We start from the raw sequence: 54,105 nt of genomic DNA on the forward strand, positions 1-54,105 counted from the left end.
CGGTGATCCGGAAACTCATCTGCATCTGCCGGGTCGTGCCGCTGCGCGGGTCGAGTTGGCCGATTACGGCACCGGACAGCGGCGCCTCCCGCTGCGCCTGCGGCGTCGCCTCCACCGGCAGCCGCAACTCGGCGGTCCGGCCCGCCGCGACCGTGCCCGCGTCGCAGCGGGTCCGGGTCGGGTCGACCGACACGCAGCCGGCCGGTGGGGTCGAGACTGTCACCCCGCTCGGCAGGACGACCTCGACCCGGCCGGCGGCGTCCACCGTGCCGGTGTTGCCCAGCCGGAGCGTGAGGGTGCTGGCGGAGCCGCTGATGTCGAAGGCGACCTCGTCGGCGGCGAGCGTGATCCCGGGCACCGGGGGGCCGGGCGGGAAGAGCACCGCGAAGCCCTGGTCGTCGACCGCCTCTCCGGGCATCCCCGGCGCGTCCGCCACGACCTGGACGGAGCCGGCGAGGGGCATCTTCTGCCACGCGGTGCCGTCGACCCGCAGGCGGAGCACAGCGCTGAACCGGACGCCGGCTCCGGCCGTCCAGGCCCCACAGTGGTACGTACCGCCGCCGGCGGCGGCGCAGCCCTTCGTCCCCGCGTCGGTCAGCCCGAGCGGCAGCGTGTACGAGAGGCGGATCCGTTGCGTCGTCGTGCCGGTGTTGTGGACCGTGACCTGCAGGGTGGTGGCGGTGCTGGCCGCGTTCCAGTACGCCTGGGAGAGCGTGACGTCCTGGGTGGTGACCTGCACACCGAGCGGATTCGCCGGCGGCGCCTCCGGACCCGGGGCGGGCGGGCGGACCGGCGGGACCGGGGGCGCCGGCAGCACCGGGGGCGCCGGAGGGGCCGGGGGTGCCGCGGTGGGTGCTCCGCCCGGCGCGGGCGCGTTGTTGCTCGGTGCCGGCGGCACGTCCGGCGCGGTGGTCTCCGGCGCCGGCGGCTGCGTCTGCGGCGGCGGCGCGGTGGTCTCCGGCGCCGGGTTGCTCGGCTCCGGCGAAGCACCCGGCTCCTCGGTCGGGGGCGGCTCGTCCGTCGGGCTGGACCCGGGGTCACCCCCGGGTTCGCTGACCGGGTCGGTCATCGTCACGACCGGGCCGGCCTCCGGCGTCGCCGCGCTGGCCCAGGCCGGCCCCACGGCGAGCGCCGCGAACAGACCGAGTACGAGCGAGGTCGCCAGCAGGGACCTGGGGTGCCGCCCCTCCGCCCGCGTACCGGGCGATGCCTTCAGGCGGGCCATCTGTCCTCCGGTGCATGGGTGGGTGTCCAATGGTCGGTAACAGTTGCCCCGGCGCACTAGTCCCATCGGGAAACAAATCCGTAACGTGTTTGGGATGGCCCGCACGGGCGGACGGTAGGCTCCCGACTGTGACCGGATACCTGGGCTCGTACGCGACGCTCGGGCTCTTGCTGCTCGCCAGCGTTCTGTTCTTTGTTACGGCGTTCTCGGCCAACCGGGTGTTACGCCCCGCACGTCCGGCCGACCCGCCGGGCAAGCGGGCCAGCTACGAGTGCGGGCTCGACCCGGTCGGCGCGGACTGGGCACAGATGCAGATCCGCTACTACGTCTACGCGTACCTCTACGTGCTGTTCGCGGTCGAGGCGGTGTTCCTCTTCCCCTGGGCGGTGGTCTTCGACCGGCCGGGCTTCGGCCTGGTGACGGTGGTGGAGATGGCGGTGTTCGTGGCGGTGCTCGCGCTCGGCATCCTCTACGCCTGGCGCAGGAACATCCTCCGCTGGACCTGAACGTCGCCACCTCCGGCGATCGGCCCGGTCCGCCCGACCGTTGTCGGTCCCTCCCGGCGACGACCCGGTCAGGCGAGGCCGCGGCGGGTCGCCGACGGTGGGCGGTCGCCCCGGATCGAGGCCACCATGTCCAGCACCCGGCGGGTCGGGCCGACCTGGTGGGCCCGGAACACCCGGGCGCCCAGCCAGGCCGAGACCGCCGTCGCGGCGAGCGTGCCCTCCAGTCGTTCGGGCACCGGCAGGTCCAGCGACTCACCGATGAAGTCCTTGTTGGAGAGCGCCACCAGCACCGGCCAGCCGGTGTCGGCCAGCTCGCCCAGTCGGCGGGTGATCTCCAGGGAGTGCCTGGTGTTCTTGCCGAAGTCGTGTGCCGGGTCGATGAGGATGCCGTCGGGGCGTACCCCGGCCGCCACCGCTCGCTCGGCGAGCCCGGTCACCGTCGCGACCACGTCGGTGACCACGTCGGTGAAGGCGGCCCGGTGCGGCCGGGTCCGTGGGACCAGGCCGCCGGCGTGCGAGCAGACCAGGCCCGCGCCGGTCCGTGCGGCCACCCGGGCCAGGGTCGGGTCGGCGCCCGACCAGGTGTCGTTGAGCAGGTCGGCGCCGGCTGCCACGGCCTCCGTCGCCACCTCGGCGCGCCAGGTGTCGATCGAGATCACCACCGTGGGGAACGCGGCCCGGACGGCGGCGATGGTGTCCACCGTGCGGCGGATCTCCTCGACGACGTCCACCTCCGCGCCGGGGCCGGCCTTGACTCCGCCGATGTCGATGATCGCCGCGCCGTCGGCGACGGCCCGCTCCACCGCGCGCAGAGCACTGTCGGCGGCGTAGGTGGCCCCTCGGTCGAAGAACGAGTCCGGGGTGCGGTTGACGATCGCCATCACCACCAGCTCGTCGGGGGCGAACGTGCGCCCGCCCAGCCGAAGCGCCCCGGCCATGCCCGCCTCCTGAGAGTCTGCCGTCGCTGCCGCGTCGGCCGACCCCGACGCTAGTCGCTGGTCCGGCCGCGACTCCGGGCGGCTTCGGTACGGATCGTGATCGGGACGGGTGGCGGGGTCGCTCCCGGCCGGCTGCCGTGCCACGATCAGTACATGGGTCAGCTTCTGCTCCTCCTGGTCGTGGCGTTGACGGTCGCGGCGGTGATATTCGGCGTGACGGTGCTGGTCAGCGGCCGTGATCCCGGTCTGGTGCCCGCCGAGCCGGATTCGCAGGCCGTGGCACTGCCCGGCACCCGGCCACTGCGCGAGTCCGACGTGGGCGCGGTCCGTTTCGACACCGCGTTGCGCGGGTACCGGATGGCTCAGGTCGATCAGGCGATGCGCCGTGCCGCCTACGACATCGGCTACAAGTCCGAGCTGATCGGCGTGCTGGAGGCGGAGGTCACCGCGTTGCGTGAGGGCCGCACCGACGACGCGGACGTGCTGCGCGACGCCCGCGAACAGTCCGCCAGCAGGGCGACGACCGCCGACGCGGCGCAGTCCACCGCGACCGAGTCCGACGCGACCGAGGCCGACGTGACCGAGTCCGACGCGGCGAAGTCCGACGCGACCGAGGCCGGGGCCGCACCGGTCGGCTCGACAAGCGCGGGTCCGGAGCCCGCCGCCACCTCGTCACCCGCCGATTCCGACGGTGTGGCGTCGGCCGTCGTGCCGTCCGGTGGTACGGCGGCCGACCCTGAGCAGACCGACGGCGCGCCCGCCGACGGCACCGGCCAGCACGGCAAGACGGTTCGGTCGGAGTCGGTGTGACCGGCACGGGCGGCGCTGACGATCTTCGTGAGGCCGCCCAACCCGGTGCCGGTGAGGTCACCGCCACCGTGATCGTCGACGCTCCCGCCGAGCGGGTCTTCGCCGCCCTGCTCGCCTGGGAACGTCAGTCCGACTGGATCCCGTTCACCCGGGTGCGCGTGGTCGAGGGCGACGGGCGCGAGGGCAGCCGCATCGAGGCGGTGACCGCGCTCGGTCGGGCCGTGCTGCGCGACGAGATGCGGGTGGTCCGGGTCGACGAACCGTACGAGATCGGCGTGGTGCACTACGGCCAGCTGCTGCGCGGCCCCGGCGTGCTGCGCTGCACCCAACTGGACCGGGACCGCACCCAGGTCGTCTGGCACGAGTGGTTCCACCTGCCGGGCGGCCGGGCCGGTCGACTGGCGTGGCCGGTGCTCTGGCCGGGCTCCAAGCTCGGCCTCACCCAGGCGCTGAAGAGGTTCGCCCGACTGGTCGAGCAGGGCCGGCTGCCCTGACCGCGGTGGGGTGTCGGAGCGATGCCCTAGCGTGTACGACGTGACTGACCTGGTGATCGGTGCCGACGGGCTGCCTCGCTGCGCCTGGGGGTCGAGCACCCCCGACTACGCCATCTACCACGACACCGAGTGGGGTCGCCCGCTGCGCGGCGACGACGCGCTCTACGAGCGGATGACGCTGGAGGCGTTCCAGTCCGGGTTGTCCTGGCTGACCATCCTGCGCAAACGCCCGGCGTTCCGGCTGGCCTTCGACGAGTTCCACATCCCGACCGTCGCCGGATACTCCGACGCCGACGTGACCCGGCTGCTCGCCGACGCCGGCATCGTCCGCAACCGGGCCAAGATCGAGGCGGCGATCGCCAATGCCCGCGCCGCTCTGGAGGTGCCGGAAGGGCTGCCCGCGCTGCTCTGGTCCTTCGCCCCGGAGCCCCGAGCGGCCCGCCCCGCCTCGTTCGCCGAGCTGGCACCGATCACCGCGGAGTCGACGGCGATGGCCAAGGCGCTCAAGAAGCGCGGCTTCCGGTTCGTCGGCCCGACCACCGCGTACGCGCTGATGCAGGCCACCGGCATGGTCGACGATCACATCGTCGGCTGTCACGTCACCCTCGCACCGGCGACGTGATGGGATGGCAGGCATGACGACCGAGACCGCGTACCGGGCCGGGGGATCCGGCCGTGCCGACGGCGTGGGCACCTGGGCCGTGCTGCTGCCCGCCGAGCGGTACGAGGCCGAGCGGCTCGTGCACCACGACACGCTGGAGCTGACCGGCCTGGCCGACGGCACCCGCCCGGGTCCGGGAGACCAGGTGGCGGTGCTTGTCGACGCGCCGCCGCGGCTGGTCGCGCTCGGTCGGGTCCGCGCCCCGGGTCAGCGTCACCGCGAAGACCCGGACGACCCGCAGTCCCCGGTCGAGCCGGGGACCGTCGTCGTGGCGTACACCCGGCGGGCCTTCGACGAGCCGGTGCCGGCCGACCTGCTGACGCTCGACGGGCCGGTCACCGCGCTGGAGCCGGCGGCCTTCCGGGCGCTGGCCGACCAGCTCGGCCCGCCCCCGGCGCGGCGCACCTGGCTGGTCAGCCTCGACCTGCCGATCGAGGCCGGCACGCGAGCCGAGGCGGTCCGGCTGTTCTGGTCGTACGTGCAGGAGTTGGGCCCGCGTGAGCTGCCCGCCTTCGTCTCGCCGTCCGACGACGAGCTGGCCATGCAGGCGTTCGTGCTGGGCGCGGAGGCCAACCAGGACCCGGAAGAGGACGAGTAGCACCGTTCCGTTCGGTTGGGCCGTTCATTCCGTTTATATTTCCAACCATCGATGTTAGCGTTAACTTACGTCGTCGTCTGCCAGTCGGCATGACCTTCGGCGGAGGGCCCCCGTGGAATCGGAGGACGCTTATGACCACATCCGGCAGGATTCGTCGCGCGCGCTCGGTGGCGGTGGTGACGGTGTGCGCTCTCGCCGCCACGGTCTCGATGGTTTCCGCCGCGTCCGCCTCCGCGACCATCACCGTGGCCGCCGACGGCAGCGGCACCTACACGACAGTGCAGGCGGCTGTCGACAGTGTCGCGGCGAACAACGGCGTTCCGGTCACCATCAGCATCAAACCCGGCACCTACCGGGGCGTGGTCACCATCCCCGCCAACAAGCCCTATCTCACGTTGGCCGGCGCCGGCGGCTCCGCGACCCAGGTGGTGATCGTCGAAGGGCACGCGTCCGGCCAGACCAAGCCCGGTGGCGGCACGTACGGCACGTCCGGCAGTGCCTCGGTCTTCGTCAACGCCAACGACACCACGATCAAGAATCTGACCATGGCGAACGACTTCAACGAAGCCGCCAACACCCTCGACGCCGAGCAGGCCGTCGCCGTCAACACCTCCGGCGACCGGGTGCAGTTCGACAACGTCCGCATCCTCGGCAACCAGGACACCCTGCTGGTCAACGCGCCCAGTGTCAGCTCGGTCCGGCGTCTCTACGTTCGCAACTCCTACGTAGAGGGCGACGTCGACTTCATCTTCGGGCGGGGCACCATGGTCTTCCAGAACGGCACCGTGCACTCGCTCACCCGGGGCTCGTCGTCGAACAACGGTTACGTCACCGCTGCGGCCACCGACATCAACAACAGGTTCGGCTTCCTGTTCTGGGCAACCACGCTGACCAGCAACGCTCCCGCCAGGACCGTCTATCTGGGCCGCCCCTGGCACCCCAGCGGCGACGTCAACGCCCGTGGCCAGGTCCTCTACCGGGGCGTCGCGATGGGCGCGCACATCCGCACCGATCCCTGGACCGACATGTCCGGCTTCTCGTGGAGGAACGCCCGCTTCGCGGAGTACGGCAGCACCGGCGCCGGCGCGGGCATCAACGCCAACCGGCCCCAGCTGAGCGCCGCCACCGCCACCCAGTACACCCCCACCGCCTACCTGGCGGGTAACGACGGCTGGAACCCGATCCGATGACGAAGATCCGGTCCTTCGAACACGGTCACCCTCTCGTCCGCCCGCGCACCCGACTCGGGACACTCCGGCACGCACTGGCGAGGACGCGTACCGCGGCCCTCATCGCGGTCGCCGCCGGGGTGCTCGCCGCAGGTCTGCCGGCCCTCAGCGCCCAGGCAGCGGTCGGCGACGGCACCCCGACCGACTCGAACATCAGCTTCGTCGGCCGGTGGAACAAGGCGAACGCCTCGGCCTACGTGCCCTACTGGGCCGGCGCGTACCTGCGGGTCGGGTTCACCGGCAAGACGGTGAAGCTCCGGCAGCGCAACACCATCCAGCTGTGGGCCAGCATCGACGGTAGGGCGTTCACGTCCTTCACCGGCTCCGGCACGATCAACCTGACGCCGACCGCGCTGGCGGCCGGCAACCACACGCTGATCGTCAGTTACCGGCAGGTGGCCGGCTCCTACACCGGAGACGCGGTCTTCCAGGGGCTGGTCCTGGATTCGGGCGCGGGCACGTTCAAGCCGCCGCCCCGCCCCAAGCTCGTCGAGTTCGTCGGTGACTCGATCACCGCGGGCGCCACGAGCAGTCAGCTTGCCGTGACGGACTACGGCTTCAAGGTCGGTGAGAGGCTCGGCTACGACCACACCCAGATCGCGATCGGTGGCATGTGTCTGGCCGAGACGACCGATGGGTGCTGGGCGCAGACGACCCGCTACTGGATGTCGTCCGGTGGCCAGGTCGGCACCGACCAGTGGGACTTCTCCCGCTACACGGCCGACGGCGTGGTGATCAACCTGGGGACCAACGACAAGAGCCACGGCGTGAGCCCCGCAGCCTTCCAGGCGACGTACACGACCTTCCTCACGAGGATCCGGGCCAGGTTTCCGAACGCCAAGCTCTTCGCGATGCGGACGTTCATCGGTCGCTATGCGGCGGAGACGGAGGCCGCGGTGCGGGCACGCAACGCGGCGGGTGACGCCGAGGTGTTCTACCTGGACACCACCGGCTGGCTGCCGTCCGGCGGTCTGAGCGACTCGGTGCACCCGAACGACGCGGGTCACCAGGCCATCACCGACAGGCTGGCCCCGATCCTCAGCGCACGACTGACCACGACCCCGGCCCCCACGACCGCGCCGCCCACGACCGCGCCGCCCACGACCGCGCCGCCCACTCCTGGGGCCGGGGCCTGCGCGGTCACCTACCGCAAGACCGGTGACTGGGGTACGGGCGCCCAGTTCGACGTGACACTCGGCAACACCTCCACCGTCCCCGTCGACGGTTGGACACTCACCTGGTCCCTGCCCGGCAGCCAGCGGATCACACAGTCCTGGAACGCCACAGTCACCCAGTCCGGCGCCGCGGCCACGGCGGTGAACGCCTCCTGGAACGCGGTGATCCCGGCCGCCGGTTCGACGAGCTTCGGATTCGTCACCGACAGCCCGCTGGGCGGAGCGACAGGTTTCGCCCTCAACGGCTCCCCGTGCGCCGTCGCCACGTGATGCCGAGCGTCTCCGATCAAGGCAGGAGTACCCGATGAAGGTTCGCCGATCGCGTCTCGTGGTCCTGGCGGCAACGGTCCTGACCGTCGCGGCCAGCGGGCTCGGCATCGCCACCGCCCAGGCCGCCACCCCGGCATGCGGTGTCACCTACCGGGTCACCAGCCAGTGGGCCGGCGGGTTCGGAGCCGACGTCGTCGTCACAAACCTCGGTGACGCGGTGACCAACTGGGCCGTGCAGTGGAGCCTCGCCCCCGGGCAGGGCGTGACGCAGGCGTGGAACGCCGCCGTCACGGTCACCGGCACGGCGGTGACCGCCACAAACGTGAGCTACAACGGCACCGTCGGCTCTGGCGCATCTGTCAGCTTCGGCTTCACCGGCTCGTGGAGCGGCAGCAACCCGGTGCCGTCGTCGTTCTCGTTCAACGGCACCACGTGTGCCGGCCCACCGGCAGCGACCCCCACCGCGCCGACGCCGACGCCAACGTCGACTCCAACGCCAACGCCAACGCAAACACCGACGTCGACACCAACGCCGACGGCAACGCCGTGCCCCAGCCCGAGCACGCCGTCGCCGACCCCTTCCACCTCGCCGGCACCCGCGCCGATCAAAGTGTGGATGGCCGGCGACTCCACGATGATGAATGCCAGTTCCTGTCCGATCGGCTGGGGCAGCCAGTTCGCGTCCTATCTCACGTCGGACGTCACAGTGCAGAACAGCGCCGTCGGCGGTCGCAGCATCCAGACGTGGCTGTACGAGGGCAATGTGACCTCCACCAAGAACTCGGCCGGCGAGTGCACGCTCAGCTCGACCGCCTACAGCGCCCGGTGGTCGGCGATGCTGAACACCGACAGCGGCTTCAAGACCGGGGACTATCTGATCATCCAGTTCGGCATCAACGACGGTGACTCGGCCTGCCCGCGACACGTCGGCACCAACCGCTTCAAGGAACTGCTCGGCGTCATGGCGACGGCCGCCAAGGCCAGAGGTGTGAAGCCGATCTTCGTCACGCCGGTCGCGGCTATCACCTGCAGCGGCAGCACCGCCGTCGGCAATCGCGGTTTCGTCGCCGAGACGACGGCTGCGGCCGCCGCGAACGGCGTACCGGTCATCGACCTGCACGCGAAGAGCGTGGCGCTCTACAACACGCTCAGGCTGTGCCCGAACAACGGCAACTACTCGACGGGGGCGGTCGGTGCGTTCTTCTGCAACGACCACACCCACTTCGAGGCCGCCGGCGCCAGACAGATCGCCGGCCTGATCGCCACCGCCCTCCGGGCGCAGAACATCCCGCTTTCCGCCCACCTGAGGTGACAGCCATCCCGCCGGCGGCGGGTACGACCGGATCCTGGGCCGCCCAGGCGGGCAACGTGCCCGCCTGGGCGGCCGGTCCCGACGAGAACACGTCGTCGTCGACCATCTAGAACAGCTTGTCGAGGCGTCCCCGCCAGTCGGCGAGCACCGGGCCCGGGTCGGTGTCCAGCACCCGTTCCAGCAGCGTGGCGTAGACGTCCCGGAAGTCGGTGGTGAATTTCAGGTCGCCGTCGTCGAGATCGGTGAGGCTCGGCGGCGCGCCGTGCCAGCCGCCGCGTACGCCGGCGCCCAGCAGCAGGACGTCCGAGGCGGTGCCGTGGTCGGTGCCGTCCGAGGCGTTGGCCCGGACGCGGCGGCCGAACTCGGAGTAGACCGCCACCACCACCTTCCGGCCCGCCTCGGTGCGGCTCATCCGGTCGGCGAACCCGGTCAGCGCCCGGTCCAGCTGACCCAGCAGGACGGCCTGCAACTGCTTCTCGTCGGCGTGCGTGTCGAAGCCGCCGAGCGACACCGAGAAGGCCCGGGTGGACACTCCCGCCTCGACGCACTGCGCGACCAGGTCCAACTGCGCGTCCAGCGGCGTGCGTGCCCCACCGGTCGCCGTCGCGGGCGCCTCTTCCCCGTCCGGGTCCGCCGCGTCGGGGTCGGCGGAGTCGCGTACCTGGCGGATCATCTCGTCCACCGACCGCAGGTCGGCGAAGCAGGCGGCGGCCCGGCCGCGGGCCGCCGACTCACCCGCCTCGGCGGCGGCGAGCGCGGTGAGTGTCTCCGCCGGCAGGCCCTTGGCGGCCTTCCGGTCGGTCACCGGCACGGCCGCGCCCGCGCTCCGCGCCCCGGCCAGCAGCGGCGGCAGCGCCGGTTCGAAGGAGACCGCCAGCCGGGGGTCGCCACCTGCGGAGTCCAGCCAACGGCCCAGCCAACCGGTGTTGCCCGGCCGGTCCGGCTGTGCGGTGTGCCAGATGTCCATCGACCGGAAGTGGCTGCGGTCCGGCTTCGGGTAGCCGACCCCGCGCACGATCGCCAGCCCGCCGTCGGACCAGCGCCGGTGCAGGCCGGCCAGTGCCGGGTTGAGGCCGGAGCCGTCGTCCAACCGCAGCACCTCGGAGTCCGGGTAGGCCAGCTCGGGGCGGGCCGCCCGGTAGGCCGGATCGGCGTACGGGATGACCGTGTTGAGCCCGTCGTTGCCGCCGTAGAGGGTCACCAGCACCAGCGTGCGAGCCTGTGGATCACGGTCGCCGCTGGTGTCCAGCAGGTCCCGCAGGCGGTACGCGCCGGCGCCGGCGGCCAGCGCGCCCGCGCCGACCACCCCGCTGGTCAGCAGGAACCTGCGTCGGGTCTGGGTGTCCATGTCGACTCCTCCGCTCAGCTGACTGTGTATTCGGGGCTGACCAGGCCGGCGGCCAGCAGCTTGCGGGGCTCGCCGGCCAGCGGGGTGAGGGCGGCGCGGGTACGCGCGCTCCAGCCGTCCACCACCAGCAGTCGCGCCAGCGCGTCCGGTCGGCCGGCGGTGGGCGCGGCGGTCAGCCGGGCCAGCACCGCCGGGTTCACCGCGGCGGCGAGGGTCCCGGCCGTCCGCAGCCGCGCCTGCAACGACGAGGTGGTCAGCCAGGCGGCTCCGGCCGGCCAGCCGCCGACGCTTGGCGGTCGCAGCGGCACCTGGTCCAGCGCGTTCAGGCCGGCCAGCAGTTGTTTGTGTTGCTGCTCGGGCAGGGCGGAGGGTCGGATACCCAGCTGCCGCAGCGCGCCGACCAGCCACTCCACCGGCTGTTTGACGAGCGTGCCCCGGGTCTGGGCGAAGGCCGGCGCCGAGAGGATCGCCCGCAGGGTCGCGACGGTGTCCGCTCCGGGCAGGCCCGCCGGCGCCGGGACGTCGGTGCCGGCGTAACGGAACCAGAGCCGCCCGGCCACGAACGTCGCCGCCGCGGGTTGGGCGGCCAGCAGCCCGGCGTACGCCTCGGCGTCGAACCGGCCGCTCTGTCCGAGAATCGTCTTCTCGCCGGGGTCGTGTCGTTTGGCCTCGAAGCGGGCCACCCCGGTACGCCTGTCGACCACCCAGCCGGTCAGGGCGCGCGCGCCGGCCTTCACGTCGGCCTCGGAGTAGGCGCCGATGCCGAGGGTGAACAACTCCATCAGCTCGCGGGCCAGGTTCTCGTTCGGCGCCTTGCGGGTGTTCTTCTGCCCGTCCAGCCAGATGATCAGGGCGGGGTCGCGCACCATCGCGGCGACGAGTGGGGCGAGTGGCCCGCGTCCGTGCCGGCGCAGCGTGTCCAGTTGGCCCTGCATCACACGTGCCGACTTGACCTTCTGCGCGCTCGTCGCCCAGTGCCCGTGCCAGAAGAAGAGCAGCTTCTCGGTCAGCCCGTCCTCGGCGGCCACCATCCGGTCCAGCCACCAGCTGGTGACCTGCTGGAGCTGCTTGCGCCGCTCCGCGTTGGCCTGCTGCCGCTGCTCGCGGGTGGAGTCCTTGGTCAGCTGGGCGTACGGATCCGGGGCCAGCGCCGGCGGCGGGGTGGCCGCCGCGCCACGGTCGGCCCGGGTGGGGGTGAGCAGGTTGTCCAGGGTGGCCGCCGGCCCGGCGCGCTCGGCGGCGTCCACCTCGTCTGCGGTCGGCCCGAAGGTGGCCCGGCGCAGCAGGTGCGCCACCGCTTCACGATCGCTCATGGACGCCGACGCTAGGCGTCTGGTGTTCGAGGACGGTAAGGGTGGCGTGTGAATTGCGTTCAGCGTCCCTCGAAGACCGGTTTCTGCTTGCCGACGAAGGCGAACGTGGCCGCCCGGTGATCGGCGGTGGCACCGCAGATCGACTGGGCCTGCGCCTCGGCCGCGAGGGCGTCGGCGAGGGTGCCGGCGTCGGCGATGGAGAGCTGCCGCTTGATCGCCCCGTAGGCGACAGTCGGGCCGGCGGCGAGGCGAGCGGCCAGCTCCTGGGCGGTCGGCAACACCAGCTCGTCGTCCTCCACCAGGCGGTTGAGCAGGCCGATCCGGCAGGCCTCCTCGGCCCGTACGGGCTCGGCCAGCATCAGCAGCTCCACCGCCTTGGCGTGGCCGACCAGCCGGGGCAGGGTCCAGGAGGCGCCGGTGTCGGCGGCGAGGCCGACCTTGGCGAAGGCCATCAGGAAGCTGGTGGTCGGGCCACCGATGCGGATGTCGGCGAGGAAGGCGAGCGACGCGCCCGCGCCGGCGGCCATGCCCCGGACCGCGGCGACCACCGGCTTGGGCAGGTTGGCGAGCCGGGCGGCGATCGGGTTGTAGTGGGTCCGCACGGTGCCCAGGGGATCACTCGCGGAGTTCTCCAGCGTCGACACGTGCTCGCGCAGGTCCTGACCGGCGCTGAACGATCCGCCCGCCCCGGCCAGCACGACAGCCCGGCAGGACCTGTCGGTCTCCAACTCCGCCAGGGCGTCCCGCAGGGCCTCCTTCAGCGCCACGTCGAGCGCGTTCATCGCGTTCGCCCGGTTCAGCGTGAGGGTGACGACGGCGTCGGTCCGGTCGACCAGCAGCGGCTCGGTCACGTGTCTAACGACCCTTCTGTCGGACGAGGCGGTTGCCGGCGTCGAGGCACTGTTCGACGTACCGGTCCGCGGCCGGACGCAGGCGGGCCGCGTGCCGGTCGAAGAAGCTGGCCGCGGCGGTGCCGGGCCAGCGTTCGGGCAGCAGCGCCGGGGGTAGCTGCGGGTCCCGGAAGAGGAACGTACGCCACGCGTGCACCAGCCGGAACCGGGTCGCGTACGCCTCCTCGTCGCTGCTGCGCACGGTGACGGCGGAGAGCAGTGGGCGCTGGTCCGCGACGAACTGCTCGTAGGCGCGGCCGATCTCGGTCAGGTTCCAGGCTCGCCGGACCACGCCCATCGCGCCGGGGGTGCCGGCGAAGTGCGAGGCGGTGAACCGCTCGAACCGGATGCCGGCCTCGGCGAGGATCAGGTCGACGTCGTCGGCGGGACGGGTGGCGACCCAGGTCTGCTCGTCGAGCGTGCCGTAGCCGAGGAAGCTCAGGTTCGAGGCGAGCCGCTGGCGGTCCCGGCGGGAGCCCGGGGCCTCCAACACCAGCAGATCGAACCGGCCGTCCCAGGTGACCCGGCCGGTCCGGTAGATCCGGGACGCCGCCTCGTCGAGTCGCCGGGCGGCTTTCGGTGTGATCGAATATCCCGGCCCGGAGATCAACCGGAGCGGTTCGAGCCAGCCCTGTCGCACCATCCGGGACACGGCGGTGCGAACTGCTGGCGGTGCGATTCCCAGCGGCGCCAGTAGCTTGACCAGGGCAGCAACCGGTGCGCGGCCACCCCTCGGCCGGAGGTGGTCGCCGTACAGGTCGAAGAGTGCCGACCGTGCCTGCATGACCGCACATTGTGACAGGCCTTCTCAAGATAAGCTAGATGCTGTTACATCAATGCTGCTCCGGTTTGGGTCCGGCGGTGTTCATCAGGGAAAATCGTCAGTCGACACCCCCGCGACCGTTGCGGGTGGTCGTGACGAAGTGGCTGTGGGGCAACCCACCGACCCTGGTGTAGGTCTGAGGGGAGACAACATGGCGGCGATGAAGCCGCGGACGGGCGACGGTCCGCTGGAAGTCACCAAGGAGGGGCGGGGCATCGTCATGCGGGTCCCGCTGGAGGGCGGTGGCCGGCTCGTCGTCGAGATGACTCCCGACGAGGCCAACGCGCTCGGTGACGCGTTGAAGGCGGCGGCCGGCTGAGTAAGGAGTGGTCCGGGCGGCTTCCGCCGCCCGGAGCGTTCTGCGGCCCTGAGCCACCGGTGGTACCGGTGGCTCAGGGTCTTCATCACCGCGGGCAGGCGGCCTGAGTTCCGCTCCGCGACACTTTCCTGGAGGTACGGTTCCGCGTGCTCGCCATCCGTCTGATCGCCGAGCCCGACCGGCTCGACGTCCTCGTCCTGCCTGTCCGTCCCGCCGGTCCGGCAGCCGGAGATGACGCCCCGGCCGAGCCCGTGTCGACCGCCGCGACCCCGCCGGACGACACGGCCGACGAGGCGGCCGCGCTGGTGTCGGCGGCCCGACTGAACGGCCGAGCAGGCGAGATCCACACCCAGCTGCGCCCCGGACGTACCCCCGGCCGGCTCCTGCTGCTCGGCATCGGCGACGGCGGCGAGGCGGCCTGGCGGACGGCCGGAGCGGCCCTGGCCCGCTCCGCAGCGAATGAGACGCATATCACCATCGCCTTGCCGACCGAGCTGACTCCGGCCGCGGTGCGCGGGTTGACCGAGGGGCTGCTGCTCGCCCCGTACCGGTACCGGCTGACCGAGGCCGGCGACACGCCGACGCTCGACGGCGTCGACCTGCTGCTCGCCGACCCGGCCACGTTCGAGGCCACCGTCGCCACGGCCCGCACCACGGCGGCGATGACCCATCTCGCCCGTGACCTGACCAACACCCCGTCCTCGGTGAAGACCCCGCAGTGGTTCGCCGACCAGGTGGCGTCCGCCGCCGCCGACCTGCCGGACCTGCGACTGCGAGTCCGTGGCCCGGCCGAGTTGGCCGCCGAGGGCTTCGGCGGGATCCTCGCCGTGGGCGCTGGCTCGGCCAGTGGCCCCCGGCTGGTCGAGCTGGACTGGCACCCCGCCGACGCGCGTACCCACGTGGTGCTGGTCGGCAAGGGCATCACCTTCGATACCGGCGGCATCTCGATCAAGCCGGTGCCGGCGATGAAACTGATGCGCAAGGACATGGCCGGCGCGGCCGCGGTCGTCGCCGCCACCCTCGGCGCCGCCGCCCTGCGGCTCCCGGTCCGGATCACCACGCTCGCCCCGCTCGCCGAGAACATGGTCAGCGGCTCGGCGTTCCGCCCCGGCGACGTCATCCGGCACTACGGCGGAACGACGAGCGAGACGACGAACTCCGACGCCGAGGGCCGACTGGTCCTCGCCGACGCCCTGGCGTACGCGGTGCAGCAGCTCAAACCGGACCTGCTGCTCGACCTCGCCACCCTCACCGGCGCCAACGCCGTGGCGCTGGGCAAGCGCACCGCCGCCCTCTACAGCGAGAACGACCAACTGGCCGCCGACGTGCTGGCCGCGACCGCGGCGGCCGGCGAGTCGGCCTGGCGGATGCCACTGCACAACGACTACGCGGAATACCTGGGCAGCGACATCGCCGATCTCTACAGCGCGCCGGCACAGGGCGCCGGCTCGGTGCTGGCCGCGCTCTACCTGCGCGAGTTCACCGGCGAACTACGGGACCGCTGGCTGCACCTGGACATGTCGGCCCCGTCCTGGGCGGACGGCGACCAGGACGAGGTCAGCCGCGGCGCCACCGGCTGGGGCGTGCGCTGGCTGCTGCGCTGGCTGGCCAGCGTCGACTAGCCCAGGTCAGCACTTCACCGCGGCGAGCACCCCGTGCCCGACCGGAAGCAGCGCGGGGATCCAGTGCTCCGACTCCCGGACCGCTTTGATCGTCTCGCGGACCGTCACCGTCTCCGCGTCCCGGGCGGCCGGGTCGCCGATCCGGCCGCCGGCCAACACGCCGTTGAGCGCGAGCACACCGCCCGGGCGCAACAGGCGCAGCGCGGCTTCCACGCAGGCATGGAAGCCGGTCGCCTCCGCGTCCACGAAGACCAGGTCGTACGCGCCGTCGGCGAGCCGGGGCAGCACGTCGAGCGCGCGACCGGTGATGATCCGCGTACGGCCGGCCGCGAAGCCCGCCTCGGCGAAGATCCGCCGGGCGATCCGCTGATGCTCCACCTCCACGTCGATTGTGGTGAGCACACCGTCGGCGCGCATGCCGCGCAGCAACCACACCCCGCTCACTCCGGTGCCGGTGCCGATCTCCACCACCGCACGGGCGTTGCCGGCGGCGGCCAGCAGCCGCAACGCCGCTCCCGCGCCGGGGGTGACCGCGTCGAGGCCCACCTCCAGGGCCAGGCTGCGGGCGGTGCGCAGGACGAGATCCTCGGTGACGTACGACTCGGCGAACTGCTGAGCCTGTGCCGTCGAACTGCCGGTACCGGCGACCGTGGCGATGGGGCACCTCCGGGGGCGGTGCGTGGTGCGGGGGCGGGTTGGCACTGTGAGCGTAGAGGCGACCGCCAGGGGGCGCAGCCGGGCCTCCGCCGGAAGCGATCACCGGGGCAACCGCTGACTCCACCGCGCGCATCCGTGCAATCCTGGAAGCGGTATCCCGTCAGCCGCGACCGAACCGGCCCGTGGCCGGGCGACGCGGCGCGGGATCCGGGGACGGACTGGGAGGCACCGACGTGACCGACGGTTGGGACTGGCGCCGGGGCGGTGAGACTCCGGCTTCGGCGCGACCGCCCGGGGCAGAGGTCCCGCCGGTGGGATCGCCAACCATGCCGGGGGCCGGCAACTCGCCTGCCGTGGTGCCGCCGGGCGGTACGCCTGTGGCCCCGCCGGGTGGCGTACCGGCCGCCGGGTATCCGCCGGCGCCACCCGTGGCGGGTGTCCCGCCGGTGCGGCCGTCGTCAAGTTGGCCGGCACCGGTAGCGGGCGGGCCCGGCACGGCCGGAGCGTCGCCCTGGTGGTCGGATGCGCTCGCCGATCCCTGGCGGGACCCGGCGGCGCCGACCGCGGTGGTGGTGCCGGGAGTCGTGGCGGCCGGTTCCGAGCCCGAGCCGGTCACCGACCCGGACGCGCCGGGTCGGCCGACGCTTCGCCAGCTGTTGCTCATTCCCGTGCTCAGCGCGCTGCTGGCCGGCACCCTCGGTGGGGCGATGGGGTACGCGTTCGCGGTCCGCGGCGGAGCTGGTGGGGTGGTGCTCGGCGGTGCGCCGGCGGAGGCGCCGGCGCTGGCCCAGCGCAAACCGGAGTCGCTGGCCGGTGTCGCCGAACGTGTCCTGCCCAGCGTGGTCACCGTCCGGGTGAGCAGCCTCGGCGGGACCAGCGAGGGCTCCGGCTTCGTCGCCACCGCCGACGGCCATGTGATCACCAACGACCATGTGGTGGCCGGTGGCGCCGGCAAGGCCTCGGTGGTCTTCAACGACGGCAGCACCGCGCCGGCGACAATCGTCGGTCAGGATCCGGAGTCGGACATCGCGGTGATCAAGGTGAGTCGTAGCGGGCTGCGACCTGTGGAGTTCGGCGATTCCGACGCCCTGGCCGTCGGTGACCCGGTGCTCGCCATCGGCTCGCCGCTGTCGCTGGCCAACACGGTCACCGCCGGCATCGTGAGTGCCCTGGACCGGACGATGCAGGCAGGTGAGCCGGGTGGCCCGATCCGCTACTACGCGGCCATCCAGACCGACGCGGCCGTCAACCACGGCAACTCGGGCGGGCCGTTGGTCGACGGCGACGGACGGGTGGTCGGCGTGAACTCGACGATCAAGTCACTCGTCGCCGAGGGGCAGGAGGCGGGCAACATCGGGCTCGCCTTCGCCATCCCGATCAACCAGGCCAAGCGGGTGACCCAGGACATCATCGGCACCGGCAAGGCCCGGCGTACGGTGATCGGCGCCCGAGCGGACGGCCCGGCGGGTGTCGTCGGCGGTGGCCTGCGGCTGGCGGAGGTGGAGCCGTCCGGCCCGGCGGACAGCGCCGGGTTGAAGGTCGGTGACGTCATCCTCAAGATCAATGGGCGGCCGATGACCGAGCCGACAGACCTGACCGCGCTGGTTCGCAAGTTCGCGCCCGGCTCGGTGGTATCTGTCGAGTTTCGACGGGGCTCCACCCGGCAGAACACCTCGGTAACTCTCGCCGCGGACGCGAAGTGAACATCGCTCACCCCTTGCCCGGACGCCGTCCGACGTGCGTAGTCTTGCTGCTGACGCGGAGAGGAGGCCTGCGGGATGCTCGACAACCTGAACTGGTGGGAGATCGGTGCGCTGCTGCTCCTGGCGCTGTTGATCTTCGGTGACAAGCTGCCGACAGTCATCAACGACGGCCTGCGGCTGGTGCGCAACCTGCGCAACATGGCCCGTAACGCCACCGGTGACCTCAGTCGTGAGCTGGGCACCGACATCCAGCTGGAGGACCTGCACCCGAAGGCCTTCATCCGCAAGCACCTCCTCAGCGAGGAGGACGAGGCGGCGATCCGCAAGCCGCTGCAGGGCGTCTACGACAACCTGCGTGCGGACGTCGGCGGCGTGCACGACGAGCTGAAGGACGTGGCCAACGCCGCGGACCTGCGCTCGAACGGGACCCGGTCCGGCACGGCCCCCAGCAGTACGGCCCCCACCAGCACTGCCACCAGCAGTACGGCCGCCCCGGCGCCCCGCCCCAGCTACGACGACGCCACCTGACCAGCCCGCCACCCGGCTTGGTCCGCGCTCGCCCGGCTTGGTCCGCGCTCGCCCGCTCGGTCCGCGCTCGGCCCGGCATCTACCTTGATCGACTCGGTTTCCAGGGAGTCGGCCTTTCAGCCAGCCCAGGATGCCCCGACTTCCGGAAACCCGAGTTGACCACGCGGCTGCGCCGCCACGGGGCTGTGCGGGCCACGGAGCCGCGCCGGCGCGGAGCTGCGCCGGCCACGCGGCTGTGCGGAGCACGGGGCTGTGCCGGCCCCGGCGGCTGTGCCGGCCGTGGAGCCACCCACCCACACGACTCAGCCCGCCGGCCAGCAGCGGCCGACGGGCTGACGGTGGTCGGGGTGGTCAGCGGCCGGCGGGCTTGAGGCCGAGCGGCTTGCCGAGCAGCGACTCGCGGCGCAGCGCGAGCCGGTCGGCGACCGCACCGAGGGCCTGCGCGGCCGGGGACTCCGGCTCGGCCAGCACGATCGGGTTGCCCGCGTCGCCGGCCTCGCGGACCCGGGTGTCCAGCGGGATCTGACCGAGCAGCGGCACCTGAGCGCCGATGGTCCGGCTCAGCGACTCGGCGACGGCCGTGCCACCGCCGGCACCGAAGATCTCCATCCGGGAGCCGTCCGGGAGCTCCAGCCAGGACATGTTCTCGATGACGCCCACCACCCGCTGGTGGGTCTGCAGGGCGATCGCACCGGCCCGCTCGGCCACCTCGGCGGCGGCGGTCTGCGGGGTGGTGACGATCAGGATCTCCGAGTTGGGGAGCAGTTGGGCCAGCGAGATCGCCACGTCGCCCGTGCCCGGGGGGAGGTCGAGCAGGAGCACGTCCAGGTCGCCCCAGTAGACGTCGGCCAGGAACTGCTGCAACGCCCGGTGCAGCATCGGGCCGCGCCACACCACTGCGGCGTTGCCGGAGGTGAACATGCCGATGGAGATGACCTTCACGCCGTGCGACTGCGGCGGCATGATCATGTCCTCGACGCGGGTGGGCCGGGCCTCCGTGCCGAGCATCCGGGGCACCGAGTGGCCGTAGATGTCCGCGTCGACCACGCCGACGGAGAGCCCACGGGCGGCGAGCGCCGCCGCCAGGTTGACCGTGACGCTGGACTTGCCGACGCCACCCTTGCCGCTGGCCACCGCGTAGACCCGGGTGCGCGAGCCCGGCTGCGCGAACGGGATGACCGGCTCCTCGGTGGCACCCCCGCCGCGCAGCTGCGACTGCAACGACTGCCGCTGCTCGGGGGTCATCACCCCGAAATCGATCTCCACACCGGTCACGCCGGGCACCGCGGCGACCGCGGTGGTGATGTCCGTACGCAGCTTGTCCTTGAGCGGGCAGCCAGCGACGGTGAGCAGCAGCTCGACACGGACGACGCCGCTGGCAGCGATCGTGGCGGAGCGGACCATGCCCAACTCGGTGATGGGCCGGCGGATCTCCGGGTCGTTGACGGTGGCCAGGGCGGCCTGGATCGCGTCCTCGACGGTGCTCACGGGTGCTGACATGCCCGCAATGCTACGTCGCGGGGCATCCGCTGCCGCCGCTGCCCGGTGCGGTGTGAGCCAATCGATGACCCGTTGGTCAGCCCTCTGACCGGCGCGGGCCGGCGCCGTCCGGCCGGGCGTCCCGGGTGAAGTCGCCGTCCAGGTCGTCACGGGGTTCGTCCAGTCCGACACCGTCGGTCGGCCGGTGGCTCCGCTTCTCCTGCCGGCTGTCCCGGTCCTGCTGGCGGCGTTCCAGCCGTTGCCGGCGCTGCCCCGCCTCGTCCAGCTCCTCGGCCAGCCGGGTCAGCTCGGAGCGGAGGAAGTCGCGGGTCGCCACCTCACCCAACGCGATCCGCAGTGCCGCGATCTCCCGGGCCAGGTACTCGGTGTCCGCCTTCTGCGCGGTGGCGCGCCGCCGGTCCTCCTCCAGGGCCACCCGGTCGCGGTCGGCCTGCCGGTTCTGGGCCAGCAGGATCAGCGGCGCCGCATAGCTGGCCTGCAACGACAACACCAGGGTCAAGAACGTGAAGGTGTACGGGTCGAAGCGCAGGTCCGCCGGAGCCAACGTGTTCCAGACGAACCAGATCGTGATCACCACCGTCATGACGACGATGAAGTTCGCGGTGCCCATGCCCCGGGCGATGCCCTCCGACCACCTGCCGAACGCCTCCGCGTCGAACCGGGGCAGCTTGATGCCCCGGGGCTCGCGCGGTTGGTCGAGCCGTTCGTTGCGCCGCCGCTCAGCCATCCGCGCCGTCCAGCGTGGCGTCGGTGGTGCCCGGGGCGACCAGGGCGTCGCGGTCCCGCCAGTCCCGGGGCAGCGAGTGGTCCAGCACGTCGTCCACCGTCACGGCGCCGACCAGCCGGTTGCTCCGGTCGATCACCGGCATGGCGACCAGGTCGTAGGTGGCCATCCGACGGGTGATCTCCGGCAGCGGGGTGGTCGGGCGCAGCGGGTCGATGTCGTTGACCACCACCTTGCCCAGCAGGTCGGCAGGCGGTTCGCGGAGCAGCGCCTGGAAGTGCACCATGCCCAGGTAGCGGCCGGTCGGGGTGTTCTGTGGCGCCCGGGTCACGAAGACCTGCGCGGCGACGGCGGGGGAGAGCTGCGGCTCCCGGATCCGGGCCAGCGCCTCGGCGACTGTGGCGTCCGGCGGGAGGATGACCGGCTCCGAGGTCATCACACTGCCCGCCGTTCCGGGCGTGTACTTCAGGAGCTGACGCACCGGGTCGGCCTCGTCCGGCTCCATCAGGTCCAGCAGCACGTCCTGCTCCGGTGGGGGCAGCTCGTTGAGCAGGTCGGCCGCGTCGTCCGGGTCCATCTCCTCCAGCACGTCCGCGGCCCGTTCCCGGTCCAGTGCGGCGAGGATCTCCACCTGGTCGTGCTCCGGCAGCTCGCTGAGCACGTCGGCCAGCCGCTCGTCGTCAAGCGCGGCAGCGACCTCGTTACGCCGTGCGTCGGGCAGGTCCTGAAGCGCGTTGGCCAGGTCGGCGGGGCGCATGTCCTCCAGGACGGCGAGCAGGTTCGCCGTACCCCGGTTGTCGGCGATGCCACTGAGCCCGCGCACCCGGTCCCACTCGACCTGGTGCAGGTGGCCGCGGCGGCTGAGCCGACCGGTCTGCTCGCGTACGGCGACACGGGTCAGCGACCACTCACCACCCCTGGTGCACTCCATCGCGACGTCCACGACCGCGCCGGGTTGGCCGCCCGGGTCGAGTTGCACCCGACGGTCGAGCAGTTCCTGGAGGACCAGCAGCTCGTTCGGGCGCTTCTCGAACCGGCGCAGGTTGAGGGTGCCGGAGCCGAGCACGACCGCGTCCGCGTCGATGGAGGTGATCCGGTTGATGGACAGGAAGATCCGGCGACGCATCGGCATCTCGGCGACGAGACCCACCACCTCCGGAGGACGCTTGGTCGCCCGGAGCCGGGCCACGGCGTCGCGAACCCGCCCCACCTGATCACCGTTCGGGTCGAAGACGGCGACTCCGGCGAGACGGGCGATGTAGACCCGGGTCGGCGTGCTCACGGGCACCAGCCTAAGCGCCTAGTGTTTATCAACATGTCGACCTTGGCCTACGAGATCGTGGACGTCTTCACCGACCGCCCCTTCGCCGGCAACCCGCTGGCCGTGGTGTTCGGCGCGGAAGCGCTGGCCACCGAGCAGATGCAGGCGCTCGCGTTGGAGTTCAACCTCTCCGAGACGGTGTTCGTGCTGCCTCCCACCCAGGTCGGCGCCACCTACCGGGCCAGGATCTTCACGCCGGTCGAGGAGTTGCCGTTCGCCGGGCACCCGAGCGTCGGCGCGGCGGTCACCGCGAGCCGGCGGGGCATGTTCGGTGTGGGGCAGGTCACCCAGGAGTGCCACGCCGGGGTGCTGCCGATCGAGGTGACCGCGACCGGGGCGACGCTTACCGGTGGCAGCCCGACCCTCGGCCCGGAGTTGGATCCGGAGCCGTTGCTGGAGATCGCCGGGTTGACCGCGGACGACCACGTCGGGCCTGCCCCGCGCGTCGCGGGCTGCGGGCTGGAGTTCCCGTACCTGCCGGTGCGTCCGGAGTCGGTGGCCCGCGCCCGGGTGGACGCGGCGGCGGCGCAGCGGTACGGGGTGTCGCACGTGAGCGTCTTCTCCTGGGACGCCGCCGCGCAAACCGCGCACGCCCGGGTGTTCGTGCCGGGGATGGGTGTCCCGGAGGACCCGGCGACCGGCTCGGCGGCGCTCGGCCTCGGTGTCTGGCTGGTGGCGTCCGGGCTGCTGCCCGGCGTGGGGCGGTCGGAGTACGCGGTGCGTCAGGGTGTGGAGATGCACCGACCGTCCGCGCTGGCCTGCACGGTCACCGCGGCGAACGGGGTGGCGGTCGGGGCGACGGTCGCCGGTCAGGTGATGCCGGTGGCCCGGGGCGAGATCGCCGTCCCGCCCTTCGTGGGTTGAGCAAAGGTGCCGATGGGGGAGGATGCGGGTGTGACGGACGAGGACGCCCCCGGGGGCAGCACACCGCTTGTCGACGAGGCGATGAAGAAGGCCGCCGTGTGCTGGGTCAGCGTGTCCGGCGGGCCGGCGCTCGCGCTCTGGTGCGCCCCGTTGGAGGGCGCGCTGCTTGTGGTGTCCGGGCCGGGTGAGCAGGCCGCGCCGGGTCTGGCCGACGCGACCGAGGCGCAGGTCACCCTGCGCGGCGATCACGGTGGTCGGATCGTCACCTGGCCGGCCCGGGTGAGCCGGGTGCGGCCGGGCACCGAGGCGTGGGACACCGCCGCGCCGCTGGTCGCGGCGAAGCGCCTCAACGCGCCGGGTCCGACCGCCGACCTGGTGGCCCGCTGGGCGAGCGAGGGGTGCGCGGTGAACCGACTCGCCCCGGCCGGTACGCCGCTGGCCGGCACGGACCTGCCCGCCGACGCGCAGGCCGAGCCACCCCGGGCCACCCCGGCGGTCCGGGCCACCCGCAAACCGTTCCGCCTGCACCGGGTCCGCCGCCGCTGATGGCGACCGCCCGCGAGTGGGCCGCCGCCGCTTGCGCCCAGCGCACCGGCTGCCGCCGCTCTGCTTGAGCCCGTCCGGCACCCAGACCGCCGCCGCTGCTGGGGTCAGCCGGCCGGGACCACGTCGACGTAGCCGTCGACAAGGGTGAGCACCTCACCCAGTGCGGTGAGCGTGGGGCCTCGCCAGTCCAGGTCGGCGTTGAACACCAGGTGTGTGGCCAGGTCCGGCGCGGCGAGTCGGACGGCGGTCATCCCGGCCCGCTCGGCGCCGGTCAGCTCCTGGCTGCCGCCGTCACCGACATACAGGCAGTCGGCGGGTACGAGCCCGAGCCGCTGGCAGGCGGTCAGGTAGAGCACGGGATCCGGCTTGCAGTGCCCCACCTGCACCGAGAAGACCCGCACGTCGAGCAGCGGGGCGACGGCGAGTTGTGGCAGGAAGGCAGGCAACTCGTGCGTACAGTCGCTGATCACGCCGGTCCGCAGGCCGCGTTGGCGCAGGGCCGCCAGGACGGGCACGGCCTCGGCCCGCAGCCAGGTGTCGGCGCGTACCGCCCGGTGCCGGGACGCCACGGCCGCCCGCACCGCGTGGTCGCTGGGGTGTACGCCGGCCTGGGCGCACACCCAACGCAGGGTCGCCTCCGCGTTGCCGAGTCGGCCGGTGGCCCGCTCGTAGTAGGTGCGGTTCAGCACCTCGGTGAGGGTGTCGGTGGGGCAGCCGAGCAACTCGGCGGTGCCGACGTGCGCGACACCACGCTGCACCGGACGGGTGAGGGTGCCGAAGAAGTCGAACAACACCGCCTGGTAGCTGGGCATGGGGACGCCTCCGGGCGGTCGGGGGTCGCCGGCGGGACCCGCGTGATCGTAACGGAGCGATGACGGTCCGTGTCGTCCGTCATACGTGTGAGGATTACGTCCCGTGTCCCCACCTCCGCACCGCCCGTCCCCGGACCTGCTGACCACCGGCGCGGTCGGCCTGGCCGTGGTCGCCGTGTCGTCGTCCGCGCCGTTGATCGCGTACGCGGCCGCTCCCGCGCTCGCCATCGCGTTCTGGCGCAACCTGCTCGCGGTGGCCGTGCTGAGCCCCTTCTCGCTGGCCCGGCGCCGCGCCGAGTTCCGCAGGCTGACCGTGGGGGCGGGGCGGCGCGAGGGCCTGTTCTGCGTCCTGGCCGGGGTCGCCCTCGCCGGGCACTTCGCCACCTGGGTGCCGAGCGCCCAGCTCACCTCGGTCGCCACGTCCACGGCGCTGGTCGCCACGCAGCCGGTCTGGCAGGGGCTGATCGCCCGCGCCCAGGGGCGTCGGTTGCCCCGGGTGGTGTGGATCGGCATCGCGGTGGCGGTCGGCGGCGCGGCGATCACCACCGGGACGGACGTGGGTGTCTCCGGCACGGCAGTCCTCGGTGACGTGCTGGCGCTGACCGGCGGCGTGTTCGCGGCCGGTTACACCGCCTTCGGCGAGCGGGCCCGCGCCAGCATCAGCACCACCACCTACACCACCATCTGCTACGGGATCTGCGCGCTGATCCTGCTGCTCGTGTGCCTGGTCGGCGGCGTACGGCTGACCGGGTTCGACGGGCGGACCTGGCTGGCCATCCTGGCCCTGGTTGCCGGTGCCCAGTTGCTCGGGCACTCGATGTTCAACTACGCCCTGCGGAAGATCTCGGCGACCACGGTGAGCGTGCTGATCCTGCTGGAAGCTCCCGGCGCGGCCCTGCTCGGCTGGGCCTGGCTGGGTCAGCTACCCCGCCCGTACGCGCTGGTCGGGATGGCGCTGCTGCTGGTCGGGGTGGCGGTGGTGGTGCTCGGCGGTGGTCGGGCCGCTCGCCGGGTCGCGCCGACCGCGCTGCCGGCTGACCCGACCCCGCTGCACGACTGACGGCCTCTACAGGTACGCGGCGAAGTGATCCGCGACCAGGTCGGTCAGCTGGTCAGCGTCGAGGCCGCCGTCCACCTGGACAACCCGGACGCCCAGCCGCTCAGCCCGCGCCACCGAGTCCGCTGCCACCAACTCGTCCCTTGCCCACCTGTTACGGAGGGCCCGCTCGGGGTCACTGACCCCCGCTACGGCGACGCTGGCACGTGGCAGTCGGGCGATCTGCCGGGCGCGGAACTCGGCAGTGGGCACCAGCACCACCAGCTGCCGTACCGATTCGACGATCGGCGCCACCAACTCCGGTCGCAGCCCCCAGCCTTCGGCGACCACCCGGCGGCCGGGCACCAGTGCGCTGAGGTCGTCGAGCACCCACGCGAAGCGGCGGGGAAAACCTGCCAGTGTCTCGGCAGCCATTCGGGTTGGTTCGGTGCGGACCCAGGTCGTCTCCGGATCCGGGCCGGCCGGCGGCTCGCCGCGCCGGATCCGGTCGGCGATGCGCCGGTCGTCGTGCCCCCGGGCGTCGTGCCGGTCGTAGAGGTACGCGGTCAGACCGAACCGCAGGGCCAGGTTGACGGCGACTGTCGACTTGCCGGCCCATTGCCCACCGCCGATCCAGAGGGCCCGGCGCGCGGTGGCGGTCGCATCGAAATCCATGCCCCGATGTTCGTCGTGGACCACTCCAAGATCAAGTCTTGTTTCTCTCCCCCCACGCGTGCTGAAGTGAGGAAAGGCGCAGGTACGCACCTTCGCGGGCGCGTGTTGCTGAGGCAATCTTGGACACTTCCCGTTAGCTGCTAACGGAACGGAAACTGTCCAAGATTGCCGGAAAATCGGTGGCTCGTCTCGGTCGAAGCTCCGGCGCCGAACGCCGGGGCGACCGCCGCCGCTGAAGGTCAGACCTCGTGCACCTCGATGACCCGGGTGGCCGGGGCGGTGTCGCCGAGGGCGGCGCGTAGCGCGGCCCGGTCCGGGTCGGCGAGGAGGGACTCGTAGCCGGCCCGATCCTCGAAGGTGATCACGTGCACCTCGGTCTGCCCGTCGGTGCTGCGCAACCGGCGTTCCAGGCGGCCGCCGTGCCGCCCGAGCAGGGCCAACACCGCGTTCTCGTACCGCCGCCCGGCGTCCTCGCCCCCGACGGGAAACTCGACGAGCGCGACGAGTGTCAGCATGCCGGCCACGCTAGGGCATCTGTCAAAGCCCCTGGCAGCCTGGACTCCGCCTCGGCTCGACCGAGGACTTTGGCAGACGCCCTAGTCGAGACCGACGGCCTTGGCGCTGGCCTCCCACAGCCTGGCGGCCTTTTGTGGATCAGCTGCTTTCCGGTACGGGCGACGCACCCGGCGGTCGATGTAGTAGGCGCCGTCCACCAGGCGGGAACGGTCCTGATTGGCCAACCACACAAGGGTTTCGGCGGCCTTCTCCGGGGTGCGGAACGGCATGACCCGCATGCCGAACGCCACGATCCTGCTGTCGTTCGCGAACCGGGTGCGGACCACCCCCGGGTGGAAGCTGTACGCGGGGATGGCCGGCCAGCGCCGCGCCGCCTCGGCGGTGAACAGGATGTTCGCCTGCTTGCTGGTGCCGTACGCGCCCAGCGGGCGGTAGCCGCGCAGCGGGGCGTTCAGGTCGCCCGGGTCGAGGCTGCCGAAGCGGTGTGCGCCGGAGGCGGTCACCACGATCCGGCCCAGCCGGTCGGCGAGCAGGTTGGTGAGCAGGAACGGGGCCAGGTGGTTGGCCTGGATCGACATCTCGAAGCCGTCGACGGTGCTCAGTGGTTGCAACGCGATCGCGCCGGCGTTGTTGGCGAGCACGTCGATCCGGTCGTACGCGGCCCGGAGTTGCTCGGCCAGTCGGCGCACGTCGTCGAGGCTGGCGAAGTCGGCCCGGAACAGCTCCGGACGCGCGCCCGAGGTCTCCCGTACCCGAACGGCTGCGGCCTGTAGGCGGGCCGGGTCCCGCCCGACCAGCACCACCTGGTCACCGCGGCAGGCCAGGTGCACGGCGGCGGCCAGGCCGATGCCGGAACTGGCCCCGGTCACCACCACCAGTCGACGCCCAGTGAGATCTTCCACAGGTCCATTCACCCCGGTCATGGCGCGAGGTTACCGTGGCGTCACAACGCCCTTTGGGATCGTTAAGTTTTCCGCGGGTGGCGTCGGCAGGCCCGCCGGACGCTGGAAGGAGCGCATCCATGGCCGCAGTCGGTCGTCCCCGTAGGTCGTGCCTCGCCGTGCCGGGTTCGAGTGTCAAGATGCTCGGCAAGGCGCAGGGGCTGCCTGCCGATCAGGTCTTCCTGGACCTGGAGGACGCCGTCGCCCCGCTGGCCAAGCCGGACGCGCGCAAGAACATCGTGGCCGCGCTCAACGAGGGTGACTGGGCCGGCAAGACCCGGGTCGTCCGGGTCAACGACCTGACCACCCCGTGGACCTACCGGGACGTCATCGAGGTCGTCGAGGGCGCCGGCGCGAACCTGGACTGCGTCATGCTGCCGAAGGTGCAGACCGCCGAGCAGGTGCACTGGCTGGACCTGCTGCTCACCCAGATCGAGAAGACGCTCGGCCTGGAGGTCGGCCGGATCGGCATCGAGGCGCAGATCGAGAACGCCGCCGGTCTGGTCAACGTGGACGCGATCGCCGCCGCCTCGCCGCGCGTGGAGACCATCATCTTCGGCCCGGCCGACTTCATGGCGTCGATAAACATGCGGTCGATGGTGGTCGGTGGCCTGATCCCGGACTATCCGGGCGACCCGTACCACTACATCCTGATGCGGATCCTGATGGCCGCCCGGATGCACGACCTGCAGGCCATCGACGGCCCCTTCCTGCAGATCCGGGACGTCGACGGGTTCCGCGCGGTGGCCAAGCGTTCGGCGGCGCTGGGCTTCGACGGCAAGTGGGTGCTGCACCCGGGTCAGATCGACGCCGCGAACGAGGTCTACCAGCCGGCGCAGTCCGACTACGACCATGCCGAGCTGATCCTCGACGCGTACGAGCACTACACCTCGGAGGCCGGCGGCAAGCTGGGCGCGGTGATGCTCGGCGACGAGATGATCGACGAGGCCTCCCGCAAGATGGCGCTGGTGATCGCCGCCAAGGGCCGGGCCGCCGGGATGAGCCGTACCTCGTCGTTCACCCCACCGGTCGAGTGACACCTCGGGCCGGGACGACCGCCGCCGGCTGTCGGTCCGGCCCGACAGTCGGCGGTACGCCGACCCCGCCCGTTGGTCAGTAGCTGTTGTCGCTGCTCGCGCCCATGGCGACCGCGAAGATGATCGCGCCAACGTAGAAGAGGATCAACAGCCCGAGCAGCCCGGTGAGGATCCAGCCGACGATGATGGCGGCCTTCGCCATCCCCGCGCCGCCCTCGCCGCTGAGCCGGATCTGTTTCTGCGCCACGTGGCCGAGGATCGCGCCGACCGGCGCGGTGACGCAGGACGCGATGCCGACGAGCGCGAGCACAAGCGCCGCGATCGCCATCCCGTTGGTCTTCTGCGGGTAGCCGTAGCCGGGGTACTGCGGCGGATAGCCGGGCGGCGGGTAGCCGGGCGTGCCGTAACCGGGCATCGGCTGGCCCTTCAGCGGTTGCCCCCCGGCGTACGGGTCCACCGGCGCGTAGGGGTCGACCGGCGCGTACGGGTCGACCGGGCCGGGTTGGGCGGGCACCGGCTGACCGGCCACGAGGGTCGGATCCGGTGCGGGGCTCGACGGCTGGGCCGACCAGGTGGGGTCGGACCAGTTGCCGGGCGGCGGGGGGTTGGTCATGCGAGCTCTCTCCGTCAGGTCGGGATGCGCTGTCAGGGTAGCCAGCACAACCCAAACCCGACGCCCCCACTACCGGGTGCCGCGTTGCTCGGACCGGTCCTAACGGGCAGGATCTTGGCATGGCATTCGACGCGCGCGCCGCGGACCGTTCCGGCAGCCGACCCAGACGGGACGTCAGCCGCCCGGGTGGGGCCCGGCGTGCCCGCGCGGCCACCCCGGCGGGCAGCCCCGGCCCGGACGAGCCGGTCGCGCTCGCCGACCCGGTGACCATGCGCCTCGACGGGCGGGTCGCCCTGGTGACCGGGGCGGGCAGCCCGGACGGCATCGGGTACGCCACCGCCCGGCGGCTCGCCGACCTGGGCGCGCGCGTGGCCATCGTCTCCACCACCCGGCGCATCCACGAGCGGGCGACCGAGCTGGGGGTGACCGGCTTCGTCGCGGATCTCACCGACGAGTCCGAGGTCGGCGCGCTGGCCGACGCGGTCGCCGAGCAGTTGGGCGACGTCGAGGTGCTTGTCAACAACGCCGGCCTGGCCAGTCGAGCCAGCCAGGGGGTGCTGCGGCCGGTCGCGCAGCTGACCTACGACGAGTGGCGCGGCGAGATCGACCGCAACCTGTCCACCGCGTTTTTGTGCAGTCGGGCGTTCATCGGGGGGATGGCCGAGCGGGGCTGGGGCCGGATCGTCAACCTGTCGGCCACCGCCGGCCCGGTCAACGCCCTGCCCACCGAGGCCGCGTACGCCGCGGCGAAGGCCGGGGTCGTCGGGCTGACCCGGGCGCTGGCCATGGAGATGATCGCGGACGGGGTGACGGTCAACGCGGTGGCGCCCGGCACCATCTACACCGCGGCGTCCACGATGGCCGAGATCAAGCAGGGGCTGGGCACCCCGGTCGGTCGACCGGGCACCCCGGACGAGGTCGCCGCCGCGATCAGCTTCCTCTGCTCGCCGGCAGCCTCGTACATCACCGGTCAGATGCTCGTGGTGGACGGCGGCAACAGCGTCCGCGAGGCCCGGTTCCGCTGACCGGCGCGGCGGGTCAGTAGCTCCCGTTGTCGCCGGTGTTGGCGAAGGCCACCAGGGCCAGCCAGCCGCAGCAGGCCAGCACGGTGATTCCGGTGAACACGTACCCGAGGATCAGCCCCCAGGTGGCGAGCTGGTCGCCCTCCTCGCCGCTGGTGCGGATCTGCCGCTTCGCCAGGTGGCCGAGCACCGCGCCGGCCGGTGGAAACACGAAGGCGAAGACCAGCGACAGGATCGCCAGCACGTTCGTGCCCCGACCCGGTCCGGACGGCGGCGGGCCGTACTGGGCGTAGGGGCCCTGCGGGGGATACGCCGGCTGCTGCGTCCAGTGCCCCGACTGGTGCGGCCCCTGCTGCTGCCCGTACGGCGATGGTTCGTCCGCAGGTGGTCCGTACGGTGAACGTTCCGACGGCAGCTCGAACGCGGGCTGGTCGGGCTGGGGCGCGTACGGCGGCTGGCCGGCCGGCGGTGGCGCGTAGGGCGACTGGTCCCGGGGTGGCTCGTAGGGCGACGGCGGTTGCTCGTCTGCTGGTGGTCCCGACGGCGGCGGGTGGCTCACGCGCTGTCCTCCTCCTGCCGGTGCCGGAAAAGTCCCTCTTGCCGGACGCTACCCGCAGCGGTGAACCTTTTCACAGCGGTTGTGTGGACTGGTCACCTTGGCCTCGTCGGCCCGGGAGGCCGATACTTACCCAGCGTTCAGTTACCCACGAGTAGTGCGCGGATCCCCGGAGGCTGAGATGGCCCGACTCGCCCAGACGCCCGGCCTGACCGATGTGCAGACGTCGATCCTGGAGACCGTTCGGGACTTCGCCGACAAGGAGATCATCCCGCACGCGCAGCGGCTGGAGCACGCCGACGAGTACCCCACCGACATCCTCGACGGCATGCGTGAGATGGGGCTCTTCGGCCTCACCATCGACGAGGAACACGGTGGGCTAGGCGAGTCGCTGCTCACCTACGCGCTCGTGGTGGAGCAGCTGTCCCGGGGCTGGATGTCGATCTCCGGCATCGTCAACACCCATTTCATCGTGGCGTACCTGATCTCCCAGCACGGCTCCACCGAGCAGAAGGCCCGGCTGTTGCCGAAGATGGCCACCGGCGAGGTGCGCGGCGCGTTCTCCATGTCCGAGCCGGAGACCGGCTCCGACGTCTCCGCGATCACGTCCCGCGCGGTGCGCGACGGCGACAACTACGTGCTCGACGGGCAGAAGATGTGGCTCACCAACGGGGCGTACTCCTCGGTGGTGGCCACCCTGGTCAAGACCGACACCGGCGCCGACTCGGTGTACGGCAACATGAGCACCTTCCTGCTGGAGAAGGAACCGGGCTTCGGCGAGACCGCCCCCGGCCTCACCATCCCCGGCAAGATCGAAAAGATGGGCTACAAGGGCGTCGAGACCACCGAGATGATCCTCGACGGGGTGACCGTGCCCGACTCCACGATCCTCGGCGGCGCCGACCAGGTGGGCCGCGGCTTCTATCAGATGATGGACGGCATCGAGGTGGGCCGGGTCAACGTGGCCGCCCGCGCCTGCGGCATCTCCATCCGCGCCTTCGAGCTGGCGGTCAGCTACGCGCAGCAGCGCAAGACGTTCGGCCAGCCGCTCGCCAAGCACCAGGCGATCGCCTTCAAGCTCGCCGAGATGGGCACGAAGATCGAGGCCGCCCACGCTCTCATGGTCAACGCGGCCCGCCTCAAGGACGCCGGCCAGCGCAACGACGTCGAGGCCGGGATGGCCAAGCTGCTCGCCTCCGAATACTGCGCCGAGGTCGTCCAGGAGGCGTTCCGCATCCACGGCGGCTACGGCTACTCCAAGGAGTACGAGATCGAGCGGCTGATGCGGGAGGCCCCGTTCCTGCTCATCGGCGAGGGCACCTCGGAGATCCAGAAGACGATCATCTCCCGGGGCCTACTCAAGGAGTACAAGCTCTGATCCGCCGGCCAGGTCCTGCGGCCGGTGCCGGTACTCTTCGATCGCGGCGATCAGCCGGTCCTCCGGCACCGCCGTGTCCCGGCCGCCGACCACCGGGGCGGGTCGCAGCGACCGCCAGACCGCGGGCCGCAACCGGACACCGTTGAGCCGACCGTCGCGCCGATGCGGGCTGACCCGGTCGATGTTCGTCCACTCGAGAACCTGCCGGCCGTGCCGGATGGCGCTGGGCGTCAACGCGAGCTGACCCGTGAACCGCACCTGCGCGTACACCGTCCAACCCAGCCAGCCCGCGACGCCGACGGCGAGCAGCGGCCGGACGACGTCGACCCACCGGCCCTGCTCGGGCAGACTGAGCAGCAGGGCTACCGCGACCACGAGCAGCACGAACCACTCTGCCGCCAGATCGACCCAGCCGGCGAGCGAACGGCGTGCCACCAGGCCGGGTTCAACCCCGTCCAGGCCGGCGACCCGCTCCCGCCAACGCAGGTGACCGTCTCGCGGCGGCCACCACCGTCCGGTCAGCCAACGAACGCCGAGGCTCAGCCAGACGACCATGCTGATCGAGGCGGAGTCCTCCCGCGGCACCCGAACCAACGCGTTGGCCACCACCCCCACCACCAGCGTCGCGACGGTCAGTGCCAGAAACCGACGAGGCCAGAGCCCGTCGTGCCGCGAAGGCACGCGACGCAGCGACAGAAACACACCCGCACGGTACGACCCCACCCCAACAAACCCACCCCCGCCCCGCCCCTTGCCCACCCCACCAAACCCACCCCCACCCCGCCCGCCCACCCCACCCCGCCTCGTTGATCATGAGGTTATTGCCACTCCGATCGGCGTGTCGTGGCAATAACCTCATGATCAACGCCCGCGCGGGACGGGACGGAGCGGGGTGGGGTGGGAGCGGGGTGGGGTGGGGTTAGGTGAGGCGGGTTAGGTTGGCGGCGGCGCGTTCGACGATGAGGCAGCGGTCTTCGACGTAGTCCATGCCGGCCTCTTCGGCGATCCGCCGGGCCTCGGCCGAGACGATGCCCAGTTGCAGCCAGACCGCCGGAGCGCCGATCGCCGCCGCGTCCCGGACCACCTGCACGGCGTCGGCCGCCGGCCGGAACACGTCCACCAGGTCGACGGGATGCGGGATGTCGGCAAGCGACCGGTACGCCCGTTCCCCGAACAGTTCGTCGGCGGTCGGGTTGACCGGGATGATGCGCCAGCCGTACCGCTGCATCTGCAACGGCACGCCGTGCGCGGCCTTCGACGGGTCGCGGGACGCGCCCACGACGGCGATCACGGCGGAGTCGGCGAGGATCTGCGAAGCGGTACGCACCCGCCGACTGTAGCTCCGCCTACAGCAGCGTCAGCTGTTCGGAGGCCGGCGGTGCGGGTGGGTCGGGCAGGTTGCGATTGTCGCCTCGTTCGCCCCGGTGCAGCCCGTGCCTGCGGGACGCGATCCGCACCCGGGCGGTCAGCTCCCTCTGGTACGCCTGCGGGGCGTACGCGCCGGCCCGGTAGAGCTCGCGATAGCGGGGCACGAGGTGCGGATGCTCCCGGGCGAGCCAGTGCGCGTACCACTCCCGGGCACCGGAGCGCAGGTGCAGGGGCAGCGCGGTCACGCTCGTCGCGCCGGCGGTGGCGATCGCGGACACGGTGGCGTCGATCGACTCGTCGCTGTCGCTGAGGCCGGGCAGGATCGGGGCCATCAGCACCCCGACGGAGAAGCCGGCGTCGGTGAGCGCCCGGACCGCGTCCAGCCGGCGGCGAGGATGCGGCGTGCCCGGCTCGACGGAACGCCAGAGCTGCTCGTCGACGAACCCCACCGAGAAGGAGATGCCCACGGTGGTGACCTCGGCGGCCTGCCGCAGCAGGGGCAGGTCCCGCAGGATCAGCGTGCCCTTGGTGAGGATCGAGAACGGGTTGGCGAAATCCCGTAGGGCCGAGATGATCTGCGGCATCAGCCGGTAGCGCCCCTCGGCGCGCTGGTAGCAGTCCACGTTGGTGCCCATCGCCACGTGCGCGCCCCGCCAGCGCGGCGCGGCCAACTCGCGCCGGACCAGCTCGCCAGAGTTGACCTTGACGATCACCTTCCGGTCGAAGTCCGCACCGGCGTCAAGATCGAGATAAGTATGAGTATTTCTCGCGAAACAGTAGCGGCAGGCATGAGAACAGCCCCGGTACGGGTTGATCGTCCACTCGAACGGGACGCGGGACTGCCCGGGCACCCGGTTGAGGATCGACTTGGCCTGCACCTCGTAGAAGGTCATCCCGGCGAACTCGGGAGTGTCGAAGGTGCGGGCGATGGCGCCGGGCAGCGCCAGCGGCAGGGGTGGCGTCGCTGGCGCTGCCCGCTCGGGGTCTCCCTCGACCGGGGGAGCGGTGAGGTTGTCCCAGCGCATGGCCACTATTCGAACACGCGTACGAGTGGAGTGCAAGTGACCCGCCGTACACCCGTGGTCGTTCGGGTGGTCGGAGAGGGGAGGATGGACGGCATGGAGACGTCGACATTCGTCTACGACGGGGACTGCGCGTTCTGTACGCAGTGCGCCGAGTTCATCGCTCGCCGGATTCCCACGGGCGCGCGGGTGGTGCCCTGGCAGTTCTCCGACCTGGACGCGCTCGGCCTCACCGTGGCCCAGTGCGACGAGGCCGTGCAGTGGGTCGGAGCGGACGGCGTACGTGCCGCCGGCCCGGATGCCATCGCGAAGCTGCTCGCCGACAGCGGCCCGGTCTGGCGGATGGCCGGGGCGGGCCTGCGGTTTCCACCGGTGAGTGCGGCGGCGTGGCCGGTGTACCGCTGGGTGGCGCGCAACCGGCACCGCATGCCGGGCGGCACGGCGGCGTGCTCGCTGCCGCAGGAGGCCCGCGAACGGCTCTACGGCCCGGCGGGACGTCCGACGACCGAGGCCTGATCGCTGGATGGCGCCGGGTCCGCGCCCGCGCCGACCGGCTCCCGAGCAGGCAGTGTGTCGACGTCCGCCGACGTCGGTGCGGGGGTGCCACGGCCGATGGCCCGGCGCGCCCACACCAGCGGGCGGACCCGCTCCAGCGGCAGGAAGCTGGTCATCGCGGCCAGGTGCGGCGCGAACGAGATGGTGATGGTCGCGATGGTGACCACGTGGAACGAGTAGAAGAAGCCGACCATGGCCAGCCGCCAGCGGGCCGGCAGCAGGAACACCAGCGGGCTGAACAGTTCGAAGGCGACGATGCCGAACTGGGCGACGATCAGCAGGTACGGCACCTGGGCGATGAGGTCGGCCAGGTCGGTGCCCCGCCGGATGATCGCGCGGGCCAGCACCGAGCCGGTGAGCCAGTCCAGGCCGCCGAAGCGCAGCTTGGCCCAGGCGGCCAGGAAGTACGTGCAGATCACCGCGAGTTGGGTGACGCGCAGGGCCCACCCGCCGGCCTCGGTGCGGGTGGTGTCACCGTGTCGGGCTCGACCGGCAGTGGGCAGGACGGCGAGCGCGACGAGCAACCCGAATCGGTCGTGGTCGACCTTTCCGTAGCTCATCGCGATGATCATCCACTCCAGGTACAGCGCGCAGACCGCCCAGCCGAGCAGTCGGGGCGCACGCCCGGTCGCGGCGAGGAGGGCGAGCAGCAGCAGCGACCAGAAGATGACCGCCACCAGCGCCGGGGTCGGCGTCGGCAGGGGGAGTAGGCGGCCGACCAGCAGCGGCTGGTACAGGTCGCCGGGCACGCTGACCCGCGTGCGCACCCAGGGGGTGAAGAGCACCAGGTCGGCGGCGACGAAGAGGTAGATCACGGTCCGGAACGCGGCGATGCGACCGCGCGGGACGGCCTCGGTCAGCCAGCGGCTCATCGGGGGGCCTGCCAGCGGACCACTGTCTCGTCGGTGTGCCTGCCGGTCGGTCGGCCCGCGCGGATGCCGTGCCAGCGGATGACGATGCGGATCTCGACGAGCGCGGCGGCATCCGGGTGGCGTTCGGCGTACGCGTCGGCGACCTCGGCGAGCAGCGCCGGGTCGGCGGCGTACCGGTCCTGCTGTCCCTCGATCTCGGCCCGGCGGATGCCTGTCGCGTCCTGGTCGAGGTCGACCACGGCGCCCGTGCCGGTCACGCCCTCGACCCGGGTGTCCGGCGCTGGCGCGTTCGGCGGGTTGGAGGTGGAGTACATCCGGAACGGGCCGAACGGGAAGTCGTCGTCGCTGCCCCAGAAGGTGCCGACGAGCAGCAGGACGAGAACGAGTGCGGTCGCGCCCAGCCGGGTCACGCGCCCGCGGGTGGTCAGGGTCTCCATCAGGTCGTGACGATACGGGATGTACCGGCCGCCCCGGGTCCCTCCGACGGTCAGTTGGGCCTGCCCAGGCAGGTGATCACGGAGGGGGCACGACGAAGGCCGGGCCCGCGTCGGGCCCGGCCTTGGGATGCCGTCGTGGAGACGACTCAGTGGTTGTGCTCGGCGAGCTGCTTACGGACGTCGTCCATGTCCAGCGCCTCGACCTGCTCGATCAGGTTTTCCAGGGCGGACTCCGGAAGGGCGCCCGGCTGGGAGAAGACGATCACACCGTCGCGGATCGCCATGATCGTCGGGATCGACCGGATGTCGAACTTCGCGCCCAGCTCCTGCTGAGCCTCGGTGTCGACCTTGCCGAAGACGATGTTCTGGTGCTTCTCCGAGGAGCGCTCGTAGACCGGGGCGAACCGCTTGCACGGACCACACCAGTCGGCCCAGAAGTCGACCAGGACGATGCCGTCGCTGCCGGTCACCTCGTCGAAGTTCGTCGAGGTCAGCTCAACGGTTGCCATTGCACTCTCCGATCACCGCGGTTTGTCTGCGTCCCGTAGAACCAGGGCTGACCGTATCGAATTCCCGGGCGGTCGGACCCGAAACGTGCACAGCCTGCCGGGGGGTGCCGAGGGTCATCGACCTACGTCTGTTCATCTCGATCTGCGGAACGCAAATGCATGACGCACTTGCGTGACCTGCGGTGATGGGAGCGGTTCCAGGGAGATCCACCCGTTCACGCACTACGAATCGGTAACTTGGTGCCTGACGAGGAGGTATCCGGCCTGGGAAGATCGCCGATCAACCCTCGCTCTGTCACGGAGAGTAGTGTTACAAAAAGATAAATGTGACCTCGATCTCTGTCCGATCCACGCTTCCGTGGGGCAGAATTCTCCCCATCAGAGCGTGGGCGGCGGGTGCCGGGGAGGGCCCCGCCGCTCATTGCGTCTCCCCCCGGTCGAGTGACAGGCGTGACATTTCCGCCACTGTCGCTCCCGGTCGGTTTCCTTAACCATCGGTAAGGCATGCTGTGCCGAACTCCATCGCCACCCGTCGAAGGGGACCAGGATGCAGTTCGGCCGCTACTACGAGGAGTTCGAGGTCGGCGCGGTCTACCGGCACTGGCCGGGCAAGACCGTGACCGAGTACGACGACCACCTCTTCTGCCTGCTCACCATGAACCACCACCCGCTGCACCTGGACGCGCACTACGCCGCGACATCCAGCCAGTTCGCGCGCAACGTCGTGGTCGGCAACTACATCTACTCCCTGCTGCTCGGCATGTCGGTGCCGGACGTGAGCGGGAAGGCGATCGCCAACCTGGAGGTCGAGTCGCTGCGGCACGTCGCGCCGACCTTCCACGGCGACACCATCTACGGCGAGACCACGGTGCTGGACAAGCGTGAGTCCGGTTCCAAGCCCGACCGGGGCGTGGTGTCGGTGGAGACCCGCGGCTACAACCAGGACGGCACGATGGTCTGCGTCTTCCGGCGCAAGGTCATGGTCCCCAAGCGGGAGTACGCGGCCAGCACCGTCCCCGAGGGCGTGGACCCGGAGCGGCCCAGCTTCCCCGAGCCACGCTGAGCGGCGCGCCGGACCGAGGCTGTCGCGCGCCGGACCGCCCCACCCCGGCAGCGGGTTCTGCGGTGAAGGGGCGTCGTCCGGGTCGCCTGGGACATATGCTGACGCCGGAGGTTCCGATGAGCCACTCCGTCGCCGGAGAGCCGCCCTCTGCCGGCCGTCGAGCCGCGCCCCTGACCACAGCTGTCTACTCCGCCGCCGAGTGGGATCTGCTCGTCAGCCTGCCCGGTCGGGTCCTCGTGGCCACCGCGGCCCCCGACCCCGGTCGCCCGGATCGGGGGGTCATGGCGGGTCTGGCCGGCCTGGACGCCGTCGCCGCGGGCCGAGCCTCGGACAGCGACCTGGTGCGTGCCGTGGTCGCCGCCATCTACGCCCGCCACGACGGCGCCTCGCCGCCCGCCGAACGCCGCGCCGATCTGGTGGACGTGCTTGCCGCCTGTCGGACGGCGGGCCGGGTCCTCGGGCGGCGCGCCGACCCCGCCGACTCGGCCGCGTACCGCCAGTGGGTGCAGTCGGTCGCGGCCCGGGTCTGCCGTGCGGTGCCCGGCCCCGGCGAACGCCGGGCGGACCAACCCGCCACCCCGGCGGACCGGCGCTTCCTGGACCGACTCGGTGCCGCGCTCGGGCTGGGCTGACTGTGCGGCTGGCGGGGTCGGTCCGTACCCTCTGATGACCGTGACCGACGACCAGCCTGAGGTGGGCGTGGGCCCCTGGCCGGGGGACCCACCGGACGACAGTCGTTACGACCCGCAGTTGCTGGCGGAGGGGGACCGGCGCAACGTCGTCGACCGCTACCGCTACTGGCGGCACGAGGCGATCGTGGCCGACCTGGACCGGCACCGGCACGGCTTCCACGTGGCGATCGAAAACTGGCAGCACGACTTCAACATCGGCACCGTGGTCCGCAACGCCAACGCGTTCAACGCCGCCGAGGTGCACATCGTCGGGCGGCGCCGGTGGAACCGGCGCGGCGCCATGGTGACCGATCGGTACCAGCACGTGCGGCACCACGAGACCATCGAGGAGTTCGTCGCCTGGGCGGCCGATCGGCGGCTTCCGGTGTACGGCATCGACAACCTGCCCGGCTCGCTCCCACTGGAGACCGGCACCCTGCCCCGGAACTGTGTGCTGCTGTTCGGCCAGGAGGGACCGGGTCTCTCCACGCCGGCCCGGGAAGCGTGCGACAAGCTCTACTCCATCGCCCAGTACGGCTCGACGAGGTCGATCAACGCGGGCGTGGCCAGCGGTATCGCGATGCACACCTGGATTCGTGCCCACGCCGGCGCGCCACCGGACTGAGTCGCGCCCGGGTGCCGAATCGGACGTTCCGGCTTGACGTGCCGCCGGTGGGGGACGACGGTGGAGATGTGAGTGTCGCGGTGAGTTGTCCGAGATGCGGGAGCCCGGTACGGGCGCCGGATCTGATGCACACCGACTCCAGGTGTCTGCGGTGCGGCCCGGTGCCTCCACTGCACGTGCCCGAGCACATCGGAGCGGAGATCGTGGCGAGCGTGGTGGAGCGGATCACCGCGACCACTGACCCGCCGGTGACGCCGTTGTGGTGCCCGTGGCCGCTGCCGGCCGGCTGGACGCTCACCGGCGTGGCGTACGCCGGGGACGAGCGGACGGGCGTGCGGGCGACCGCGGTGGCCTGCGCCGGCCCGGCGCCGCTCGGCGGTGGCCCGGCGGATCTGGTCTTCGTGGCCGAGGAGCCGGGCGTCGGCCTGGGCACCCGCCTCGCCGGACTCGCCGGCCCGGATCCTGGACCGCAGCTGGCCGGCGCGCTCACCGACCCGGGGCCGGGCCACCCCGACCATGTGGGCCAGGCCAAAATCCGCGTCGGCGGGCATCCAACTCCACTGTGGTTGGTTAATTCTCCGACGGATCGAAGCGCGTACGCCGGCGAAGCTCGGGGAATGTGGCTCCATGCGATAGCCTGGCCGGCGAGTGCGGGTCATCTCCTCGCGGAAGAGGTCGTGTTGCACGACCTGACCGAGTGGACGCCGCCCGAGCTCGTGTACGGCGCACCGTCTCCGTACCTACCCGGCAGGGCTTGACAAGCCTTTCGGATTGACGGAGAACGGACGCAGATCTTCACTGTACGACACCACACTGATACTCTGGGTGCCGCTGCGGTAATGGGACCCGGCGCCGCGCGAGAGGATGGCCCGCCATGGTCAAGAAGGTCCTCACCTGGGCCGGAATCGCATTCTTGATCTTCTTCGTCGCCTACCGGCCAAACTCTGCGGCGGACGTGTTCAAGTCGCTCGGCGGCGGGATCATGGATATCGCCCAGGGGTTCGGCGACTTCTTCACCAGCCTCGTCGCTTAACCGCCGATGGGCAGCCCTTCCGGTCCACCCTTCGACCCGGACGACCCCGACCGGGAACGTCGCGAGCGAGACACCGAGCCGATCCCACGGATCGGGCCTGATGACGGCCCGGACTACGGGGCCGGTCCCGGCCTGTCCGACGGTCCGTCCCTTTCGGACGACGTCGGCTATGGCGACGGGCCCGGCTACGCCGGCCAGGGTCGTTCGGGTCGAACGTGGATGCGCGACCCGGAGGCCGGCTACCAGCAGCCGCAGATCTCCGAGGACGAGCTGGCCGGGTTGCGCGCCGACGCGACAGGCGCGACTCCTCGGCGGGTGCTGCCCCTGGAGGACGAGCCCAGCTCACTCGTCGCCCGCTACCTCTTCCCCACCGAGCGCTACCGGGGTGAGTGGAAGCGGCACTGGATCCACCTCACCAACCCGCTTCTCATCGGCGTCGCGGCGACCTTCGTGCTCGGCTACCTCTCCGGCTTCCTCGCCGGTAACGACGTGGGCGCGTTGACCACCATCGCCGTCCTGCTCTGGTTCGCCGTCATGGGGTGGGTGGCGTGGAAGGTCGCCGACTGGTGGTATGACCGCTTCATCCTGACCAACAAGCGGGTCATGGTGGTCAACGGCATCGTCACCCGCAAGGTGGCGATGATGCCACTGGTCCGGGTCACCGACATGAAGTACGAGCAGACGCCGACGGGGCGTGCCCTCAACTACGGCACCTTCGTGCTGGAGTCCGCCGGCCAGGAGCAGGCGCTCCGCGAGGTCAAGAACCTGCCCAACCCGAACGAGCTCTACCTGCGTGTGGTCGAGGAGATGTACGAGCCGCAGGCAGTCGAGGCACGGCTCGGCAAGGAGGCCGACGAGGCCAAGGCCGACGACGGGGCGTGAAGGTTTCCGACCGAACATCGGAGCAAGTGCGCACCTTTCGCCGTGGACCGGAACGCCTCTGACGTGGCACTCTGCCAGGACGGCTGGGGCGTGGAGGTGGGCGGTGGGCAGCAGGGACCCGTTGGAGGAGCAGTTCCGCGAGTTCGTCGCGGCCCGCTCCGCCGCGCTCCTGCGCACCGCATATCTGCTCACCGGAGACTGGGCCACGGCCGAGGATCTGCTCCAGACCGCGCTGACCAAGACCTACCTCGCGTGGAAGCGGCTCGGGGGGATCGAGGCCGTCGAGTCGTACGCCCGGCGTGTGATGGTCAACACGTCGACCAGTTGGTGGCGGCGACGCTGGCACGGTGAACGCCCCACCGAGGTGCTGCCGGAACGGGCCGGTGTCGACGAGATCGCGCAGCAACTCGACCGGGACCTGCTCTGGCGGCACCTGCGGGAGTTGCCCACCCGGCAGCGGGCGGTGCTGGTGCTGCGCTACTACGAGGACATGTCGGAGGCGCAGACCGCCGCGATGCTGAACATCTCACCGGGCACGGTGAAGAGTCAGGCGTCCCGGGCGCTGGCCACGCTGCGCCGTCGAATGGGCGCCGCCGCACCGGACCTGACCGCCGCAGCCGGCAATGCCGGTCGTTCGGCTACTGCCGGTGCCGCCGGTCGGCCGGCCACTGCCGGCAATGCCGGTCGGTCGGCGACAGCCGGTGCCGCTGGCCGCCCGGCCGCTGCCGGTGCCGCCGGTCGGTCGGCCACTACCGGGGCTGTCCGGTCCGGCGGCTCGGGCGTCCCGACCGGGGCGGTCCCGGCCGCCGGTGCCGCCGCCACGCTCGGGGCCCGGCAGGCGTCCGGCCGACCCGTGCCCCGCCCGGCCACCCCCCGTCCGGCCGCGCCGCAGCCGATCGGCCCGCAGGTTGTGCTCCCCTCCGCCCCGGCGCCCGTGCCCGTCGGCACCGGCCCCGGGGAGCAGCAGTGAGCGCATTGCCAGGCCGGCCCGACAACCTGACGGACGGCCCGCGGCGTTCTTATCAGGTGCGGCCTGACGAACTGGAAGGTGCGGTGCGGGAGACCCTCTCGCACCAGGTCGCCGTTGCCCGCCCGCTGGGCGTCGACCCGGCGGGCCAGGCCATCCGCCGCGGGAACCGGATCCGGCGTCGGCGGACCGCGGCCGGTCTCGCCGTCGGGGCGGTCGCCACAGTCGTGCTCAGCGCCGGCATGGCACAGCTCGGTGCCGAGACCGGACGCGACGGGGCGCCCATCGTGGTGATCGGCGACCCGGACCCGTCCGGTCGGCCGATCCCGACGGCGAGCGTTCCCGGCGCCGATCCCTCGCCCGGACCGTCGGCGGCTCTGCTCGGGACCGAGACCCTGGTCGGCGTCGACGGACGACGGCTGGTGCTGCCCGACGTCGGGGCGGCCGAACACGCCCAGCTCCTGCCCGGCGGCGGCGGTTGGTTGGTGATCAGTACGCAGACCAACTCGGGCCGCTCCCTGCGCGTGGTGCAGGACGACGGCCTGGCGCAGGTGCTGCTGGCCGGGGCGGGTTCGATCGTCCTGGCCCCGGACAGCCGTCAGGTCGCCTGGCGGGACGGCAACGATCTGCTGGTGGCGGGTGTGGTCGGCGGTCAGCTCATCGGTGCGGCGCGTACCCCGGCGCCCGCCGGCGCGGTGCCCGTCCGGTTCGTCGGCGACAGCGTGCTGGTCCGACCTGACCCGGCGGACGCCGGCCACGCCCTCTGGCGGCCCGGCGCGGGGCCGTTGACCGAGGCCGTCGACCAGGAGACCCTCAACTTCTACGGAGGGCTGCCCGACGGGCGGCTCGTCGGGCAGATCTCCACCGCCGCGGGCGGGACCTGCCTGGCGCTGCTCGACCCGACCCGCGGCCTGCGCCCGGTCGAGACCGGTTGCGGACCGGACCTCAGCCAGGACGGCGTCGGCGGCATCTCCGCCGACGGGCGGTGGCTGCTGGTGAACGGGCGGATCGGCAAGGCCGGTCAGGCGCTGCTGATCGACCTGCGGCGGCTCAGGTCGAGCCCGACCGCCGTTTCGGCCGGGCCACCGATGACCGGCGCGGTCGTCTGGACCGACGCGTCCCACGCCTCCTACCTCGACGCCGCCGGCGAGCTGGTCCAGGTCGACGTCCACCGGGTGCGGGCCGGCCAACCCGCGAGCCCGGCCGCGGTTCCCGGCGTGCCGGCCGGGGACCGGCCGGTCCTGGTGGCCGGCCTCTGAGCCACGCGGTCGGGGTGACCTCCGTGAGTCGGGCTCGGTTGTTCCTCGGTAGCGTCGGGCGGTGACCTCGCGTACCGGCTCCGCCCCGCGCATCGACCTGCACACCCACTCGACGGCGAGCGACGGCACGCTGCCCCCGGCCGAGCTGGTACGGGCCGCCGCCGAGGCGGGACTCGACGTGCTGGCGATCACCGACCACGACACCACCGCCGGCTGGGCGCCGGCCGTGGACGCGCTGCCGCCGGGACTACGCCTGATCCGGGGGGCGGAGCTGTCCTGTCGATGGTCCGGGACCCGGCCGGCGGTGCCGCTGCACCTGCTCGCGTACCTGTTCGACCCGGACCACCCGGAACTGGCCGCCGAGCTGGGCCGGGTGCGGGCCGCCCGGGAGGAGCGCGGCGAACGGATCGTCGAGCTGCTGCGCGCCGACGGCATCGACGTGAGCTGGCCGGACATCCTGGCCGGTGCCGGCGGGGGCACCGTGGGCCGCCCGCACATCGCGCAGGCGCTGATCCGGGCCGGCCTCGTCGGCAGCACCAGCGAGGCGTTCGGCCCGGACTGGCTGGGCGAACGCTACCGGCTGCCGAAGGACGACATCGACGTGTTCCGGGCGATCCACCTGGTCCGGTCGGCCGGCGGCGTGCCGGTCTTCGCCCACCCCCGGGCCACTCGGCGCGGGCGGGTGGTGCCCGACGAGTTGATCGCCGAGCTGGCCGCCGCGGGGCTGGCCGGGCTCGAGGCCGACCACGAGGACCACAGCCCTGCCGAACGGGGGCACGTGCGGACGCTTGCCGCCGAGTTGGGCCTGTTCGTCACCGGCTCCTCGGATTTCCACGGCACCCACAAGACCGTCACGCTCGGCGCCTTCAGCACGAGCGTCGACGCGTACGAGCGGATCGTCGCCGCCGGGGTGACCGAGGTCGCTTCGGGGTGATCCGGGTATTTCGCCCACTGCGCCGCGGCTAGGTTGATCACGTGGATCTGAAGCTGTTCGGCGAGGTTTTCGTGACCCTGCTGGTGATCACCGACCCGCCGGGCATGATGCCGATCTTCCTGGCGTTGACCGGCCCGCTGCCCGCCCGTGACCGCAACCGGGCCGCCTGGCAGGCCGTCACGCTGGCACTGGGCGTGATCGTGGTCTTCGCGGTGGCGGGGCAGACCCTGCTGGACTATCTGCACGTCGACCTGCCGGCGTTGCAGGCGGCCGGTGGGCTGCTGCTCGTGCTCGTCGCCCTGGAGCTGCTCACCGGGAAGACCGACGGCCCGAGCTCGGACGCCACCTCGAACATCGCCCTGGTGCCGCTCGGCACCCCGCTGCTGGCCGGTCCGGGCGCCATCGTGGCGACAATGCTCTTCGTCCAACAGGCCGACGGGTGGGGCGACTTCACGGCCATCGCCGTGGCGATCCTCGCCGTGATGCTCGCGGTCTGGATCGTCCTCCGCTTCTCCGGCGGCATCGTGAAGATCCTCCGGCCGGGTGGCATCGAGGTGCTGACCAGGATCGCCGGCCTGTTGTTGGCCGCGATCGCCGTCCAGCTCATCGCCGACGCGGTGTTCGCCTTCGTCACGCAGTACGTCAACATGACCTGACCGGCGTACGCCAGGTGTCGGTGGTGGGTGGCAGGATCGCAGGCGTGCGACGATCCTCCTCAGCGGGACGGCCGGCGGCCGGTGGCCGGGCTCCCCGACAGCGCGCCGGCGATGCCGAGCAGCTTGGCTTCGAAGGCATGCCGGAGCGCCTGTTCGTCTGCACACCGAGCAGACTCGGCGCGTACGCGGACTGCCCGCGCCGCTACCGCTACTCCTACGTCGACCGGCCGGCCCCGCCCAAGGGCCCGCCGTGGGCGCACAACTCGCTCGGCGCCAGCGTGCACACCGCCCTGAAAAACTGGTATGCGCTGCCCGCCGACCGGCGTCGCCCCGAAGCCCTGGCCACCCTGCTCAAGGGCACCTGGGTCCGCGAGGGTTACCGCGACGACGAGCAGGAGCGGGCCGCCTACCGGCGGGCGTTGGGCTGGTTGGAGGCGTACGTCGAAACGCTTGAGGCCGACTCCGACCCGCTCGGCGTGGAGCGGGTGGTGGCGGTCAAGACCGCCGTGCTGGCCTTCAACGGTCGCGCCGACCGGATCGACTCGCGTCCCGGGCCGGACGGGCCCGAGCTGGTCATCGTCGACTACAAGACCGGTCGCACCGGGCTGGACGCCGACGACGCGCGGGGTTCACAGGCGTTGGCCCTCTACGCGTACGCGGCCGAGCGGGTGTTCCGCCGGCCGTGCCGCCGAGTGGAGCTGCACCACCTGCCGACCGGCACGGTCGCCGGCCACGACCACACAGTCGAATCGCTGGCCCGGCAGTTGACCCGCGCGGAGGAGACGGCCCGCGACATCATGGCCGCCGAACGGGCGGTCGCGGACGGCGCCGACGCGGACGAGACGTTCCCGGTGGCACCCGGCCCGCGCTGTGGGTGGTGCGACTTCCGGCGGCACTGCCCGACCGGGGCGCAGGTGCCGGGCAAGGAGCCGTGGGCGGCCATGGACCGGCACGCCGACGGCTGACCTCCGGTGGCGGCGGCCGGGTCAGCCGGCCAGCGGGGTGGCGGCGTGCCGCGCGGCCCGCTCCTTGGCGGCCTGGATCAACGGGCCCTCCAGATAGCGACGGGGCACGGCGGCGAACGCGAGCCGCAGCGCGCGCACGGTCAGGTCCGCCGACACCGCGGTGGTGGGCAGACCGAGCCCGCCGTACATGCGGTGCGCCCAGGCCGGCAGCAGCGCGAAGGCGGTGCCGGCGATCCCCAGGTACGCCCACCGTGGCGGGCCGAGGGTGAGCCCCAACCGGGCCGGCAGGCTGAGCTTCCACGGCAGCGGCGGGGCGGTGAGGAAGAGCGCCGTCTCGGCGGCCTCCCTGGTCATCCGCAACTGCGGCCGTACGGCGCGGTAGTAGTCGGCGACCTCGGCCGCGGTGCCCGGCACGGTGGCCGGATCCAGACCGACCAGGGCGGCCGAGCGACGCTGCTCGGTGTAGTAGCCGTCCACCTCGTCGTCGGTGAGCGGCAGACCGGCCCGTCGAGCCGTGCTGAGGAACGACTCGACCTCGGTGACATGCACCCAGCGCAGCAGCTCCGGCTCGTCGATCCGGAACTCTTCGCCGGTGTGCGGGTCGGTGGCCCGCAGCCGGTCGTGCAGCCGGCGGAGCCGGGCTCCGGCCGCCTCCGCCTCGGCCGTGGTCCCGTAGACGGTGGTCGCGACATAGGTGGCCGTGCGGAGCAGGCGGCCCCAGGCGTCGGTGCGGTAGTTGCTGTTCTGCGCGACCCCGGCCATCGCCCGGGGGTGCAACGCCTGGAGGTAGAGCGAGCGCAGGCCGGCGACGATCAGGATCGGCTCCTCGTGCACCTTCCACGTGACCGAACCTGGACCGAAGAGGCCGAGGTCATCGGAGTCCACCGCCCAAGAGTGCCACGCGTGGGCCGACCGCGTCGGACACGTCCCGTCGATGCCGCCGGGTCACACGTCGGCGGAGCGGCGCGCCCGGCAGCCCGGGCAGAGACCCCAGAAGGTCACCTCCGCCTCGTCCACCTCGAACCCGTGCGACACGTTGGGCTCCAGACACGGTGCGCTGCCGACCGCGCAGTCGATGTCGGCGATCTCGCCGCAGCCCCGGCAGACCACGTGGTGGTGGTTGTCGCCGACACGTGCCTCGTAGCGGGCGGGACCGCCGGCCGGCTCGATCCGGCGGGACAATCCGGCCCGGGACAGCGCGCCCAGCACGTCGTACACCGCCTGGGTGGAGACCGAGTCGAGGCGTTCCCGGACGCGCCGGCTGATCTCGTCGACCTCCAGGTGGCCGCCGCCGGCCAGCACGTCGAGCACCGCGAGGCGGGGCCGCGTGACACGCAGGCCCTTCGATCGCAGCAGCTCCTCGGCAGCGGACATGAGCCAATGACAGCACGCGCGACCAGCATCGACAACCGTCGCCCGGTCCGGGTGGTCACCGACACAGCCCGGCAAGATCGGGTCCACGGTCCGCGACGGTGAACCCGATCGACGCGGCGCGCGTGTGACCGGTCGAGAGCCTCGGGACGGCCGGCGGACCGTACGCTGGCCCTCTCCTGACCATGATCCACCTGGAGGGTTCGATGTTCGAGGAGATCCTCGGTCTACCGGGACACGTCCTGGTGGTCCACGCGGTCGTCGTGTTCGTGCCGCTGCTGGCGGTGCTGGCCATGGCGTACGTGGGGCTGCCACGGTGGCGGCACCGGCTGGACTGGGCCCTGGGCCTCCTCGCCGTGGCGGCGCCGGTGACCGCGTTCGTGGCCGTCAAGTCGGGTGAGGTGTTCACCGACGCGCTTGTCGCCCGGGGTTTCCAGGGACCGATCCTCGACAAGATCTTCGACCACTCCCGCTACGGCGACATCCTGTTCCGGGTCGTGGTGCCGCTCGGGATCGCGGCCATCCTGCTGCTGGTGGCGACAAGTGGGCATCCCCGGGTGCCGCGGCTGCCGGCGCTTGTCACCCCCGTGCTGGCGGTGGCGGCCGTGGCGCTGTCCATCGCCGCCCTGGTCTACGTCTACCTGACCGGCCACAGCGGCGCCGAGGCCGTCTGGGGCACCACCCTCTGACCGCTCGTCAGAAGATGATTCGCGAGCAGAGCAGGCAGACCACGACCACGAGCACCACGCCGGCCGCCACACCGAAGCCGTAGGTGACCCGCTGCGAGCGCTGCTCAGCCATGTCCAGCTCGGCCATGTCCTGCGGCGGCAGCCGTCGTGGTGGCGCCGGCCGCAGATGAACGGGTGGACGCCAACCGGTCGGCGGCGGCACGCTCGGCGGCGGGCCGGCATAGCCGCTCGCGGGGGTGTTCGCGGACGGGGCGAGGGGTTGCTGCGCCACCGATTCGTCACCGGTGTCGGGCCGTCGCCAGTAGTCGTCCGGGGCGCTGCCACCGCTGGGGGTCGTCACGCCGTCCGACGCTACCAACGCGGCCGGCGGCCCGTCCGCTTCTGCGTGACGCGCCGACGTCGGTGACCGGTCCGCTGCCCGTCCGCAGCCCGTCCGCTGCGCTAGTCTTGCCGCTCGTGAGCACCATGGACCCCGGCACCCCGGCCGCGCCCGACGACGACCGCACCGTCGACCTGAGCGAAGACTTCGTGGTGCTGCCCGAGCAGACCTCCGACGACACCGACCGGGGCTGGGGCGAGCGGGCGCGTGGCAACGACGACTGGCTGCTCGCCGAACGCCCTCCGCACTGGGACTGACGCCGCGCTGCTCGCCGAACGCCCTCCGCACGGGGACTGACGCCGCGCGGCCCGCTTCCGTCGCTGTTCAGTCGCGTACGACGATCGCGAAGCGGGTGCCCTCCGGCAGCCCGACCGTGCGTTTCGCCTGGTCCGGGCGGAGCGCGAGATAGAGCGCCGAGGACCCGTCGGTCGTGTCGGCGCCCAGCACGTCGAGCACCAGCGCCGCGGGCGCGAGCAACGCCGCTTCCGTGCTCGCCCCGCCCGGTGCCGCCGCGAGCAGATCGACCCGGGCTCCTGGACGGACCACCGCCAGGGCGGCCGGCTCGGCCAACCGGACCGGCACCCCGACAGCGCCGCTCGGCAGCGGCAGCGGACCCGCCGTGCCGCTCCCGGTGGTGGTGCTCGGTGGACCGGCCGTTGCGCCGGCGGCGGTGGGGCCCGCCTCGCCGTCGTCCGGTCTGCCGTGGGTGATCGGGCTGCCGTCGGCGGCCGATCCGGACGTGGCGGCGGCTCTCGTCGGCCCCGCGGCGGGAGCGGCGGCCGGCCCGGACGTGGGTGCGGCTCCCGTCGGCCCCGCGGTGGCTGGCGGGCAGCCGGTCGGCGTGTGTAGGACGGTGGCGGCCAGGCCGAGCAGGGCGGCGACCAGACCGGCCCGGAGCAGGGTAGGCCCGCCGGGCAGGGTGGGCCGGCGCAGCGGACGCAACGCCCGCGCGGAGTCTGGATCGCCCATCGCCTCTGTCGCCTCCCGCCCACGGGTGTCGTGGTGACGACCCGTGGGCGGCAGACTAGGCGGCGCAGGCCCTGGTCGGGCGGCCGTTCGCCGGCCCCTGTGGATAACCGGACGGCCTGTGGACAACGCCCGAATGCCTGCCCGATCTGCTAAACCGCCTTCGGCCGGCCAGGGGCGTTGACACCCGCCCTGGGCGGGCGAAAGGGCCGAGCCGCGCGGTCTGCTGATCGACTCGGGTTCACGGAGGCCGGGGTGTCCGGTCAAGCTGGACAGGCCGACTTCCGTGAATTCGAGGGGATCACCGGTCGCCGAGCGAGTCGGCGCTGGCGGATCAGGACGCGGAGCTGGCCGCCGGTGCCTTGCCGCCGCTCGACCCGCCGGACGAGGACGAGCCCGACCCGGACGAGCCCGACCCGGACGAACCCGACCCGGACGAGGACGAGCCCGACGACCCGGAGGACGACGAGCCCGACGACGAGGACGAACCCGACGAGGACGAGCCCGACGACCCGGAGTCCGCACCCGAGGACGACGAGTCGGACTTCCCCGGCTTGCCGCTTGTGCCCCCGGCCGACACCTCGGAGCCGGACGCGCGCGAGTCGGTGCGGTAGAAGCCCGAACCCTTGAAGACGATGCCGACCGAGTTGAAGACCTTGCGCAGCCGCCCCTGACACGCCGGGCACTCGGTCAGCGGCTCGTCAGAGAAGGACTGCACCGCCTCGAGCTGGTGACCGCACGTGGTGCAGGCGTACTGGTACGTGGGCACGTTCTCCTCCGGATCTGGGCTCAGCCAGTTGGCACTCGACGTATTCGAGTGCCAATGGTGCGTCATTCGCCCCGGGTTCGTCCAGCGGACGTGTGGGGCGCGACATCATGCGGCGTACCCGGGCCGGCGTCAAGCGTACGCACCCCGCCGGCGGGGGTGACGACCGCGCGGACACGACGGTCGTGCGGCTCCGCCGGCAGCGCCTCGACCAGCTCGCCGTCGTGCAGGGGCACCACCGTCAGCGTCGTCTCGGGCACCCGGGCGAGGGCCCGGTCGTACGAGCCGCCGCCGCGTCCGAGCCGCCGACCGAGGCGGTCGACCGCGAGAGCCGGTACGAGCACCAGGTCCGCCCCCGCCACGGCGGTCACCCCGAGACGGACACCGTCCGGCTCTCGGATACCCCGACCGGCGGCGATCAAGGCCTCCGGCCCGGTATATGCCGCCCAGTCCAGATCCAGGTCGGGGAGGAGGACCGGCAGCAGCAGCTCGGCGTCGGCCGCAAGGGCAGCTCGGAGCACCTCCGGCAGGTCCGCGCCGCCCGGTTCGGAGCCGACCGGCACGTACGCCGTCACCCGGCGCGGGCGCAGCCGGCGGACAAGTGTGACCAGCTCGGCCTGCACGCGCCCGGCGGCGACGGCCCGGGTGGGGTCGCTCAGTGACCGGCGGCGGGCGAGCACCTCGATGCGGGCGTCCCGCTTGGCCCCACGTGTCACTTCCGCTTCATCAGAAAATTCCGCCACGCAACACTCCTGACGCAACGCCTCACTCACGGTTGCACTGTGTCAGCATCGCAAGCAACGGAGGCGGAACTTCCGGGGGGACCGAGTGACGCTACGCGGACGGTTGACGGCAGCCTTCCTCGTGGTGGTGCTCGGCCCGGTCCTGCTCGGCGCGCTCTTCGTCGCCTCCACCGTCAGCGCCGTCGACCGCAGCCGCTCCACCGAGCGCCTGGCGGTGGCGGCGTCCACCGTGCGGACCTCGGTCGACGCGCTGTGCCAGCAGCTCCGCGCCACCGCCGACGTGGTGGCCCTCAGCGCGGATCCGGCCGTCGCCGCCGCCCAACTGATCGGCCGGGGCCTGGTCGCCGCGGTGCTGATCACCGATGTGCACGGCCAGGTCACCTATGTCTCGCCCGGTGCGCCGTCGACACCGTGGCGGGACTGCTCCGGCGGCCCGACCACGGATGCGACAAGCCCGGTCCGCGCGCTCGCCGCCCACGTCGACCTGCACGACCGCGCCGGCGCGCCGCTGGGCACGGTGACCGCCGCGCACCTTGTCGACCCGGCCTTCGTGGCCCGGCTGGCGGCGGTGACCGGGGTGGCGGTCACTCTGCTCGACAGCGGAGCCAGCGCCGCCCGGGTCACCCACACGACCGAATCCCGCGAGGTACGCGACGCGGTGCTGGCCGCCGCCAGCACCGTCAAGGGTGAGCGGGTGACCGAGACCAGCCAGGGCCGGTACGTGCGCAGGATCGGGCCGTCCGACGCGCAGCCACTGCCGCTCGTGGTCTCCGTGCCCAGTGAGCGCCCGGCGGGGCTGCACGCCACGTTGATCGGGGTGGTCGTGGTGGCCGCGTTGCTCGCCGTGCTGACCGCCTGGCGGCTGGCCCGGATGACCACCCGACCGCTGATGGAGTTGGCCGGCGCGGTCGACCGGGTGGCCCACGGCGACCTGACCGCCCGGGTTCCGGTCCGCAGCCGCGACGAGTTGGGCCGGCTGGCCGCCGCGTTCAACCGGATGACCCGGGAGACCGGGGCCTACGTCGCGGCGCTGACCAGCAACCGCGACCAGCTCCGCGGTCACCTCGCGGTGCTCGGCGACACCCTGGCCAGCACGCACGACCTGCAACGCATCCTGCGGGTGATCCTGCACAGCGCCATCGGCGCCACCGGCGCGCGGGCCGGCGCCGTGCTGCTCGTGGAGACCGGCGGGATGCTCGTCGCACAGTGCACCGAGGGGTTGGACGGGCGCTGGCCGGAGGCGGACGCGGACGGGCCGTCCACGCTCCGGGTGCCGGTCGGCGTCGGCGTGGTCGGCGCCGTCGCCGCCACCGGGGAGCCACAGCGGGGCAGGGCGGAGCCGACCGACGCCCCGTCCATCGAGCCGCGCTGCCGCACGTACGTCGCGGTCCCGTTCGCCACCCCGGGCTCGACCGCGGCCACCCTCAGCGGATCCTCCGGCCCGGCCGACGAGGCCGGCTCGGCGGCGGCGCTCGGCGTGCTGGCTCTCTACGACCGCCTGGGCGCCGACGAGTTCGACGACGACGACCTGGCCACACTGCGCACCTTCGCCGGACACGCGGCGGTGGCGGTCGACAACGTCCGGGTGCACGAGGAGGCCCAACGGCTCTCCCTCACCGACCCGCTCACCGGGCTGTGGAACTACCGCTACCTGCGCGAGTCGATCCGGCGTGAGGTGGAACGGGCCAGCCGCTTCGGGCGGATGCTCAGCGTCCTCGCCCTGGACCTCGACCGGTTCAAGGACGTCAACGACACCTACGGGCACGCCGCCGGGGACACCGTGCTCGCCGAGTTCGCCAGGCGGGTGCGCGGCGAGATCCGTGAGGTCGACCTCGCGTTCCGGCAGGGCGGTGAGGAGTTCGTGCTGCTGCTGCCGGAGACCGACGCGCGGGGCGCGGCGATCGTGGCCGAGCGGCTCGGCGCGGCGGTCCGCGATACGCCGATCGCCGTCGAGGCGTACGCCGGGCCGGTCGTGGTGACCGTCTCGGTGGGCATCGCCGTCTACCCGGACAACGGCAGCACCGGGCGGGAGGTGCTGGAGGCCGCCGACGACGCGCTCTACGCGGCCAAGGCGGCCGGCCGCGACACCTACCGCGTCGCCGAGGTACGCCCGGACGTGGCAACCCGGGAGATAGCGGTGCTGGCGGGTGCCGTGAGCCCACCCGACGGGCTGCCGCGCGCCGGCCAGCCCGTGCCCGTCAACCGGGAGCCGGGCGGGCCCGCCCGGTCGGAGCCGGCGGTGGGCGTACCGGACGGGTTGCCGCCGCACGCACGGCCGGATCCGGCCGACGAGCCGGCGGGCATCGACGCTGATGCGGCCCGCGCCGGCCCGGATGCCGCCCGGCCGGGGCCGGGTGGCGGCGCGTCTTCTGGGCCACACCCGCCGCGGCAGAGCCGTGGCCGATAGTCTCGCGGCATGTCGGAGCACTCAGCGAACCCCTCATCGGCGGCCGCCGCAACCGGCCGTCCCCTGGCGGTCAAGGCCGTCATCCCGGCCGCCGGACTGGCCACCCGGTTCCTGCCAGCCACCAAGGCGGTGCCCAAGGAGTTGCTGCCGGTGGTGGACCGGCCGGTTCTGCAGTACATCGTCGAAGAGGCCACCCAGGCCGGCATCGGTGACGTGTTGCTGATCACCGGTCGGGGTAAGACATCGATGGTGGACCACTTCGACCGTCGCCCGGACCTGGAGACCAGGTTGGAGGAGAAGGGCGACGCCGAGCGGTTGGCCGCCGTACGGCGGCCCAGCGAGCTGGCCGAGATCTACACCGTGCGGCAGCCCGAGCAGCTCGGGCTCGGCCACGCCATCGGGTACGCCGAGTCGCACGTCGGCGACCAGCCCTTCGCGGTGCTGCTCGGCGACGAGTTCGTCAAGCCGTCGGAGCCGCTGCTGCCGGCGATGCTGGAGCTGCAGGCCCGCACCGGCGGTGTGGTGCTCGCCTTCTTCGAGGTCGACCCGTCCGAGACCAAGCGGTACGGCATCGCCTCCGTCGAACCCGCCGAGACGGAGCTGACCGACATCGGTGAGGTCGTCAGGGTGACCGGGATGGTGGAGAAGCCGCAGCCCGAGGACGCCCCGAGCAACCTCGCGGTGCTCGGCCGGTACGTGCTGCCAGGCAAGATCTTCGACGCGATCCGGCGGACCAAGCCGGGCAGTGGCGGCGAGATCCAGCTGACCGACGCGATGGAGCTGCTGCGCACCGAGGGCACTCCGGTGCACGCGATCGTCTACCGCGGCACCCGTTACGACACCGGCATGCCGCTGGGCTACCTCCAGACGGTGGTGCAGATCGCCGCCGAGCGCGAGGATCTGGGCGCCGAGTTCCGCTCCTGGCTGGCCGACTTCGTCAAGGCCGACGCGGCAGGCGGATCTGGTACATGACCGCGACGGCCGACGCCGAGGCGGCCGCGAAC

63 protein-coding genes and 1 pseudogene (2 of these 64 running past the window's edge) are annotated in these 54,105 nt (G+C 72.3%); 36 read left to right on the plus strand and 28 right to left on the minus strand.

Annotation, left to right across the window (positions count from 1 at the left end; all coding sequences use genetic code 11):
* A protein-coding gene (locus tag ACGFH8_RS11100; protein ID WP_393366060.1) for a hypothetical protein crosses the window boundary here: on the minus strand, positions 1-1,225 show its 5' portion. It extends 239 nt beyond the left edge of the window; only the first 1,225 of its 1,464 coding nucleotides appear in the window; the start codon lies at positions 1,223-1,225; its stop codon lies off the left edge, out of view.
* A 128-nt stretch (positions 1,226-1,353) separates the two neighbouring features.
* Here ACGFH8_RS11100 and ndhC point away from each other — a divergent pair, with 128 nt between their 5' ends.
* Positions 1,354-1,731, plus strand: a complete 378-nt coding sequence (gene ndhC, locus ACGFH8_RS11105) for an NADH-quinone oxidoreductase subunit A (protein ID WP_088986508.1) — start codon at positions 1,354-1,356, stop codon at positions 1,729-1,731.
* A 68-nt stretch (positions 1,732-1,799) separates the two neighbouring features.
* Here ndhC and folP read toward each other — a convergent pair whose 3' ends face one another.
* Positions 1,800-2,669: a dihydropteroate synthase gene (folP, locus tag ACGFH8_RS11110; RefSeq protein ID WP_393366062.1), complete on the minus strand. Its 870-nt coding sequence runs from the start codon at positions 2,667-2,669 to the stop codon at positions 1,800-1,802.
* Between the two features lie 153 nt (positions 2,670-2,822).
* On the opposite strand from folP, the gene ACGFH8_RS11115 reads away from it, so the two are divergent.
* From ACGFH8_RS11115 to ACGFH8_RS11145, 7 genes are all read left to right on the plus strand, one after another.
* Entirely contained in the window at positions 2,823-3,479 is a 657-nt protein-coding gene (locus tag ACGFH8_RS11115; RefSeq protein WP_393366064.1) for a DivIVA domain-containing protein, read from the plus strand.
* Positions 3,476-3,973, plus strand: a complete 498-nt coding sequence (locus tag ACGFH8_RS11120) for an SRPBCC family protein (protein ID WP_393366066.1) — start codon at positions 3,476-3,478, stop codon at positions 3,971-3,973. The genes ACGFH8_RS11115 and ACGFH8_RS11120 overlap by 4 nt, the downstream gene beginning before the upstream one ends.
* A 40-nt stretch (positions 3,974-4,013) precedes the next feature.
* Positions 4,014-4,595: a DNA-3-methyladenine glycosylase I gene (locus tag ACGFH8_RS11125; protein ID WP_393366068.1), complete on the plus strand. Its 582-nt coding sequence runs from the start codon at positions 4,014-4,016 to the stop codon at positions 4,593-4,595.
* A 13-nt stretch (positions 4,596-4,608) separates the two neighbouring features.
* Entirely contained in the window at positions 4,609-5,232 is a 624-nt protein-coding gene (locus ACGFH8_RS11130; RefSeq protein ID WP_393366070.1) for a hypothetical protein, read from the plus strand.
* A 131-nt stretch (positions 5,233-5,363) separates the two neighbouring features.
* Positions 5,364-6,422, plus strand: a complete 1,059-nt coding sequence (locus ACGFH8_RS11135) for a pectinesterase family protein (protein WP_393366071.1) — start codon at positions 5,364-5,366, stop codon at positions 6,420-6,422.
* Complete coding sequence (locus tag ACGFH8_RS11140; RefSeq protein ID WP_393366073.1) at positions 6,419-7,906, plus strand: cellulose binding domain-containing protein; 1,488 nt, start codon at positions 6,419-6,421, stop codon at positions 7,904-7,906. The genes ACGFH8_RS11135 and ACGFH8_RS11140 overlap by 4 nt, the downstream gene beginning before the upstream one ends.
* A gap of 34 nt (positions 7,907-7,940) precedes the next feature.
* Entirely contained in the window at positions 7,941-9,218 is a 1,278-nt protein-coding gene (locus ACGFH8_RS11145) for a cellulose binding domain-containing protein (RefSeq protein ID WP_393366075.1), read from the plus strand.
* Positions 9,219-9,324: 106 nt separating this feature from the next.
* On the opposite strand, the gene ACGFH8_RS11150 is transcribed toward ACGFH8_RS11145, so the two are convergent.
* From ACGFH8_RS11150 to ACGFH8_RS11165, 4 genes are read right to left on the minus strand one after another with little or no spacing between them, the layout of a single operon-like run.
* Positions 9,325-10,566 (minus strand): DUF1501 domain-containing protein, encoded by a 1,242-nt coding sequence (locus tag ACGFH8_RS11150; protein ID WP_393366076.1) that lies wholly within the window; start codon positions 10,564-10,566, stop codon positions 9,325-9,327.
* A 14-nt stretch (positions 10,567-10,580) separates the two neighbouring features.
* Positions 10,581-11,879 carry a DUF1800 family protein gene (locus ACGFH8_RS11155; RefSeq protein ID WP_393366078.1) on the minus strand — a complete coding sequence of 433 codons (1,299 nt, stop codon included), beginning with the start codon at positions 11,877-11,879 and terminating at the stop codon, positions 10,581-10,583.
* A gap of 59 nt (positions 11,880-11,938) precedes the next feature.
* Positions 11,939-12,730 carry an enoyl-CoA hydratase-related protein gene (locus ACGFH8_RS11160; protein WP_393366080.1) on the minus strand — a complete coding sequence of 264 codons (792 nt, stop codon included), beginning with the start codon at positions 12,728-12,730 and terminating at the stop codon, positions 11,939-11,941.
* A gap of 4 nt (positions 12,731-12,734) precedes the next feature.
* Positions 12,735-13,553, minus strand: coding sequence for a PaaX family transcriptional regulator C-terminal domain-containing protein (locus ACGFH8_RS11165; protein ID WP_393366081.1), 819 nt, complete (start codon positions 13,551-13,553; stop codon positions 12,735-12,737).
* 190 nt (positions 13,554-13,743) lie between these two features.
* Here ACGFH8_RS11165 and ACGFH8_RS11170 point away from each other — a divergent pair, with 190 nt between their 5' ends.
* Positions 13,744-13,911: a DUF3117 domain-containing protein gene (locus ACGFH8_RS11170; protein WP_007455245.1), complete on the plus strand. Its 168-nt coding sequence runs from the start codon at positions 13,744-13,746 to the stop codon at positions 13,909-13,911.
* 146 nt (positions 13,912-14,057) lie between these two features.
* Entirely contained in the window at positions 14,058-15,533 is a 1,476-nt protein-coding gene (locus ACGFH8_RS11175; RefSeq protein ID WP_393366082.1) for a leucyl aminopeptidase family protein, read from the plus strand.
* A gap of 6 nt (positions 15,534-15,539) precedes the next feature.
* Here the strand turns inward: ACGFH8_RS11175 and ACGFH8_RS11180 are convergent, their stop codons facing one another.
* Complete coding sequence (locus tag ACGFH8_RS11180; protein WP_393312754.1) at positions 15,540-16,109, minus strand: O-methyltransferase; 570 nt, start codon at positions 16,107-16,109, stop codon at positions 15,540-15,542.
* Between the two features lie 407 nt (positions 16,110-16,516).
* Between ACGFH8_RS11180 and ACGFH8_RS11185 the strand changes: the two genes are divergently transcribed.
* Together ACGFH8_RS11185 and ACGFH8_RS11190 are read left to right on the plus strand one after the other, a co-directional pair.
* Complete coding sequence (locus ACGFH8_RS11185; RefSeq protein WP_393367071.1) at positions 16,517-17,893, plus strand: S1C family serine protease; 1,377 nt, start codon at positions 16,517-16,519, stop codon at positions 17,891-17,893.
* 75 nt (positions 17,894-17,968) lie between these two features.
* Positions 17,969-18,421, plus strand: coding sequence for a preprotein translocase subunit TatB (locus ACGFH8_RS11190; protein ID WP_393366084.1), 453 nt, complete (start codon positions 17,969-17,971; stop codon positions 18,419-18,421).
* A gap of 351 nt (positions 18,422-18,772) precedes the next feature.
* Here ACGFH8_RS11190 and ACGFH8_RS11195 read toward each other — a convergent pair whose 3' ends face one another.
* From ACGFH8_RS11195 to ACGFH8_RS11205, 3 genes are all read right to left on the minus strand, one after another.
* Positions 18,773-19,921: an Mrp/NBP35 family ATP-binding protein gene (locus ACGFH8_RS11195; RefSeq protein ID WP_393366086.1), complete on the minus strand. Its 1,149-nt coding sequence runs from the start codon at positions 19,919-19,921 to the stop codon at positions 18,773-18,775.
* Between the two features lie 76 nt (positions 19,922-19,997).
* A complete protein-coding gene (locus ACGFH8_RS11200; protein ID WP_393366087.1) occupies positions 19,998-20,648 on the minus strand; it encodes a DUF1003 domain-containing protein in 651 nt (216 codons plus the stop codon).
* Positions 20,641-21,927 (minus strand): magnesium transporter MgtE N-terminal domain-containing protein, encoded by a 1,287-nt coding sequence (locus tag ACGFH8_RS11205; RefSeq protein WP_393366089.1) that lies wholly within the window; start codon positions 21,925-21,927, stop codon positions 20,641-20,643. Before ACGFH8_RS11205 ends, ACGFH8_RS11200 begins: the two co-directional genes overlap by 8 nt.
* 33 nt (positions 21,928-21,960) lie before the next feature.
* On the opposite strand from ACGFH8_RS11205, the gene ACGFH8_RS11210 reads away from it, so the two are divergent.
* Complete coding sequence (locus tag ACGFH8_RS11210) at positions 21,961-22,830, plus strand: PhzF family phenazine biosynthesis protein (protein WP_393366090.1); 870 nt, start codon at positions 21,961-21,963, stop codon at positions 22,828-22,830.
* A gap of 12 nt (positions 22,831-22,842) precedes the next feature.
* The gene (locus ACGFH8_RS11215; RefSeq protein WP_393366092.1) at positions 22,843-23,376 is read left to right on the plus strand and encodes a hypothetical protein; all 534 of its coding nucleotides are present in this window, start codon (positions 22,843-22,845) and stop codon (positions 23,374-23,376) included.
* 104 nt (positions 23,377-23,480) lie between these two features.
* On the opposite strand, the gene ACGFH8_RS11220 is transcribed toward ACGFH8_RS11215, so the two are convergent.
* Positions 23,481-24,188, minus strand: a complete 708-nt coding sequence (locus ACGFH8_RS11220) for an HAD family hydrolase (protein ID WP_393366094.1) — start codon at positions 24,186-24,188, stop codon at positions 23,481-23,483.
* A 103-nt stretch (positions 24,189-24,291) separates the two neighbouring features.
* On the opposite strand from ACGFH8_RS11220, the gene ACGFH8_RS11225 reads away from it, so the two are divergent.
* Positions 24,292-25,248: a DMT family transporter gene (locus tag ACGFH8_RS11225; RefSeq protein WP_393366096.1), complete on the plus strand. Its 957-nt coding sequence runs from the start codon at positions 24,292-24,294 to the stop codon at positions 25,246-25,248.
* A gap of 6 nt (positions 25,249-25,254) precedes the next feature.
* On the opposite strand, the gene ACGFH8_RS11230 is transcribed toward ACGFH8_RS11225, so the two are convergent.
* The 3 genes from ACGFH8_RS11230 to ACGFH8_RS11240 all read right to left on the minus strand — a co-directional run bounded on the left by ACGFH8_RS11230 (position 25,255) and on the right by ACGFH8_RS11240 (position 27,317).
* Positions 25,255-25,899 carry a hypothetical protein gene (locus ACGFH8_RS11230; protein ID WP_393366098.1) on the minus strand — a complete coding sequence of 215 codons (645 nt, stop codon included), beginning with the start codon at positions 25,897-25,899 and terminating at the stop codon, positions 25,255-25,257.
* A gap of 239 nt (positions 25,900-26,138) precedes the next feature.
* Positions 26,139-26,414 carry a hypothetical protein gene (locus tag ACGFH8_RS11235; RefSeq protein WP_393366099.1) on the minus strand — a complete coding sequence of 92 codons (276 nt, stop codon included), beginning with the start codon at positions 26,412-26,414 and terminating at the stop codon, positions 26,139-26,141.
* A gap of 81 nt (positions 26,415-26,495) precedes the next feature.
* Positions 26,496-27,317 (minus strand): SDR family NAD(P)-dependent oxidoreductase, encoded by an 822-nt coding sequence (locus ACGFH8_RS11240; protein WP_393367073.1) that lies wholly within the window; start codon positions 27,315-27,317, stop codon positions 26,496-26,498.
* 119 nt (positions 27,318-27,436) lie between these two features.
* Here ACGFH8_RS11240 and ACGFH8_RS11245 point away from each other — a divergent pair, with 119 nt between their 5' ends.
* Positions 27,437-28,393, plus strand: coding sequence for an HpcH/HpaI aldolase/citrate lyase family protein (locus ACGFH8_RS11245; RefSeq protein WP_393366101.1), 957 nt, complete (start codon positions 27,437-27,439; stop codon positions 28,391-28,393).
* A gap of 76 nt (positions 28,394-28,469) precedes the next feature.
* Here ACGFH8_RS11245 and ACGFH8_RS11250 read toward each other — a convergent pair whose 3' ends face one another.
* A complete protein-coding gene (locus tag ACGFH8_RS11250) occupies positions 28,470-29,006 on the minus strand; it encodes a DUF4190 domain-containing protein (RefSeq protein ID WP_393366103.1) in 537 nt (178 codons plus the stop codon).
* Between the two features lie 119 nt (positions 29,007-29,125).
* On the opposite strand from ACGFH8_RS11250, the gene ACGFH8_RS11255 reads away from it, so the two are divergent.
* A complete protein-coding gene (locus ACGFH8_RS11255; RefSeq protein ID WP_357241149.1) occupies positions 29,126-30,031 on the plus strand; it encodes an SDR family NAD(P)-dependent oxidoreductase in 906 nt (301 codons plus the stop codon).
* A gap of 13 nt (positions 30,032-30,044) precedes the next feature.
* Here ACGFH8_RS11255 and ACGFH8_RS11260 read toward each other — a convergent pair whose 3' ends face one another.
* Complete coding sequence (locus tag ACGFH8_RS11260; protein WP_393366105.1) at positions 30,045-30,587, minus strand: DUF4190 domain-containing protein; 543 nt, start codon at positions 30,585-30,587, stop codon at positions 30,045-30,047.
* A gap of 178 nt (positions 30,588-30,765) precedes the next feature.
* On the opposite strand from ACGFH8_RS11260, the gene ACGFH8_RS11265 reads away from it, so the two are divergent.
* Entirely contained in the window at positions 30,766-31,962 is a 1,197-nt protein-coding gene (locus ACGFH8_RS11265; RefSeq protein ID WP_393366106.1) for an acyl-CoA dehydrogenase family protein, read from the plus strand.
* Here ACGFH8_RS11265 and ACGFH8_RS11270 read toward each other — a convergent pair.
* The 3 genes from ACGFH8_RS11270 to ACGFH8_RS11280 form a co-directional block, all read right to left on the minus strand.
* The gene (locus ACGFH8_RS11270) at positions 31,939-32,664 is read right to left on the minus strand and encodes a hypothetical protein (protein ID WP_393366108.1); all 726 of its coding nucleotides are present in this window, start codon (positions 32,662-32,664) and stop codon (positions 31,939-31,941) included. The two genes, ACGFH8_RS11265 and ACGFH8_RS11270, sit on opposite strands and share 24 nt — an antisense overlap.
* 217 nt (positions 32,665-32,881) lie before the next feature.
* The gene (locus ACGFH8_RS11275) at positions 32,882-33,289 is read right to left on the minus strand and encodes a CoA-binding protein (protein WP_393366109.1); all 408 of its coding nucleotides are present in this window, start codon (positions 33,287-33,289) and stop codon (positions 32,882-32,884) included.
* Positions 33,290-33,308: 19 nt separating this feature from the next.
* Positions 33,309-34,355, minus strand: coding sequence for an Rv2578c family radical SAM protein (locus tag ACGFH8_RS11280; RefSeq protein WP_393366110.1), 1,047 nt, complete (start codon positions 34,353-34,355; stop codon positions 33,309-33,311).
* A 93-nt stretch (positions 34,356-34,448) separates the two neighbouring features.
* On the opposite strand from ACGFH8_RS11280, the gene ACGFH8_RS11285 reads away from it, so the two are divergent.
* Entirely contained in the window at positions 34,449-34,868 is a 420-nt protein-coding gene (locus ACGFH8_RS11285; RefSeq protein WP_393366112.1) for a thiol-disulfide oxidoreductase DCC family protein, read from the plus strand.
* On the opposite strand, the gene ACGFH8_RS11290 is transcribed toward ACGFH8_RS11285, so the two are convergent.
* From ACGFH8_RS11290 to trxA, 3 genes are all read right to left on the minus strand, one after another.
* Entirely contained in the window at positions 34,832-35,779 is a 948-nt protein-coding gene (locus ACGFH8_RS11290) for an MFS transporter permease (RefSeq protein ID WP_393366114.1), read from the minus strand. The two genes, ACGFH8_RS11285 and ACGFH8_RS11290, sit on opposite strands and share 37 nt — an antisense overlap.
* Entirely contained in the window at positions 35,776-36,216 is a 441-nt protein-coding gene (locus ACGFH8_RS11295; protein WP_393366115.1) for a hypothetical protein, read from the minus strand. The genes ACGFH8_RS11290 and ACGFH8_RS11295 overlap by 4 nt, the downstream gene beginning before the upstream one ends.
* A gap of 146 nt (positions 36,217-36,362) precedes the next feature.
* Positions 36,363-36,725: a thioredoxin gene (gene trxA, locus ACGFH8_RS11300; RefSeq protein ID WP_357009421.1), complete on the minus strand. Its 363-nt coding sequence runs from the start codon at positions 36,723-36,725 to the stop codon at positions 36,363-36,365.
* 547 nt (positions 36,726-37,272) lie between these two features.
* Here trxA and ACGFH8_RS11305 point away from each other — a divergent pair.
* The 11 genes from ACGFH8_RS11305 (at position 37,273) to ACGFH8_RS11355 (ending at position 45,780) form a co-directional block, all read left to right on the plus strand.
* Positions 37,273-37,788, plus strand: a complete 516-nt coding sequence (locus ACGFH8_RS11305) for a MaoC family dehydratase (RefSeq protein ID WP_393366118.1) — start codon at positions 37,273-37,275, stop codon at positions 37,786-37,788.
* Between the two features lie 116 nt (positions 37,789-37,904).
* Positions 37,905-38,420 carry a hypothetical protein gene (locus ACGFH8_RS11310; protein WP_393366120.1) on the plus strand — a complete coding sequence of 172 codons (516 nt, stop codon included), beginning with the start codon at positions 37,905-37,907 and terminating at the stop codon, positions 38,418-38,420.
* 40 nt (positions 38,421-38,460) lie between these two features.
* Positions 38,461-39,084: a TrmH family RNA methyltransferase gene (locus tag ACGFH8_RS11315; RefSeq protein ID WP_393366122.1), complete on the plus strand. Its 624-nt coding sequence runs from the start codon at positions 38,461-38,463 to the stop codon at positions 39,082-39,084.
* 80 nt (positions 39,085-39,164) lie between these two features.
* Entirely contained in the window at positions 39,165-39,842 is a 678-nt protein-coding gene (locus ACGFH8_RS11320) for a DUF6758 family protein (protein WP_393366124.1), read from the plus strand.
* A gap of 116 nt (positions 39,843-39,958) precedes the next feature.
* Complete coding sequence (locus tag ACGFH8_RS11325; protein WP_007455302.1) at positions 39,959-40,117, plus strand: hypothetical protein; 159 nt, start codon at positions 39,959-39,961, stop codon at positions 40,115-40,117.
* A gap of 6 nt (positions 40,118-40,123) precedes the next feature.
* Positions 40,124-40,999, plus strand: a complete 876-nt coding sequence (locus ACGFH8_RS11330; RefSeq protein ID WP_393366126.1) for a PH domain-containing protein — start codon at positions 40,124-40,126, stop codon at positions 40,997-40,999.
* A 103-nt stretch (positions 41,000-41,102) separates the two neighbouring features.
* Complete coding sequence (locus ACGFH8_RS11335; RefSeq protein WP_393366128.1) at positions 41,103-41,969, plus strand: SigE family RNA polymerase sigma factor; 867 nt, start codon at positions 41,103-41,105, stop codon at positions 41,967-41,969.
* A complete protein-coding gene (locus tag ACGFH8_RS11340) occupies positions 41,966-43,225 on the plus strand; it encodes a hypothetical protein (RefSeq protein ID WP_393366130.1) in 1,260 nt (419 codons plus the stop codon). The genes ACGFH8_RS11335 and ACGFH8_RS11340 overlap by 4 nt, the downstream gene beginning before the upstream one ends.
* A 61-nt stretch (positions 43,226-43,286) precedes the next feature.
* On the plus strand, positions 43,287-44,159 hold the full coding sequence (locus ACGFH8_RS11345; protein WP_393366131.1) for a PHP domain-containing protein: 873 nt from the start codon (positions 43,287-43,289) through the stop codon (positions 44,157-44,159).
* Positions 44,160-44,200: 41 nt separating this feature from the next.
* On the plus strand, positions 44,201-44,815 hold the full coding sequence (locus tag ACGFH8_RS11350) for a MarC family protein (RefSeq protein WP_357411638.1): 615 nt from the start codon (positions 44,201-44,203) through the stop codon (positions 44,813-44,815).
* 44 nt (positions 44,816-44,859) lie between these two features.
* A complete protein-coding gene (locus tag ACGFH8_RS11355; RefSeq protein WP_393366133.1) occupies positions 44,860-45,780 on the plus strand; it encodes a RecB family exonuclease in 921 nt (306 codons plus the stop codon).
* Between the two features lie 21 nt (positions 45,781-45,801).
* Here the strand turns inward: ACGFH8_RS11355 and ACGFH8_RS11360 are convergent, their stop codons facing one another.
* Both ACGFH8_RS11360 and ACGFH8_RS11365 read right to left on the minus strand, forming a co-directional pair.
* Positions 45,802-46,665, minus strand: a complete 864-nt coding sequence (locus ACGFH8_RS11360; RefSeq protein ID WP_393366135.1) for an oxygenase MpaB family protein — start codon at positions 46,663-46,665, stop codon at positions 45,802-45,804.
* A gap of 60 nt (positions 46,666-46,725) precedes the next feature.
* Positions 46,726-47,154 (minus strand): Fur family transcriptional regulator, encoded by a 429-nt coding sequence (locus ACGFH8_RS11365; protein WP_393366137.1) that lies wholly within the window; start codon positions 47,152-47,154, stop codon positions 46,726-46,728.
* A gap of 203 nt (positions 47,155-47,357) precedes the next feature.
* On the opposite strand from ACGFH8_RS11365, the gene ACGFH8_RS11370 reads away from it, so the two are divergent.
* Positions 47,358-47,840, plus strand: a complete 483-nt coding sequence (locus tag ACGFH8_RS11370) for a hypothetical protein (protein ID WP_393367075.1) — start codon at positions 47,358-47,360, stop codon at positions 47,838-47,840.
* Positions 47,841-47,847: 7 nt separating this feature from the next.
* On the opposite strand, the gene ACGFH8_RS11375 is transcribed toward ACGFH8_RS11370, so the two are convergent.
* The gene (locus ACGFH8_RS11375) at positions 47,848-48,180 is read right to left on the minus strand and encodes a hypothetical protein (RefSeq protein WP_393366139.1); all 333 of its coding nucleotides are present in this window, start codon (positions 48,178-48,180) and stop codon (positions 47,848-47,850) included.
* A gap of 116 nt (positions 48,181-48,296) precedes the next feature.
* On the opposite strand from ACGFH8_RS11375, the gene ACGFH8_RS11380 reads away from it, so the two are divergent.
* Entirely contained in the window at positions 48,297-48,476 is a 180-nt protein-coding gene (locus tag ACGFH8_RS11380) for a hypothetical protein (protein WP_393366142.1), read from the plus strand.
* Between the two features lie 67 nt (positions 48,477-48,543).
* Here ACGFH8_RS11380 and ACGFH8_RS11385 read toward each other — a convergent pair whose 3' ends face one another.
* Positions 48,544-49,188 carry a flagellar biosynthesis protein FlgA gene (locus ACGFH8_RS11385; RefSeq protein WP_393366143.1) on the minus strand — a complete coding sequence of 215 codons (645 nt, stop codon included), beginning with the start codon at positions 49,186-49,188 and terminating at the stop codon, positions 48,544-48,546.
* A gap of 359 nt (positions 49,189-49,547) precedes the next feature.
* Between ACGFH8_RS11385 and ACGFH8_RS11390 the strand changes: the two genes are divergently transcribed.
* Positions 49,548-49,799 (plus strand): hypothetical protein, encoded by a 252-nt coding sequence (locus ACGFH8_RS11390; protein ID WP_393367114.1) that lies wholly within the window; start codon positions 49,548-49,550, stop codon positions 49,797-49,799.
* 62 nt (positions 49,800-49,861) lie between these two features.
* Here ACGFH8_RS11390 and ACGFH8_RS11395 read toward each other — a convergent pair.
* A pseudogene (locus tag ACGFH8_RS11395) lies at positions 49,862-50,020 on the minus strand (FmdB family zinc ribbon protein); the annotation flags it as partial.
* On the minus strand, positions 50,017-50,694 hold the full coding sequence (locus ACGFH8_RS11400) for a 5-formyltetrahydrofolate cyclo-ligase (protein WP_393366145.1): 678 nt from the start codon (positions 50,692-50,694) through the stop codon (positions 50,017-50,019). The pseudogene ACGFH8_RS11395 and the gene ACGFH8_RS11400, both read right to left, overlap by 4 nt.
* An 85-nt stretch (positions 50,695-50,779) precedes the next feature.
* On the opposite strand from ACGFH8_RS11400, the gene ACGFH8_RS11405 reads away from it, so the two are divergent.
* The 3 genes in view from ACGFH8_RS11405 to glp are tightly spaced (at most 9 nt apart) and all read left to right on the plus strand, a layout consistent with a single transcriptional unit that may run on beyond the window.
* Positions 50,780-53,101 carry a diguanylate cyclase gene (locus ACGFH8_RS11405; protein ID WP_393366147.1) on the plus strand — a complete coding sequence of 774 codons (2,322 nt, stop codon included), beginning with the start codon at positions 50,780-50,782 and terminating at the stop codon, positions 53,099-53,101.
* Positions 53,102-53,110: 9 nt separating this feature from the next.
* Positions 53,111-54,073 carry a UTP--glucose-1-phosphate uridylyltransferase gene (locus ACGFH8_RS11410; protein ID WP_393366149.1) on the plus strand — a complete coding sequence of 321 codons (963 nt, stop codon included), beginning with the start codon at positions 53,111-53,113 and terminating at the stop codon, positions 54,071-54,073.
* Positions 54,070-54,105 carry the beginning of a gephyrin-like molybdotransferase Glp gene (gene glp / locus ACGFH8_RS11415; RefSeq protein WP_393366151.1) on the plus strand. It continues 1,278 nt past the right edge of the window, so the window shows 36 of its 1,314 coding nt (coding positions 1-36); the start codon lies at positions 54,070-54,072; its stop codon lies off the right edge, out of view. The genes ACGFH8_RS11410 and glp overlap by 4 nt, the downstream gene beginning before the upstream one ends.

The organism is Micromonospora sp. NPDC049175 (genome assembly GCF_043197345.1).
Taxonomy (GTDB): domain Bacteria; phylum Actinomycetota; class Actinomycetes; order Mycobacteriales; family Micromonosporaceae; genus Micromonospora.

Excerpts from the sequence above, each read along its gene's own strand:
- ACGFH8_RS11210 (WP_393366090.1), top strand. The coding sequence starts at position 21,961 with ATGTCGACCTTGGCCTACGAGATCGTGGACGTCTTCACCGACCGCCCC.
- ACGFH8_RS11150 (WP_393366076.1), bottom strand. The coding sequence starts at position 10,566 with ATGGACACCCAGACCCGACGCAGGTTCCTGCTGACCAGCGGGGTGGTC.
- ACGFH8_RS11130 (WP_393366070.1), top strand. The coding sequence starts at position 4,609 with ATGACGACCGAGACCGCGTACCGGGCCGGGGGATCCGGCCGTGCCGAC.
- ACGFH8_RS11220 (WP_393366094.1), bottom strand. The coding sequence starts at position 24,188 with ATGCCCAGCTACCAGGCGGTGTTGTTCGACTTCTTCGGCACCCTCACC.
- ACGFH8_RS11365 (WP_393366137.1), bottom strand. The coding sequence starts at position 47,154 with ATGTCCGCTGCCGAGGAGCTGCTGCGATCGAAGGGCCTGCGTGTCACG.
- ACGFH8_RS11135 (WP_393366071.1), top strand. The coding sequence starts at position 5,364 with ATGACCACATCCGGCAGGATTCGTCGCGCGCGCTCGGTGGCGGTGGTG.
- ACGFH8_RS11245 (WP_393366101.1), top strand. The coding sequence starts at position 27,437 with ATGGCCGCAGTCGGTCGTCCCCGTAGGTCGTGCCTCGCCGTGCCGGGT.
- ACGFH8_RS11305 (WP_393366118.1), top strand. The coding sequence starts at position 37,273 with ATGCAGTTCGGCCGCTACTACGAGGAGTTCGAGGTCGGCGCGGTCTAC.
- ACGFH8_RS11195 (WP_393366086.1), bottom strand. The coding sequence starts at position 19,921 with ATGTCAGCACCCGTGAGCACCGTCGAGGACGCGATCCAGGCCGCCCTG.
- ACGFH8_RS11155 (WP_393366078.1), bottom strand. The coding sequence starts at position 11,879 with ATGAGCGATCGTGAAGCGGTGGCGCACCTGCTGCGCCGGGCCACCTTC.
- ACGFH8_RS11200 (WP_393366087.1), bottom strand. The coding sequence starts at position 20,648 with ATGGCTGAGCGGCGGCGCAACGAACGGCTCGACCAACCGCGCGAGCCC.
- ACGFH8_RS11295 (WP_393366115.1), bottom strand. The coding sequence starts at position 36,216 with ATGGAGACCCTGACCACCCGCGGGCGCGTGACCCGGCTGGGCGCGACC.
- ACGFH8_RS11310 (WP_393366120.1), top strand. The coding sequence starts at position 37,905 with ATGAGCCACTCCGTCGCCGGAGAGCCGCCCTCTGCCGGCCGTCGAGCC.
- ACGFH8_RS11370 (WP_393367075.1), top strand. The coding sequence starts at position 47,358 with ATGTTCGAGGAGATCCTCGGTCTACCGGGACACGTCCTGGTGGTCCAC.
- ACGFH8_RS11165 (WP_393366081.1), bottom strand. The coding sequence starts at position 13,553 with ATGCAGGCACGGTCGGCACTCTTCGACCTGTACGGCGACCACCTCCGG.
- ACGFH8_RS11185 (WP_393367071.1), top strand. The coding sequence starts at position 16,517 with ATGCCGGGGGCCGGCAACTCGCCTGCCGTGGTGCCGCCGGGCGGTACG.
- ACGFH8_RS11385 (WP_393366143.1), bottom strand. The coding sequence starts at position 49,188 with ATGGGCGATCCAGACTCCGCGCGGGCGTTGCGTCCGCTGCGCCGGCCC.
- ACGFH8_RS11325 (WP_007455302.1), top strand. The coding sequence starts at position 39,959 with ATGGTCAAGAAGGTCCTCACCTGGGCCGGAATCGCATTCTTGATCTTC.
- ACGFH8_RS11250 (WP_393366103.1), bottom strand. The coding sequence starts at position 29,006 with ATGACCAACCCCCCGCCGCCCGGCAACTGGTCCGACCCCACCTGGTCG.
- ACGFH8_RS11290 (WP_393366114.1), bottom strand. The coding sequence starts at position 35,779 with ATGAGCCGCTGGCTGACCGAGGCCGTCCCGCGCGGTCGCATCGCCGCG.
- ACGFH8_RS11255 (WP_357241149.1), top strand. The coding sequence starts at position 29,126 with ATGGCATTCGACGCGCGCGCCGCGGACCGTTCCGGCAGCCGACCCAGA.
- folP (WP_393366062.1), bottom strand. The coding sequence starts at position 2,669 with ATGGCCGGGGCGCTTCGGCTGGGCGGGCGCACGTTCGCCCCCGACGAG.
- ACGFH8_RS11235 (WP_393366099.1), bottom strand. The coding sequence starts at position 26,414 with ATGCTGACACTCGTCGCGCTCGTCGAGTTTCCCGTCGGGGGCGAGGAC.
- ACGFH8_RS11145 (WP_393366075.1), top strand. The coding sequence starts at position 7,941 with ATGAAGGTTCGCCGATCGCGTCTCGTGGTCCTGGCGGCAACGGTCCTG.
- ACGFH8_RS11190 (WP_393366084.1), top strand. The coding sequence starts at position 17,969 with ATGCTCGACAACCTGAACTGGTGGGAGATCGGTGCGCTGCTGCTCCTG.
- ACGFH8_RS11330 (WP_393366126.1), top strand. The coding sequence starts at position 40,124 with ATGGGCAGCCCTTCCGGTCCACCCTTCGACCCGGACGACCCCGACCGG.
- ACGFH8_RS11230 (WP_393366098.1), bottom strand. The coding sequence starts at position 25,899 with ATGGATTTCGATGCGACCGCCACCGCGCGCCGGGCCCTCTGGATCGGC.
- ACGFH8_RS11215 (WP_393366092.1), top strand. The coding sequence starts at position 22,843 with ATGGGGGAGGATGCGGGTGTGACGGACGAGGACGCCCCCGGGGGCAGC.
- ACGFH8_RS11410 (WP_393366149.1), top strand. The coding sequence starts at position 53,111 with ATGTCGGAGCACTCAGCGAACCCCTCATCGGCGGCCGCCGCAACCGGC.
- trxA (WP_357009421.1), bottom strand. The coding sequence starts at position 36,725 with ATGGCAACCGTTGAGCTGACCTCGACGAACTTCGACGAGGTGACCGGC.
- ACGFH8_RS11280 (WP_393366110.1), bottom strand. The coding sequence starts at position 34,355 with ATGCGCTGGGACAACCTCACCGCTCCCCCGGTCGAGGGAGACCCCGAG.
- ACGFH8_RS11285 (WP_393366112.1), top strand. The coding sequence starts at position 34,449 with ATGGAGACGTCGACATTCGTCTACGACGGGGACTGCGCGTTCTGTACG.
- ACGFH8_RS11170 (WP_007455245.1), top strand. The coding sequence starts at position 13,744 with ATGGCGGCGATGAAGCCGCGGACGGGCGACGGTCCGCTGGAAGTCACC.
- ACGFH8_RS11140 (WP_393366073.1), top strand. The coding sequence starts at position 6,419 with ATGACGAAGATCCGGTCCTTCGAACACGGTCACCCTCTCGTCCGCCCG.
- ACGFH8_RS11115 (WP_393366064.1), top strand. The coding sequence starts at position 2,823 with ATGGGTCAGCTTCTGCTCCTCCTGGTCGTGGCGTTGACGGTCGCGGCG.
- ACGFH8_RS11265 (WP_393366106.1), top strand. The coding sequence starts at position 30,766 with ATGGCCCGACTCGCCCAGACGCCCGGCCTGACCGATGTGCAGACGTCG.